This window comes from Janibacter indicus (assembly GCF_900176385.1).
Taxonomy (GTDB): domain Bacteria; phylum Actinomycetota; class Actinomycetes; order Actinomycetales; family Dermatophilaceae; genus Janibacter; species Janibacter indicus.
Genome location: NZ_FWXN01000004.1, coordinates 1 through 55579, shown reverse-complemented (window position 1 = coordinate 55579; position 55579 = coordinate 1). Strand labels below are relative to the sequence as shown.

The 55579-nt window shown below is 71.8% G+C and carries 56 protein-coding genes and 2 tRNA genes (1 of these 58 cut by a window edge); 17 read left to right on the top strand and 41 right to left on the bottom strand.

From position 1 onward, the window contains the following. Together B9B60_RS05500 and alr are read right to left on the bottom strand one after the other, a co-directional pair. Nucleotides 1–960, bottom strand: partial view of an alpha/beta fold hydrolase gene (locus B9B60_RS05500; RefSeq protein ID WP_084450202.1) — the 5' portion only. 207 nt of this gene lie to the left of the window's left edge; 960 of the gene's 1167 nt are visible here — the first part of the coding sequence; its start codon is at nucleotides 958–960; its stop codon lies beyond the left edge, outside the window. Next, complete coding sequence (alr, locus tag B9B60_RS05495; protein WP_084450201.1) at nucleotides 960–2168, bottom strand: alanine racemase; 1209 nt, start codon at nucleotides 2166–2168, stop codon at nucleotides 960–962. The genes B9B60_RS05500 and alr overlap by 1 nt, the downstream gene beginning before the upstream one ends. A gap of 47 nt (nucleotides 2169–2215) precedes the next feature. Between alr and mgrA the strand changes: the two genes are divergently transcribed. Beyond that, entirely contained in the window at nucleotides 2216–3259 is a 1044-nt protein-coding gene (gene mgrA, locus B9B60_RS05490) for an L-glyceraldehyde 3-phosphate reductase (RefSeq protein ID WP_084450200.1), read from the top strand. Here mgrA and B9B60_RS05485 read toward each other — a convergent pair. From B9B60_RS05485 to glmS, 3 genes are all read right to left on the bottom strand, one after another. Next, nucleotides 3256–4725, bottom strand: coding sequence for a bifunctional ADP-dependent NAD(P)H-hydrate dehydratase/NAD(P)H-hydrate epimerase (locus B9B60_RS05485; protein ID WP_234993760.1), 1470 nt, complete (start codon nucleotides 4723–4725; stop codon nucleotides 3256–3258). The genes mgrA and B9B60_RS05485 overlap by 4 nt on opposite strands. Before the next feature lie 69 nt (nucleotides 4726–4794). Continuing rightward, nucleotides 4795–5148, bottom strand: coding sequence for a holo-ACP synthase (locus B9B60_RS05480; protein ID WP_084450199.1), 354 nt, complete (start codon nucleotides 5146–5148; stop codon nucleotides 4795–4797). 4 nt (nucleotides 5149–5152) lie between these two features. Continuing rightward, nucleotides 5153–7012, bottom strand: a complete 1860-nt coding sequence (glmS, locus tag B9B60_RS05475; protein WP_084450198.1) for a glutamine--fructose-6-phosphate transaminase (isomerizing) — start codon at nucleotides 7010–7012, stop codon at nucleotides 5153–5155. 59 nt (nucleotides 7013–7071) lie between these two features. Here glmS and coaA point away from each other — a divergent pair, with 59 nt between their 5' ends. Continuing rightward, nucleotides 7072–8028 (top strand): type I pantothenate kinase, encoded by a 957-nt coding sequence (gene coaA / locus B9B60_RS05470; RefSeq protein WP_234993759.1) that lies wholly within the window; start codon nucleotides 7072–7074, stop codon nucleotides 8026–8028. Between the two features lie 236 nt (nucleotides 8029–8264). Here coaA and B9B60_RS05465 read toward each other — a convergent pair whose 3' ends face one another. From B9B60_RS05465 to B9B60_RS05450, 3 genes are all read right to left on the bottom strand, one after another. Continuing rightward, the gene (locus B9B60_RS05465; protein WP_084450196.1) at nucleotides 8265–9041 is read right to left on the bottom strand and encodes an aggregation-promoting factor C-terminal-like domain-containing protein; all 777 of its coding nucleotides are present in this window, start codon (nucleotides 9039–9041) and stop codon (nucleotides 8265–8267) included. A gap of 337 nt (nucleotides 9042–9378) precedes the next feature. After that, a complete protein-coding gene (locus B9B60_RS05460; protein WP_234993772.1) occupies nucleotides 9379–10617 on the bottom strand; it encodes a PhoH family protein in 1239 nt (412 codons plus the stop codon). 481 nt (nucleotides 10618–11098) lie between these two features. Continuing rightward, entirely contained in the window at nucleotides 11099–11854 is a 756-nt protein-coding gene (locus B9B60_RS05450) for an isoprenyl transferase (protein ID WP_200811162.1), read from the bottom strand. A 128-nt stretch (nucleotides 11855–11982) separates the two neighbouring features. On the opposite strand from B9B60_RS05450, the gene trhA reads away from it, so the two are divergent. Further along, nucleotides 11983–12696: a PAQR family membrane homeostasis protein TrhA gene (trhA, locus tag B9B60_RS05445; protein WP_084450193.1), complete on the top strand. Its 714-nt coding sequence runs from the start codon at nucleotides 11983–11985 to the stop codon at nucleotides 12694–12696. Here the strand turns inward: trhA and B9B60_RS05440 are convergent. Continuing rightward, nucleotides 12643–12921 (bottom strand): hypothetical protein, encoded by a 279-nt coding sequence (locus tag B9B60_RS05440; protein WP_084450192.1) that lies wholly within the window; start codon nucleotides 12919–12921, stop codon nucleotides 12643–12645. The two genes, trhA and B9B60_RS05440, sit on opposite strands and share 54 nt — an antisense overlap. Continuing rightward, nucleotides 12918–13850, bottom strand: coding sequence for a mycothiol conjugate amidase Mca (mca, locus tag B9B60_RS05435; protein WP_084450191.1), 933 nt, complete (start codon nucleotides 13848–13850; stop codon nucleotides 12918–12920). Before mca ends, B9B60_RS05440 begins: the two co-directional genes overlap by 4 nt. Nucleotides 13851–14012: 162 nt before the next feature. Between mca and B9B60_RS05430 the strand changes: the two genes are divergently transcribed. Both B9B60_RS05430 and greA read left to right on the top strand, forming a co-directional pair. Then, nucleotides 14013–14438, top strand: coding sequence for a DUF4307 domain-containing protein (locus B9B60_RS05430; RefSeq protein ID WP_084450190.1), 426 nt, complete (start codon nucleotides 14013–14015; stop codon nucleotides 14436–14438). A 170-nt stretch (nucleotides 14439–14608) separates the two neighbouring features. Beyond that, on the top strand, nucleotides 14609–15103 hold the full coding sequence (greA, locus tag B9B60_RS05425; RefSeq protein WP_072625337.1) for a transcription elongation factor GreA: 495 nt from the start codon (nucleotides 14609–14611) through the stop codon (nucleotides 15101–15103). A 77-nt stretch (nucleotides 15104–15180) separates the two neighbouring features. On the opposite strand, the gene B9B60_RS05420 is transcribed toward greA, so the two are convergent. Next, nucleotides 15181–15963, bottom strand: coding sequence for a WXG100 family type VII secretion target (locus B9B60_RS05420; RefSeq protein ID WP_084450189.1), 783 nt, complete (start codon nucleotides 15961–15963; stop codon nucleotides 15181–15183). A gap of 125 nt (nucleotides 15964–16088) precedes the next feature. Here B9B60_RS05420 and msrA point away from each other — a divergent pair, with 125 nt between their 5' ends. Continuing rightward, nucleotides 16089–16766, top strand: a complete 678-nt coding sequence (gene msrA, locus B9B60_RS05415; RefSeq protein ID WP_164513636.1) for a peptide-methionine (S)-S-oxide reductase MsrA — start codon at nucleotides 16089–16091, stop codon at nucleotides 16764–16766. Between the two features lie 5 nt (nucleotides 16767–16771). Here the strand turns inward: msrA and B9B60_RS05410 are convergent, their stop codons facing one another. The 3 genes from B9B60_RS05410 to B9B60_RS05400 are packed head-to-tail and all read right to left on the bottom strand — an operon-like array spanning nucleotide 16772 to nucleotide 19741. Continuing rightward, complete coding sequence (locus B9B60_RS05410; protein WP_084450188.1) at nucleotides 16772–17251, bottom strand: DnaJ family domain-containing protein; 480 nt, start codon at nucleotides 17249–17251, stop codon at nucleotides 16772–16774. Nucleotides 17252–17271: 20 nt separating this feature from the next. Next, complete coding sequence (locus B9B60_RS05405) at nucleotides 17272–17727, bottom strand: hypothetical protein (protein ID WP_234993758.1); 456 nt, start codon at nucleotides 17725–17727, stop codon at nucleotides 17272–17274. A gap of 1 nt (nucleotide 17728) precedes the next feature. Continuing rightward, entirely contained in the window at nucleotides 17729–19741 is a 2013-nt protein-coding gene (locus B9B60_RS05400) for an NADPH-dependent 2,4-dienoyl-CoA reductase (RefSeq protein ID WP_084450187.1), read from the bottom strand. Between the two features lie 131 nt (nucleotides 19742–19872). On the opposite strand from B9B60_RS05400, the gene B9B60_RS05395 reads away from it, so the two are divergent. After that, nucleotides 19873–20868 carry an SGNH/GDSL hydrolase family protein gene (locus B9B60_RS05395; RefSeq protein ID WP_072625342.1) on the top strand — a complete coding sequence of 332 codons (996 nt, stop codon included), beginning with the start codon at nucleotides 19873–19875 and terminating at the stop codon, nucleotides 20866–20868. A gap of 178 nt (nucleotides 20869–21046) precedes the next feature. Here the strand turns inward: B9B60_RS05395 and B9B60_RS05390 are convergent, their stop codons facing one another. The 5 genes from B9B60_RS05390 to B9B60_RS05370 all read right to left on the bottom strand — a co-directional run bounded on the left by B9B60_RS05390 (nucleotide 21047) and on the right by B9B60_RS05370 (nucleotide 25813). Continuing rightward, nucleotides 21047–21304 carry a hypothetical protein gene (locus B9B60_RS05390; protein WP_143445447.1) on the bottom strand — a complete coding sequence of 86 codons (258 nt, stop codon included), beginning with the start codon at nucleotides 21302–21304 and terminating at the stop codon, nucleotides 21047–21049. Next, a complete protein-coding gene (locus tag B9B60_RS05385; protein ID WP_084450186.1) occupies nucleotides 21301–22263 on the bottom strand; it encodes a Bax inhibitor-1/YccA family protein in 963 nt (320 codons plus the stop codon). Before B9B60_RS05385 ends, B9B60_RS05390 begins: the two co-directional genes overlap by 4 nt. A 168-nt stretch (nucleotides 22264–22431) precedes the next feature. Next, entirely contained in the window at nucleotides 22432–23613 is a 1182-nt protein-coding gene (locus B9B60_RS05380) for a cystathionine gamma-synthase (protein WP_084450185.1), read from the bottom strand. Nucleotides 23614–23615: 2 nt separating this feature from the next. Next, nucleotides 23616–24998: a cystathionine beta-synthase gene (locus B9B60_RS05375; protein WP_084450184.1), complete on the bottom strand. Its 1383-nt coding sequence runs from the start codon at nucleotides 24996–24998 to the stop codon at nucleotides 23616–23618. A gap of 50 nt (nucleotides 24999–25048) precedes the next feature. Then, nucleotides 25049–25813, bottom strand: coding sequence for a siderophore-interacting protein (locus tag B9B60_RS05370; protein WP_084450183.1), 765 nt, complete (start codon nucleotides 25811–25813; stop codon nucleotides 25049–25051). 103 nt (nucleotides 25814–25916) lie between these two features. Between B9B60_RS05370 and B9B60_RS05365 the strand changes: the two genes are divergently transcribed. Further along, a tRNA-Leu gene (locus B9B60_RS05365) sits at nucleotides 25917–25993 on the top strand. Nucleotides 25994–25997: 4 nt separating this feature from the next. Here B9B60_RS05365 and B9B60_RS05360 read toward each other — a convergent pair. From B9B60_RS05360 to mfd, 10 genes are all read right to left on the bottom strand, one after another. Then, nucleotides 25998–26570: a hypothetical protein gene (locus tag B9B60_RS05360; protein WP_143445446.1), complete on the bottom strand. Its 573-nt coding sequence runs from the start codon at nucleotides 26568–26570 to the stop codon at nucleotides 25998–26000. Nucleotides 26571–26732: 162 nt separating this feature from the next. Next, nucleotides 26733–27047 (bottom strand): hypothetical protein, encoded by a 315-nt coding sequence (locus tag B9B60_RS16820; RefSeq protein ID WP_143445445.1) that lies wholly within the window; start codon nucleotides 27045–27047, stop codon nucleotides 26733–26735. Nucleotides 27048–27126: 79 nt separating this feature from the next. Continuing rightward, complete coding sequence (locus B9B60_RS05355) at nucleotides 27127–28128, bottom strand: Ppx/GppA phosphatase family protein (protein WP_084450181.1); 1002 nt, start codon at nucleotides 28126–28128, stop codon at nucleotides 27127–27129. Then, entirely contained in the window at nucleotides 28125–28661 is a 537-nt protein-coding gene (locus B9B60_RS05350; RefSeq protein ID WP_084450180.1) for a DUF501 domain-containing protein, read from the bottom strand. Before B9B60_RS05350 ends, B9B60_RS05355 begins: the two co-directional genes overlap by 4 nt. Continuing rightward, nucleotides 28658–29194 (bottom strand): FtsB family cell division protein, encoded by a 537-nt coding sequence (locus B9B60_RS05345; RefSeq protein WP_084450179.1) that lies wholly within the window; start codon nucleotides 29192–29194, stop codon nucleotides 28658–28660. Before B9B60_RS05345 ends, B9B60_RS05350 begins: the two co-directional genes overlap by 4 nt. Before the next feature lie 8 nt (nucleotides 29195–29202). Next, entirely contained in the window at nucleotides 29203–30483 is a 1281-nt protein-coding gene (gene eno, locus B9B60_RS05340; protein WP_084450178.1) for a phosphopyruvate hydratase, read from the bottom strand. A gap of 109 nt (nucleotides 30484–30592) precedes the next feature. Continuing rightward, nucleotides 30593–31708: a GNAT family N-acetyltransferase gene (locus B9B60_RS17760; protein ID WP_327078571.1), complete on the bottom strand. Its 1116-nt coding sequence runs from the start codon at nucleotides 31706–31708 to the stop codon at nucleotides 30593–30595. Between the two features lie 22 nt (nucleotides 31709–31730). After that, nucleotides 31731–32498 carry a MazG nucleotide pyrophosphohydrolase domain-containing protein gene (locus B9B60_RS05325; RefSeq protein ID WP_084450177.1) on the bottom strand — a complete coding sequence of 256 codons (768 nt, stop codon included), beginning with the start codon at nucleotides 32496–32498 and terminating at the stop codon, nucleotides 31731–31733. 2 nt (nucleotides 32499–32500) lie between these two features. Beyond that, complete coding sequence (locus B9B60_RS05320) at nucleotides 32501–33067, bottom strand: SurA N-terminal domain-containing protein (RefSeq protein WP_084450176.1); 567 nt, start codon at nucleotides 33065–33067, stop codon at nucleotides 32501–32503. Between the two features lie 21 nt (nucleotides 33068–33088). Next, complete coding sequence (gene mfd / locus B9B60_RS05315; RefSeq protein ID WP_084450175.1) at nucleotides 33089–36727, bottom strand: transcription-repair coupling factor; 3639 nt, start codon at nucleotides 36725–36727, stop codon at nucleotides 33089–33091. A 135-nt stretch (nucleotides 36728–36862) separates the two neighbouring features. On the opposite strand from mfd, the gene B9B60_RS17675 reads away from it, so the two are divergent. From B9B60_RS17675 to B9B60_RS17115, 4 genes are all read left to right on the top strand, one after another. Continuing rightward, a complete protein-coding gene (locus tag B9B60_RS17675) occupies nucleotides 36863–38908 on the top strand; it encodes a TPM domain-containing protein (RefSeq protein ID WP_143445444.1) in 2046 nt (681 codons plus the stop codon). Between the two features lie 111 nt (nucleotides 38909–39019). After that, a complete protein-coding gene (locus B9B60_RS05305) occupies nucleotides 39020–39736 on the top strand; it encodes a PspA/IM30 family protein (RefSeq protein WP_072625357.1) in 717 nt (238 codons plus the stop codon). 2 nt (nucleotides 39737–39738) lie between these two features. Then, nucleotides 39739–39924, top strand: a complete 186-nt coding sequence (locus B9B60_RS05300; RefSeq protein ID WP_084450173.1) for a hypothetical protein — start codon at nucleotides 39739–39741, stop codon at nucleotides 39922–39924. 170 nt (nucleotides 39925–40094) lie between these two features. Beyond that, entirely contained in the window at nucleotides 40095–40259 is a 165-nt protein-coding gene (locus B9B60_RS17115) for a hypothetical protein (RefSeq protein WP_159451154.1), read from the top strand. Between the two features lie 45 nt (nucleotides 40260–40304). On the opposite strand, the gene pth is transcribed toward B9B60_RS17115, so the two are convergent. Next, entirely contained in the window at nucleotides 40305–40895 is a 591-nt protein-coding gene (gene pth / locus B9B60_RS05295) for an aminoacyl-tRNA hydrolase (RefSeq protein WP_200811161.1), read from the bottom strand. Nucleotides 40896–41035: 140 nt separating this feature from the next. On the opposite strand from pth, the gene B9B60_RS05290 reads away from it, so the two are divergent. Then, entirely contained in the window at nucleotides 41036–41461 is a 426-nt protein-coding gene (locus tag B9B60_RS05290) for a hypothetical protein (RefSeq protein ID WP_200811160.1), read from the top strand. A 164-nt stretch (nucleotides 41462–41625) separates the two neighbouring features. Here the strand turns inward: B9B60_RS05290 and B9B60_RS05285 are convergent, their stop codons facing one another. Beyond that, the gene (locus B9B60_RS05285) at nucleotides 41626–42306 is read right to left on the bottom strand and encodes a 50S ribosomal protein L25/general stress protein Ctc (protein ID WP_084450171.1); all 681 of its coding nucleotides are present in this window, start codon (nucleotides 42304–42306) and stop codon (nucleotides 41626–41628) included. Between the two features lie 183 nt (nucleotides 42307–42489). Continuing rightward, nucleotides 42490–43521, bottom strand: a complete 1032-nt coding sequence (locus B9B60_RS05280) for an EamA family transporter (RefSeq protein WP_234993757.1) — start codon at nucleotides 43519–43521, stop codon at nucleotides 42490–42492. Between the two features lie 73 nt (nucleotides 43522–43594). On the opposite strand from B9B60_RS05280, the gene B9B60_RS05275 reads away from it, so the two are divergent. Continuing rightward, nucleotides 43595–44149, top strand: coding sequence for a CGNR zinc finger domain-containing protein (locus tag B9B60_RS05275; RefSeq protein WP_084450169.1), 555 nt, complete (start codon nucleotides 43595–43597; stop codon nucleotides 44147–44149). Between the two features lie 55 nt (nucleotides 44150–44204). Here the strand turns inward: B9B60_RS05275 and B9B60_RS05270 are convergent, their stop codons facing one another. The 5 genes from B9B60_RS05270 to B9B60_RS05250 all read right to left on the bottom strand — a co-directional run bounded on the left by B9B60_RS05270 (nucleotide 44205) and on the right by B9B60_RS05250 (nucleotide 49247). After that, nucleotides 44205–45176, bottom strand: a complete 972-nt coding sequence (locus tag B9B60_RS05270; RefSeq protein ID WP_072625364.1) for a ribose-phosphate diphosphokinase — start codon at nucleotides 45174–45176, stop codon at nucleotides 44205–44207. Next, nucleotides 45173–46663 carry a bifunctional UDP-N-acetylglucosamine diphosphorylase/glucosamine-1-phosphate N-acetyltransferase GlmU gene (gene glmU / locus B9B60_RS05265; protein ID WP_084450168.1) on the bottom strand — a complete coding sequence of 497 codons (1491 nt, stop codon included), beginning with the start codon at nucleotides 46661–46663 and terminating at the stop codon, nucleotides 45173–45175. Before glmU ends, B9B60_RS05270 begins: the two co-directional genes overlap by 4 nt. Before the next feature lie 181 nt (nucleotides 46664–46844). Continuing rightward, nucleotides 46845–47531, bottom strand: coding sequence for a histidine phosphatase family protein (locus B9B60_RS05260; protein ID WP_084450167.1), 687 nt, complete (start codon nucleotides 47529–47531; stop codon nucleotides 46845–46847). A 55-nt stretch (nucleotides 47532–47586) separates the two neighbouring features. Next, complete coding sequence (locus tag B9B60_RS05255) at nucleotides 47587–48540, bottom strand: intradiol ring-cleavage dioxygenase (protein ID WP_234993756.1); 954 nt, start codon at nucleotides 48538–48540, stop codon at nucleotides 47587–47589. 125 nt (nucleotides 48541–48665) lie between these two features. Continuing rightward, nucleotides 48666–49247 carry a TOPRIM nucleotidyl transferase/hydrolase domain-containing protein gene (locus tag B9B60_RS05250; protein WP_084450165.1) on the bottom strand — a complete coding sequence of 194 codons (582 nt, stop codon included), beginning with the start codon at nucleotides 49245–49247 and terminating at the stop codon, nucleotides 48666–48668. Nucleotides 49248–49301: 54 nt separating this feature from the next. Between B9B60_RS05250 and B9B60_RS05245 the strand changes: the two genes are divergently transcribed. Then, entirely contained in the window at nucleotides 49302–49931 is a 630-nt protein-coding gene (locus tag B9B60_RS05245) for a cation efflux transmembrane domain-containing protein (RefSeq protein ID WP_072625369.1), read from the top strand. Nucleotides 49932–49947: 16 nt separating this feature from the next. On the opposite strand, the gene B9B60_RS05240 is transcribed toward B9B60_RS05245, so the two are convergent. Both B9B60_RS05240 and B9B60_RS05235 read right to left on the bottom strand, forming a co-directional pair. Then, nucleotides 49948–51330 (bottom strand): hypothetical protein, encoded by a 1383-nt coding sequence (locus B9B60_RS05240; RefSeq protein ID WP_084450164.1) that lies wholly within the window; start codon nucleotides 51328–51330, stop codon nucleotides 49948–49950. Next, nucleotides 51327–52712, bottom strand: coding sequence for a hypothetical protein (locus B9B60_RS05235; RefSeq protein WP_084450163.1), 1386 nt, complete (start codon nucleotides 52710–52712; stop codon nucleotides 51327–51329). Before B9B60_RS05235 ends, B9B60_RS05240 begins: the two co-directional genes overlap by 4 nt. Before the next feature lie 130 nt (nucleotides 52713–52842). On the opposite strand from B9B60_RS05235, the gene B9B60_RS05230 reads away from it, so the two are divergent. Then, nucleotides 52843–53418 carry an NADPH-dependent FMN reductase gene (locus B9B60_RS05230; protein ID WP_084450162.1) on the top strand — a complete coding sequence of 192 codons (576 nt, stop codon included), beginning with the start codon at nucleotides 52843–52845 and terminating at the stop codon, nucleotides 53416–53418. A gap of 73 nt (nucleotides 53419–53491) precedes the next feature. Here B9B60_RS05230 and B9B60_RS05225 read toward each other — a convergent pair. Next, a tRNA-Gln gene (locus tag B9B60_RS05225) sits at nucleotides 53492–53570 on the bottom strand. A 69-nt stretch (nucleotides 53571–53639) separates the two neighbouring features. Between B9B60_RS05225 and B9B60_RS05220 the strand changes: the two genes are divergently transcribed. Then, nucleotides 53640–54287 (top strand): TetR/AcrR family transcriptional regulator, encoded by a 648-nt coding sequence (locus B9B60_RS05220; protein WP_234993755.1) that lies wholly within the window; start codon nucleotides 53640–53642, stop codon nucleotides 54285–54287. 269 nt (nucleotides 54288–54556) lie between these two features. On the opposite strand, the gene B9B60_RS05215 is transcribed toward B9B60_RS05220, so the two are convergent. Then, a complete protein-coding gene (locus tag B9B60_RS05215) occupies nucleotides 54557–55354 on the bottom strand; it encodes a methyltransferase domain-containing protein (RefSeq protein ID WP_084450161.1) in 798 nt (265 codons plus the stop codon). Between the last annotated feature and the right edge of the window lie 225 nt (nucleotides 55355–55579).

Sequence of the window (55579 nt, the reverse complement as noted above, 5' to 3'; positions counted from 1 at the left end):
CGCCTGGCTGTGCGCCGGCGGCGTGAGCACGTCCTTGGACCCCGCGACGATGAGTACGGGGGTGTCGACGAGACCGGGCAGGCTGTCGCGCACGTCGAGCTCGTCGAGCTCGGGCAGGAAGGCGCCGATCGCGTCGAGCCGGGTGCCGAAGATCATCGTCGCGAGCTTGCGCAGCATCTCCTTGGGCATCGTGGTGCCGAAGGAGTAGCGCTGGATCGCCCGGTTTTCGACGGCGCGACCGGCGGCGCGCATGCCGCCCCACACGCCGTCGCGACGGCCGAGCCCACCGAGGAACCCCGGACCGAAGCGGGTGATCACGCCGTCGAGCATCTTGCCCAGACCGACGTGCACGAGGCTGTCGCCGCCGGCGCTCGTCGCGATGAGGGCGACTCCGCGGACCCGGTCGCGGGTGAGCTCGGGATAGCGACCGGCGAAACTCATGATCGTCATGCCGCCCATCGAGTGGCCGACGAGGACGATCTCGCCGTCGGGGGTCGTCGCGTCGACGACGGCCCGCAGGTCCTGGCCGAGCTGGTCGATGGTGCAGCGCTCGAGGTCGCCGGCCTGGGAGGCGCCGTGGTTGCGCTGGTCGTAGCTGACGACGCGGTAGCCGGCGTCGACGAGCGCGCGCCGCTGGAAGACCCAGGAGCTGAGGTTGAGCACGAAGCCGTGGACGAGCACGACGGTCGGCCCGGTCTGCGGGGTCCAGCCCTCCGGCTCGTCGACCTCGACGTGCAGCACGACCCCGTCGTTGGCCGGGACGGCCTGCACCTTGTCCGTGACGAAGGGGAAGACGTGCACCTCGTCGTGGGGGGTCACGGCATAGGCGCGGGAGCGCTTGACCGCGGACCGGCCTGCGTAGCCCGCACCGGCGATCGCCACACCGCCGACGGCCGCGGCCGCGAGGCCGATGCCGGTCGCCGCCGCCTTGCCGATGCCGCCGTGCTCGTGCTCGTCCATCACTGGCCTCCGAGGTAGCGACGCGGGACGCGAGGCCCGAGCCGGGTGACGATCTCGTAGTTGATCGTGTCGATCGCGGCCGCCCAGTCCTGGGCGGTCGGCTCGCCGTCGGCCTCGCGGCCGATGAGGACGACCTCGTCGCCGGCCACGGCGGGGCTGTCGGCGCCCAGGTCGAGCACCATCTGGTCCATGCACACCCGTCCCGCGACGGTGTGGCGGCGGCCGTGGACCTGCATCGGGCCGACACACGAGGCGTGCCGGGGGATGCCGTCGGCATAGCCGAGCGGCACGAGGCCGAGGCGGGTGTCCCCCTTCGTCGTGTACTGGTGGCCGTAGGAGACACCCTGGCCGGCCGGGCAGTCCTTGACGTTGATGAGGCGGGCGACGACGCGCATGGCCTCGCGCAGGCCGAAGTGGGGGGGCCCACCGATGTCGGGCACCGGCGAGAGGCCGTAGATCGAGACCCCCGGGCGGACCATGTCGAATCGCGCCGAGGGGTTGGTCAGGGTCGCCGCGGAGTTGGCGAGGTGGCGGATGCGCGGGCGCAGACCGGCGCGCTCGGCGTCACCGAGGATCGCGCCGAAGGTCTCCTGCTGGGCCCGCACCGTCGGGTGGTCGGGCGCGTCTGCGTAGGCGAAGTGGCTGAAGATGCCCTCGACGTCGAGCACGCCCTCGGCCTCGAGCCGGGCGGCGTCCACGAGCATGTCGGCGAGGTCCTCGCGCCACGCGCCCCCGCGCCCGAGGCCGGTGTCGACCTTGAGGTGGACGCGGGCCGTCTGCCCGGTGGCCCGGGCCGCCGCGGCGATCTCGGCGAGCGCCCACGGGGCACCGGCCGAGAGGGTGATGTCGGCCCGCACGGCACCGGCGAGGTCGGCCCCGGGCGGGAAGAGCCAGGTGAGGATCGGCGCGGTGATGCCAGCGGCACGGGCAGCCAACGCCTCGCCGAGCTGGGCGATGCCCAGATAGGTCGCGCCGCCGGCCAGGGCCGCGCCAGCGACCGGGACGAGGCCGTGGCCGTAGGCATCGCCCTTGATGACCGCCATGACGTCCGCGTCACCGGCGAGCTCGCCGAGGCGGGCGACGTTGCCGCGGATCGCGTCGAGGTCGATGTCCGCCCACGCGGACAGGCCGTCGGTCGGCGCATCGCTCGGCAGGACCGAGGGAGTCGCGACGGACGGCAGGGCAGGGTGCGGGGTCGAGATGTCCATGGGTACCGACCGAGTCTAGATCGGCGAAGGGGGGCAGACTGGCAGGCATGACCCACCGCGCCGACGACTACCAGGCCGACCGCACCCGCTACGACGCCACGGACTACCGCCGGTGCGGCCGTTCGGGCCTGCTCCTGCCCCCGATCTCGCTCGGCCTGTGGCACAACTTCGGCGACGCGGAGCCCCTCGAGACGCAGCGGGCGGTGCTGCGGCGCGCCTTCGATCGGGGCGTGACGCACATGGACCTCGCCAACAACTACGGCCCGCCCTACGGCGCCGCAGAGCGCAACTTCGGGACGATCTTCGCCGACGACTTCCGCCCCTACCGCGACGAGCTGATCATCTCGACCAAGGCCGGCTGGGACATGTGGCCCGGCCCCTACGGGCAGGGCGGCGGCTCGCGCAAATACCTGCTCGCCTCGCTCGACCAGTCGCTTGAGCGGATGGGCCTGGACTACGTCGACATCTTCTACAGCCACCGCTTCGATCCCGACACGCCGCTCGAGGAGACAATGGGCGCGCTCGACGCCGCGGTCCGCGCGGGCAAGGCGCTCTACGTCGGCATCTCCTCCTACGGCCCGGAGCGCACCCGCGAGGCGCACGCGATCCTGCGCGAGATGGGCACTCCCCTGCTCATCCACCAGCCGTCCTACTCGATGATCAACCGCTGGATCGAGGACGAGCTGCTCGACACCGTCGACGAGCTCGGGGTCGGCACGATCGCCTTCACCCCGCTCGCCCAGGGGCTGCTCACCAACAAGTACCTCGGCGGCATCCCCGAGGACTCGCGCGCCGCCCGCGAGGGCACCGGCATCGCCGACCAGCTGACCGACGACAACATCGCCCGCATCCGCGCGCTCGACGCCCTCGCCCAGGAGCGCGGTCAGACCCTCGCGCAGATGGCCCTGGCCTGGGCGCTGCGCGACGAGCGCGTCACCTCGCTGCTCGTCGGCGCACGCACCGTCGAGCAGCTCGACAACAGCCTCGACGCGCTGGGCAACACCGACTTCAGCGACGAGGAGCTCGCCCGCATCGACGAGCACGCCGTCGACGGCGGGGTCAACTGGTGGGCGGAGTCGGCCCGGGGTTAGGAGCGCAGCAGCGCGGCGACGGTCGGGCCGAGCGCGTGCGCCACGGCGAGTGCCCGCACCGGCCCCCCGGGGTTGGCGTCGTGGGCGGCGCGTCCGTGCACGAGCGCGGCGAGCGAGCCTGCCTCGGCCGGCTCCAGCCCGCCCGCGAGCAGGGCTCCGGCGAGCCCGGCGAGGACATCACCCGACCCCGCGGTCGCCAACCACGCCGGCGCGTCGTCCTGCACGTGCACCGGCCCCTCGACGTCGACGACGAGTGTCGCGCTCCCCTTGAGCAGCACCGTTGCACCGGTGAGCCCGGCGAGCATCCGGGCGTGCTCGAGCGGTGCGCCCTCGACCTCCGCGCGGGTCAGCTCGGTCGAGCGCTCCCGCAGCCGGGTGATCATCCGCGCGCACTCCCCCGCGTGCGGTGTGAGCAGGGTCGGCGCATCGCGTCGGCCGGTGACGAGGTCGAGACCACCGGCGTCGACGAGCACGGGCAGGTCGGAGTCGAGCGCGGCCCGAGCAGCGGCGAGCTGGGCGTCGGCGCCCGGCGCGGTCGAGGTCGTGTCGAGACCGGGCCCGACGACCCAGGCCTGGACCCTCCCTTCGCCGTGGACGGCCTCGGGGACCGCCGCCCGCACGAGCGCGGTCGGCGCCTCGGTGCCGACGTAGCGGACCATGCCCACCCCGGCGGTGACAGCCGCCGTCGTCGTGAGCACCGCTGCGCCCGTGTACTGCTCACCACCGGCGACGACCCCGAGGACCCCGCGCGAGTACTTGTCCTCGTCGGGCCCCGGCACCGGCCACAGGAGCGGCACGTCGTCGGGGGTGATCCGCACGACGGCGGGCGTCGCCTCGGTGAGGTCGAGCCCGATGTCGATGACGGTGAGCACACCGCAGGCGGCCTCGGTCGGGGGCAGCAGGTGCACCGGTTTGGGCGCACCGAAGGTCACGGTCTCGTCGGCGAAGACCGCGTCGGCGAGCGCGTCGCCACCCTCGACCGGCTGCCCGGACGGGGTGTCGACGGAGATGACCCAGGCCCGGTCACGGATCGCGTCGACCCACGGCCGGGCGAAGGGAGGCAGTCCCGGCCTGCCCCCGATGCCGGTGATGCCGTCGAGGACGACCTCGGCCCGGGAGATCGCGGTGAGCGCCTCGCGGCTGTCGGCGGCGAGAACCGTGGCTCCGCGCTGCCGAGCGAGCTCGGCGGCCTCGGTCTGCACCTGCGAGGCCGTGGTGTCGATGCACACGGCCGAGGCCTCGAAGCCGCGCTTGGCCAGGCGGGCGATGGCGTAGAGCGCGTCGGCGCCGTTGTTGCCCGGGCCGACGAGTGCCGTGACGGTGCGCGCGCCGCGCTCGCGCATCCGCCCGGCCGTCACGCGCGCGACCCCGCGGGCGGCCCGCTGCATCAGCTCACCACTCTCGAGGAGCTCGGGCAGGGACGCCTCGGCGGCGCGGATGGTCGGGGCGGAGTAGCCGGTGATCACGCCGTCGACGCTACCGGCTGCGGGAGGTGACGGTCCGCCCCCTTCGCCCGTGGTGGACGAAGGGGGGGGTCAGTCGGTCTCGGCGACGACGATCGCCGTCGCGATGCCGCCGTCGTGGCTGAGCGAGATGTGCAGCCGGTCGGCGCCCAGGGCCTCGGCGCGCTCGGCGACCTTGCCGCTGATCGCCAGGACCGGCTCCCCGTGGACACCGGAGGTCACCTCGACGCCCTGCCAGGGCAGGTCGCCGGGGGTCATCAGAGCCTTGCCGACGGCTTCCTTGGCGGCGAAGCGCGCGGCGAGCGACCGCAGCGGCAGGTCACGCTCGGCCGCGGTGAAGACGCGGTCGAGCAGCGCCGGCGTGCGCTCGAGCCGCTCGCCGAGGCGGGCGATGTCGACGACGTCGATGCCGACCCCGACGATCACGGGGTCACTCGACCGTGACGGACTTGGCGAGGTTGCGCGGCTGGTCGACGTCGAGCCCCTTGGCGGTCGACAGGTGCAGCGCGAAGACCTGGAGGGGCACGACGGTGAGCAGCGGCTGGAGCAGCGGCGACGTGTGCGGCACCCGGATGACCTCGTCGGCGAAGGGCAGCACCTCGTCGTCACCCTCCTGGGCGATGACGAGCGTGCGAGCACCCCGGGCACGGATCTCCTGGATGTTGGAGACGACCTTCTTGTGCAGGTCATTGGGGGTGTCCGGACCGGGGACGACGATGAAGACCGGCTGGCCGGGCTCGATGAGGGCGATCGGGCCGTGCTTGAGCTCACCGGCGGCGAAGCCCTCGGCGTGGATGTAGGCGAGCTCCTTGAGCTTGAGCGCGCCCTCCATGGCGATCGGGTAGCCGACGTTGCGGCCGAGGAAGAGCACCGAGCGGGTGTCGGCCATGAAGCGGGCGATCTCCTCGACCCGGTCCATGGTGCCGAGCAGCGCCTCGATCTTGGCCGGGACCTCGTGCAGCTCGGCCATGACGGCCTTGGCGTCGTCGGCGTAGGTCTGGCCGCGCAGTTGCGCGAGGTAGAGGCCCAGGACGTAGCAGGCGGTGATCTGCGCGAGGAAGGCCTTGGTCGAGGCGACCGCGATCTCCGGGCCGGCGTGCGTGTAGAGCACGGCGTCGGACTCGCGCGGGATCGTCGCGCCGTGCGTGTTGCACACCGAGACGGTGAGGGCGCCGAGCGAACGGGCGTGCCGCACGGCCATCGCCGTGTCGGCGGTCTCGCCGGACTGGCTGATCGAGACGACGAGGGTGCGCTCGGAGACGATCGGGTCGCAGTAGCGGAACTCGTGCGCCAGGGAGACCTCGACGGGGATGCGGGTCCAGTGCTCGATGGCGTACTTGGCGACCATGCCGGCGTAGGCGGCGGTGCCGCACGCGACGATGGTGATCCGGTCGACCTGCTTGAGCTTGTCCTCGTCGATGCGCAGCTCGTCGAGGACGAGACGGCCCTCGGCGTCGGTGCGCCCGAGGAGGGTGTCGCCGACCGCGTGCGGCTGGTCGTTGATCTCCTTCTCCATGAAGGTGTCGTAGCCGCCCTTCTCCGCGGCGGCCGCGTCCCAGGTCACCTCGTAGGGCTTGCCCTCGGCGGGGGTGCCGTCGAAGTTCATCACCGTGTGCGAGGACGGGGTGATCGTGACGATCTGGTCCTGGTCGAGCTCGACGGCCTGCTTGGTGTAGCCGATGAAGGCGGCGACGTCGGAGCCGAGGAAGTTCTCCCCTTCGCCCAGACCCACGACGAGCGGGCTGTTGCGGCGGGCGGCGACGACGGTGTCGGGGGCGTCGGCGTGGACAGCGAGGAGTGTGAAGGCGCCCTCGAGTCGGTTGACCACCGAGCGCATCGCCTCGGTGAGGTCACCCGACTCGGCGAAGGCCGCGGCGAGCAGCTGCGCGGCGACCTCGGTGTCGGTCTCGGAGGTGAACTCCACACCCTGCGCGAGCAGCTCCTGCTTGAGGGCGTGGAAGTTCTCGACGATGCCGTTGTGGACGACGGCGAGCTTGCCGTCGCGGCCACCGCGGTGCGGGTGCGCATTTTCGTCCGTCGGGCCACCGTGGGTGGCCCAGCGGGTGTGCCCGATGGCCGTGGCCGCCGCGGGGACGCTCTCGCCCTCCAGGGCCGAGCGCAGGTTCTCGAGCTTGCCCGCACGCTTCTGCGTGAAGACCTCGTCGCCGGCGACGAGCGCGACGCCGGCCGAGTCGTAGCCGCGGTACTCCAACCGCGCCAGGCCCTCCATGACGACGTCCAGAGGGCGGGCGCCCGTGTCGGGGCCGACGTATCCAACGATTCCGCACATGGCGGACAGGCTAACCGCCCGGTGACCGTCTGCTGAAAAGGTGGGACACAATGGGGTGCGTGTCCACCGCCGCCACGACGAGCTTGCCCTCCCCCTTCGTCGAGCTCGACCGCCAGGCATGGGCCACCCTGCGCGAAAATCACCCGCTCAACCTCGACGAGGGCGACCTCGCCCGGCTGCGCGGCCTGAGCGACCCGATCGACCTCGAGGAGGTCCAGGAGGTCTACCTCCCGCTCTCGCGCCTGCTGACCTTCTACGTCTCGGCGACGACCCGGCTGCACCGGATCACCTCGACCTTCCTCGGCGAACGCCCGCCCAAGGCCCCCTTCGTCATCGGCGTCGCCGGGTCGGTCGCCGTCGGCAAATCGACGACGGCGCGCATCCTGCGCGAGCTCATGCAGCGCTGGCCCGACACCCCCAAGGTCGACCTGGTCACCACCGACGGCTTCCTCCTCCCCAATGCCGAGCTCGAGCGTCGTGGCCTGCTGCAGCGCAAGGGCTTCCCCGAGGCCTACGACCGTCGGGCGCTGCTGCGCTTCATCTCGGCGGTCAAGGCGGGCCAGCCCGAGGTGACGGCGCCCGTCTACTCGCACCTGACCTACGACATCGTTCCCGACGAGCACATCGTGGTCCGCCAGCCCGACGTGCTCATCGTCGAGGGCCTCAACGTCCTGCAGCCGCCGGGCACCCGCAGCGACGGTCGCACCGGCCTGGCCGTCAGCGACTTCTTCGACTTCTCGGTCTACGTCGACGCCAACATCGCCGACATCCGCCACTGGTACGTCGAGCGCTTCCTGCGCCTGCGCAAGACCGCCTTCGCCGACCCGGCCTCCTACTTCCACCGCTACGCCGAGCTCACCGACGAGCAGGCCCGCGCCCGTGCCCTGCACATCTTCGAGACGATCAACGAGCCCAATCTGCTCGACAACGTCCTGCCGACCCGCGGCCGGGCCACCCTCGTCCTGACGAAGGGGGCGGACCACCAGGTCCGCCGCATCCGGCTGCGCAAGTTGTAGCGCCTCCACGCCTCCGAGCCTCCACGCCTCCGAGCCCGCGTGGTCCAGCCTGCCTGCCCGGTCCGGCGGGGTGATGGTGACGTCGGCGCCCGCCGAAGTCCTTCGTCATCGCCCTGCAGGAGTTGTCGTGCCCGACTTCGGCTTGATGTGCGCCGACATCACCATCGCCCCGCCTTGGTCGGTCCACGACGAAGCCCCCGCGACCTGGTGGTCGCGGGGGCTTCGTGCTGGGTGGCTCAGTACCAGTGCGGGTCGTTGCTGTCCCAGAAGGCCTTGGCGCCGCAGGGGTCGCCGTAGGAGGTCTTGATGTAGTCCATGCCCCACTCCATCTGGGTGATGGGGTTGGTCTTCCAGTCGTCGCCGGCGGTGGCCATCTTGCTGGCCGGGAGCGACTGCGGGATGCCGTAGGCACCGGACGAGGAGTTGGTCGCGCTGTAGTCCCAGTTGCTCTCGCCGATCCACAGGCTGACGAGGCAGGACCACTGGTCGTCGCCCCAGCCGTACTCGGCGGCGAGCTCCTTGCCGTAGGGCGCGGGGTCGGCCTGGATCTGCTTGATCTCCGCGTCGGTGAACTCGCGCTCGCTGACCGGCTTCGCCTTCTCCTGCTTGCGCTTGCGCTCGGCCGCCTCCTTCTTGGCGGCGGCCTTGCGCTTGGCCTCGGCGGCCTTCTTGGCCTCGGCCTTCTTCTTCGCGGCGGCGGTGGCCAGACGGTCCTGCTCACGGGAGGCGCTGCGGGAGACGTTGGTCGCGCGGCGGTCCTCGGCCAGGCGGGTGGTGTCGGCGGCCATGGCGTCGGACACGGCGATGGTCTTCGAGCTCTCGGCGGCCGGGGCAGCGGTCTTCGCGTCGTGCGAGGGGTCGCCGAGGGCGACGGTGGCGCCCACCGAGCCGAGCATCGCCACGGCGATGGCTCCGCCCACGACGGGACGCCGGATCGCGGCGCGCAGCGAGGCGCCCTTGTCGCTGCGGGCGCGTGCGGCGCCGTGCCTGGGCGTGTAGTCGCTCGACTTCACGACACCAGCTCCTTCCATGCAACAGCCACTCAACGAGTGAGTGGCTGTGTGTGCCGATGTCGTCAGGGGATCGACCCGGCCGTTACCTTTTTGAGACCTTAGCGGACGTCCGGCCGTCGGCGCAAAAGTGGGGTGTGGACGAAGGCGGTGGCGCTGGGCGACTGATGGCCCATGCGGTGTCACTCGGCAGCGTTGGTGTCACCGGTCGGCGTTGACGCCACCTGGTTGCCCGGAGAAGGGGGACCAGGCGACACCAACGCCGTCAGGCGGCCCGGCCGAGCCGCGAAGGGGAGGTCCGCCGGCTGCACGAGTCGGCGGACCTCCCCTTCGTCGCGGGTCAGACGTCGAGTCCCTCCAGCAGGTCCGTGACCAGGGCGGCGATGGGGCTGCGCTCGCTGCGCGTGAGAGTGACGTGGGCGAAGAGCGGGTGCCCCTTGAGCGTCTCGATGACCGCGGCGACGCCGTCGTGGCGGCCGACACGCAGGTTGTCGCGCTGGGCGACGTCGTGGGTCAGGACGATCTTGGAGTTCTGGCCGATGCGCGACATCACGGTGAGCAGGACGTTGCGCTCGAGGCTCTGGGCCTCGTCGACGATGACGAAGGCGTCGTGGAGGCTGCGGCCGCGGATGTGGGTGAGCGGCAGCACCTCGAGCATCTCGCGGTCGATGATCTCTTCGACGACCTCCTTCGACACCAGCGCGCCGAGGGTGTCGTGGACCGCCTGCGCCCACGGACCCATCTTTTCCTGCTCGCTGCCGGGCAGGTAGCCCAGCTCCTGGCCGCCGACCGCGTAGAGGGGGCGGAAGACGACGACCTTGCGGTGCTGGCGGCGCTCCATGACCGCCTCGAGCCCGGCGCACATCGCCAGGGCGCTCTTGCCGGTGCCGGCGCGACCGCCGAGGCTGACGATGCCGACGTCGGGGTCGAGGAGCAGGTCGAGGGCGATGCGCTGCTCCGCCGAGCGGCCGTGCAGGCCGAAGGCGTCGCGGTCGCCCCGCACGAGGCGCACCTGCTTGTCAGCCCCGACCCGGCCGAGGGCACTCCCCCGCGGCGAGATGATCTTCAGCCCCGTGTGGCACGGCAGCTCGGCAGCTGCCAGGTGCTCGACGCGGCCGGTCTCGTAGAGGTGGTCGACCTCCTCGGCCGCCATCTCGAGCTCGGCCATGCCGGTCCAGCCGGAGTCGGAGCGACTCTGCTCGTGGCGGTACTCCTGGGCGTCGATGCCGACCGCCGAGGCCTTGACCCGCATCGGCAGATCCTTGGACACGACGGTGACGTCGCAGCCCTCGAGCGAGAGGTTCTTGGCCACGGCGAGGATGCGGGTGTCGTTGTCCCCGAGGCGAAACCCGGAGGGTAGCGACATCGGGTCGGTGTGGTTGAGCTCGACCCGTAGCGTGCCGCCGTCGTCACCGACCGGGACCGGCGCGTCGAGGCGGCCGGCGCTGATCCGCAGGTCGTCGAGGTGCCGTAGCGCGGTGCGGGCGAAGTAGCCCAGCTCGGGGTGGTGCCGTTTGCCCTCGAGCTCGGTGACGACGACGACGGGCAGGACGACCTCGTGCTCCTTGAAGCGCAGCATCGCCCGCGGGTCGGACAGTAGGACGGAGGTGTCGAGCACGTAGGTGCGGCGGCCCTCGTCCTGGGGCGGGAGGTCCACCGGGTCGGGCGCGCCCTCGGGCTGCGCGAGCGAGGGGGTGACGGTCTGGGTCATCAGGTCGTCCACGTCGGTCTCCTCCACGGGCGCCGCGCCGGCAGGCGCGCACGCGCCTACTCTCGGTGCTGGTGCCGGGACCGGGCCGACGGCGAGAGCCGGGGCCGGGTCCGGCCCCTCCTGCTGAGCAGCAGCTCCATACCTGAGGCCTCCCGGACGGCCTGCGGTGTGCAGTCCGTCACTGTCAACGTACGACCGCGCACCACCGCGGCCGTGCACGTTCCGGGCGTGTCGGAGCCGCCGAACGAGAAGTTCACATCCCCGAAACCCTCGTCCGTCACACCTGCCCCACCGGCCACTCCTCCCCCTTCGCGGGGAGGCACGACCTCACGGACGTGCGAAGGGAGGGTCAGGCGCCGAAGCGGCGGTGCCGGTCGGCGTAGGCGCGCAGCGCCCGCAGGAAGTCGACCCGACGGAACTCGGGCCAGTAGACCTCGCAGAAGTAGTACTCGCTGTGCGCCGACTGCCACAGCAGGAAGCCGGAGAGGCGCTGCTCCCCCGACGTGCGAATGACGAGGTCGGGGTCGGGCTGGCCCTTGGTGTAGAGGTGCGCGCCGATGTCCTCGACGGTCAGCTCGCCGGCGACCTCGTCGAGGGTGGCGCCCTCGGCGGCCCGGGCGCGCAGCAACGAGCGCACGGCGTCGGCGATTTCCTGGCGCCCGCCGTAGCCGACGGCGACGTTGACGATGAGGCCCTCGACCTCGCTCGTCTCCTCCTCGGCGCGACGCAGGGCGGCCGCGGTCTGCACCGGGAGCATGTCGAGAGCGCCCGCCGCGTGCAGCTGCCAGCGGCCGGCGGCCGCGAGGTCAGCGACGAGACCCTCGATGATCCGCAGCAGCTTGTCGAGCTCCTGGGGCGGACGGGTGAGGTTGTCGGTCGAGAGCAGCCAGAGCGTGACGACCTCGACGCCGGCCTCCTCGCACCACTCGAGGAAGCTGCCCACGTTGGCCGCGCCGGCGCGGTGGCCGTCGTCGGCGTTGCCCCCACGCGCCTTGGCGAAGCGCCGGTTGCCGTCGACGATCATGCCCACGTGACGGGGCACCGAGTCGGCGTCGAGCTGGCCGACGAGGCGGCGCTCGTAGGCGCTGTAGAGCGGGTTGCGCACGCGCGAGTCCCTTCCTGGCGAGGATCGTGCGCCCAACCTACCGCCGGGCCGTGTCACCCCTCACACGGGCGGCCCGAAGGGCGCTCCGGCATGGTCAACCTACGGCGCCGTAGGTTACCGTCTTCGGCATGGATTCCCCTCGCGCGGAGATCAAGGAGCTCGCCGACGACGTCGGCGAGCACGTCGACGCCTTCGTCGAGGCGGTCAAGCCGCACCTGCGGGGATGGCTCCACCTGGTCACCGCTCCCCTGGCCCTCGTCGGGGGCCTCGTGCTCACCTCGACCGCCCCCACCCAGGGCGGCCGCGTCGCCGCGATGGTCTTCACGATCACCGCCGGTCTGCTCTTCGGCACCTCGGCGGTCTACCACCGGGGCCGCTGGGGCGGACGTCTGGCCGGCGCGCTGCGCCGCTGGGACCACGCCAACATCTTCCTCATCATCGCGGGGAGCTACACCCCCTTCGCGCTGATGCTGCCGCGCACCCAGGCGATCACGCTGCTCGCCATCGTCTGGAGCGGCGCGATCATCGGGGTGCTCTTCCGCGTGCTGTGGGTCGGCGCGCCGCGCTGGCTCTACGTGCCGGTCTACGTCGCCCTCGGCTGGGTCGCCGTCTTCTACATCAAGCCGCTGCTGACCCACGGCGGCTGGACGATCCTCGCCTTCGTCGTCGCGGGCGGCGCGCTCTACACCGCAGGCGCCGTGGTCTACGGCCTCAAGCGGCCCAACCCGTCACCGCGGTGGTTCGGCTTCCACGAGATCTTCCACGCGCTGACGGTGCTGGCCTTCATCTCACACTTCGTCGCCGCGACGCTCGCCCTCTTCGGGCCGATCGCCAACTCCTGACGCGTCCTGCGACGAGGGCTCCTCGCCCTCCCCCGACGCATCGCGCGCCAGCCCGGCTCGCTCGGCCCGCTCGCGCTCGGCCTGCTCCCGGTCACGCTCGGCGAGGTTGATCCGGCGCAGCCGCCCGAACATGCTGCGCATGAGCAGCCACAGGGCCAGGGCCAGGACGAAGAAGGCGACGAAGGCCCACATCCCGGGGCCGGCCTCGGTGCTGGGGGTCTTCACTGCCACTCCCTCACGGTCGGTGCGGTCCGGGTGTCGTGGACCGCGGTCAGGTCGGTGCGCGCACCGAGGGCGTCGGCCTCGGCCAGGTTCGCCGGGATCCCGGCGAAGAGGTCGTCCTCGGGCAGCGAGGTCTCGACGAGGCTGATCGCCAGCTCGTACTCCTCGGTCGGCCACAGGTCGGCCTGCACGTCGTTGGGCACGGCAAAGAAGAAGCCATCGGGATCGATCTGCGTCGCGTGCGAGCGCAGCGCCTCGTCACGGGCGTCGAAGAAGGCCGAGCACTCGACCCACGTCGTCAGCGTGCGCTGCGGTCGACCCTCGGCGCGCGTGATCCAGACGAGGAAGGGGGACTCCTTGCCCGCTGCGACGAGCGCCTCGTGGAAGGTGTGGATCCGGTCGAGGCTGAAGCCGCCGATGTAGTAGAGCTTGAGCGGCTGCCAGGGCTCGCCGGCGTGCGGGAAGGCCTCGGGGTCGCCGGCCGCCTCGAAGGCCGCGACGCTCGCGCGGTTGGTCATGACGTGGTCGGGGTGCGGGTAGCCCCCGTTTTCGTCGTAGGTCGTCATGACGTGCGGGCGGAAGCGGCGGATCTCGCGCACGAGCGCCTCGGTCGCCACCTCGAGCGGCTCACGGTAGAAGCAGCCGTCGGGCAGCGCGGGCAGCGGGTCGCCCTCGGGCAGGCCGGAGTCGACGAAGCCGAGCCAGGTGTGCTGGACCCCGAGGGCGGCCTGCGCCCGCGCCATCTCCTGACGCCGCACCTCGACGATGTCGCGCTGGATGTGCGGGTCGTCCTTGAGCCTGGGGTTGAGCACGTCGCCGCGCTCACCACCGGTGCACGTCACGACGAGCACCTCGGCGCCGTCGTGGACGTAGCGGGCGGTCGTCGCGGCACCCTTGCTCGACTCGTCGTCGGGGTGTGCGTGCACGGCCATGAGCCTGAGTGCTTCCACTGCTGGGGTCCTCCCGGGGAGGTGCGCCGCGCGGGCCGGTGTGCCGACGCGGTCTGGTGTCACGGACAATGGACCCATCCTCTCACCGTGCGCCGACCCCCTCGACGACGACCGGTGCCACCCCCTTCGCCCGCAGGAGCAGTGATGAGCCCCGACGCCCCCGAGACCCAACCGGCCTGGGACCCGGAGCGCGAGGAGGCGGAGCACGAGGCCGGCGGCGGTCGGGGACAACGGCGCTGGTGGCTCCTCGGGGGCGGCTTCGTCGTCGTCGCGACCGCGCTGACCATCTGGTTCGGCCTCTCGAGCACCGAGGGCGCGGTGACGAGCACCGACATCGGCTTCGAGCGCAACGGCGAGCGCGAGATCGTCATGATCTTCGACGTCACCCGCCCCCCGGGGACCGCGCTGTCGTGCACGGTGACCGCGATGGACGACCAGTACGGACGCGTCGGGACCAAGGAGCAGGCGGTGCCGGCGAGCGAGGAGCGCACCACGCGCGTGCGGGTCGCGGTGCGCACGACGACGACCGCGGTGACGGCGACGGTCAAGGACTGCGCCGCGGTGGACTGACACCTGCATCTGCCGGCAGATGGCGGTACACTGATCCTTTACCGCAACCGTGGGTCTGGACCGATGGGTCCAGACCTTTGTGCATCACCCGGCACCGCCGAGGCACCACGGTTCACCGTCCGTGGGGGGTCGACGTCGATCCCGCACGGCTACAGAGCAAGGAGAGATCCGTGACCCAGACCGCGTCCACCGCGTCGTACCTGACCGAGGAGGCCTTCGAGCGACTCCAGGCCGAGCTGCGTGAGCTCTCGGGCCCGGGTCGCGTCGAGATCGCCAAGCGCATCGAGGCCGCCCGCGAGGAGGGCGACCTGAAGGAAAACGGTGGCTACCACGCCGCCAAGGAGGAGCAGGGCAAGATGGAGGCCCGCATCCGCCAGCTCAAGCAGATCCTCGACACCGCGATCGTCGGCGAGGCCCCGCCGGACGACGGTGTCGTCGAGCCCGGCATGGTCGTCACCGTCGAGCTCTTCGGCGACGAGGAGACCTTCCTCCTCGGGTCCCGCGAGATCGCCGACGGCAGCGACTCGATCGACGTCTACTCCGAGCAGTCCCCGCTCGGCGGCGCGATCAACGGCAAGAAGGTCGGCGAGACCGCCACCTACGACGCCCCCAACGGCAAGACCATCGAGGTCAAGATCGTCTCGGCCAAGCCCTACCAGGCCTGATCGCCGCGACGGCAGAGCCACGAAGGGGGGTCCCGACCAACTGGTCGGGACCCCCCTTCGTCATGCCTGTGGACGAGTCAGCGCAGCCACTCCCCGTCGACGTCCTGGTGCAGCTCGCCCTCGCCGATCCGGATCGGGTCGAAGGGCAGGGGCGCCGGCAGGATCTCGATCGGGCCGATCTCCGGCCGCTCCCAGGGTGCGGGCAGCGGCTCGATCGGGCCGAGGTCCGGGCTCTCCCATGCAGGCAGCGGCTCGAGCGAGTCGATGTCCGGCAGGTCCCATGCGGGCTGGGTCTCGACCCGCTCGAAGGCGGGCTGGGTCTCGACCCGCTCGAAGGCGCCCAGCTCGAGGGTCTCGGCGTCGTCGGGCAGCGCCGGGCACACCGCCAGGGGGTGGTCACGCAGGGAGTCCGCCAGCCGGTAGGCCTGACCGGTCCCCCCGCCGTCGGACCGCTCGAAGGCCGCGCCGTCGCTGCTCGAGCCGCCTCCGTCGGACCGCTCGAAGGCCGGTCCGTGGCTGCTCGAGCCGCCCCGGTCGGAGCGCTGGAATGCCGGGCCTGCGGAGCCACCGCTCAGGGCACTGCCGCCGATGCTGGACTTGGTGCGCTGCGCCTCGGCCTCGGCGACGAGCTTGCGGCTGAAGGTGCGCATCGCGCTCTCGGCGTCGTCGAGCTGGCGGTGCGCCGCGCGCCAGTCCTTGGCGAAGCGCTCGAAGTCGGGTCCGTCCCACAGCGCCCGCAGACGCTCGACGAGGTTGGCCCCACGGTCACCGGCGTCGGTAACCTTGTCCCCCTGGCGTCGCAGGGCCACGGCGATGTCGTCGAGTCTCTCGACGTCCGCCCCATGACTGATGTGCCGCACCCGCGCCTGCCTTCCTCCGGTCTCGGGTCAACCCTAGGCAGCCGGAGCCGATGCTCCCAATGGGGAGGACTCCCCTTCGCCGACCTGCGAGGATGGAGGGCATGTTCGGTCGTGCGATCCCCCCCATGCCCACCGCCGAGAGCGCCCTGCCGGGACGTCCGGAGCGGCCCTTCACCGTGCCGACGACCCACGAGGTGCTCGGCACGCCGCTCGAGGGCCCGTGGCCCGAGGGCACCGAGGTGCTCCACGTCGCGATGGGCTGCTTCTGGGGCGCGGAGCGGATCTTCTGGCAGCTGCCCGGCGTGGTGACCACGGCCGCCGGCTACATGGGAGGCTTCACGCCCAACCCGACCTACGAGGAGACGTGCACCGGCCTGACCGGGCACACCGAGAGCGTCCTCGTCGCCTACGACCCCCGGCAGACGCGACCGGAGTTGCTGCTCAAGGCCTTCTGGGAAAATCACGACCCGACGACCCCCGACCGCCAGGGCAATGACGTCGGCACGCAGTACCGCTCGGCGATCTACTGGACCACCGAGGAGCAGCGCGCGGCCGTCGAGGCGACGGCCGCGTCCTTCGGTGAGGAGCTGGCCCGGCACGGCCTGCCGCCGGTCGTCACCGAGATGCGCCCTGCCAGCGAGGCGGGCGCCTTCTGGTACGCCGAGGACTACCACCAGCAGTACCTCCACAAGAACCCTGGCGGGTACTGCAACCACGGACCCAACGGCCTGACCTGCCAGGTCGGGATCCTGCGTCAGGACGAGGTGCCGAGCCAGGAGTCGGTGCTGGGCCGCGACGCCTGACCCGGTCACCTGCCGAGGAGCCGGCGCCACCACCGTCGAGGCGAAGGGGGCGACCCCGGGGCCTCCACCGGCGTCGGGACGACGGCCCGCTCCTCGCGCAGCCGACGCCACGCCGCGACCATCTGCTCGACGTCGACTGTCGGGGCCAGCGGCGGCGCCGTCGGCCCGAAGGTCGGGCGCCTGCGCTCGTCGAGCACGCGCCGGTTGAAGTCGCGCAGCAGCTCGCGCACATCGGCCTCGTGGCGCTCCTCCGCGAGGGACTGCGGATAACCAGCCGCCTCGCGTCGCAGCTGCAGCACGGGTGGCAGCGCATCGCTGCAGTCGAGCCCCTCGCGGGCCATCATCCCCTTGACCCACCAGTCGGGATCACTGCTCTCGATCCCACGCAGGGGCCGACCCGCGCCGGGCAGGTCGTCGAACTCCCCGCGCTCGGTGGCCTCACGGATCTGACGCTCGACCCACCCCTCGTACGGCGGTACTCCCATGACCCCAGTGTGACCCCGGCTCACTCCCCGCGGGCGGAGATGACCACGACGTCACGGTCAGCGGCGACCCAGGCGTCGACCTGCCACATGTCCGGACCGCCGACGGCCACCGGGGCGAAGTCACCTTCGCCGACCTCGTCGGCCACGGCGTCGACGAGGTCCATGTCCCGGCCACTGTCTGACGACGGCTGCGCGCGAAGGGAGTCGGCCACCCCGGGCTCGACGGTGACCACGGCGTCGATCCAGTAGGTCGAGGGGCCGGGCGCGCTCCGGTCGTCGCCGAGGGTGCCGGACTGCCACGTCGCCGACACGGGCTCACCGAGGTCGGGGAAGCGCGAGGTCAGCGGGTCGAGGTCGGTGCGCGTCCCGCGTTCGTCGACCGCCTTGGTCGGCTCGGTGGGCAGCTCGGGCTCGCTCCCCCAGCCGCACCCGGCCAGCGTGAGGAGTGCGGCGAGGAGCAGACCGAGGGAGCGCATCTCACAGGCTCGCGGCCAGTTCGGTGCCCTGCCGGATCGCTCGCTTGGCATCGAGCTCGGCGGCGACGTCGGCGCCACCGATGACGTGCACGGTGACTCCCTTCGCCCGGAGCGGGTCGACGAGGTCACGGACCGACTCCTGGCCGGTGCACACGACGACGTTGTCGACCTCGAGCAGACGGGGCGCGCCGTCGACGGTGATGTGCAGGCCCGCGTCGTCGATGCGCTCGTAGGCGGCGCCGGTGATCTGGTGGACACCCTTGGCCTTGATCGCCGCGCGGTGGACCCAGCCCGTGGTCTTGCCGAGGCCGGCGCCGATCTTGGTCTCCTTGCGCTGCACGAGGTAGACGGTGCGCGGCGAGGGGGCCGGGTAGGCCTCCTTGAGCCCGCCACGGTCGGCCGAGAGGGGGTCGACGCCCCACTCGTCCTGCCACTCCTTGAGGTCGAGCGTCGGCGACTCGACGGTGGTGAGCAGCTCGGTGATGTCGACACCGATGCCGCCGGCGCCGATGACCGCGACCCGCTCGCCGATGTCGCGGGTGCCCAGGACGGCCTCGGGATAGGTGACGACCATCGGGTGGTCGATGCCCTCGATCTCGGGGACCCGCGGGGTCACGCCGGTGGCGAGGACCACCTCGTCGAAGTCCGCGAGGTCGTCGGCGCCGACCCGGGTGCCGAGGTGCACGGTCACGTCGCGGCGCTCGAGCTCACCGCGGAAGTAGCGGATCGTCTCGGCGAACTCCTCCTTGCCGGGGATGCGCATGGCGAGCGCGAACTGACCGCCGATGTCGTCGCCGGCCTCGAAGAGGTCCACGTCGTGGCCGCGCTCGGCAGCAGAGACGGCGGCCGACAGACCCGCCGGGCCGCCACCGACGACCGCGACCCGCTTGCGACGGGCCGTCGGCGACAGGACGAGCTCGGTCTCGTGGCCGGCGCGCGGGTTGACCAGGCAGCTGGCGACCTTGCGCTGGAAGGTGTGGTCGAGGCAGGCCTGGTTGCAGGCGATGCAGGTGTTGATCGCCTCGCTGCGCCCGGCCTGCGCCTTGGTGCCCCACGCCGGGTCGGCGAGCCACGGGCGCGCCATCTGCACGAGGTCGGCCTGACCGGCGGCGAGGACCTGCTCGGCCTGGTCGGGCATGTTGATCCGGTTGCTGGTGACGACCGGGATGTCGACGTGCGGGCGCAGCCGCTCGGCGACGTCGGTGAAGGCCATCCGCGGCACCGAGGTGACGATCGTCGGCACCCGCGCCTCGTGCCAGCCGATGCCGGTCGAGAGGATCGTCGCGCCGGCCGCCTCGATCTCGGTGGCCAGGGCGAGGATCTCCTCCCACGTCTGGCCGCCCTCGACGAGGTCGAGGATCGACAGCCGGTAGACGACGATGAAGTCCTCCCCCACCGCGGCCCGCACGGCGCGGACGATCTCGGTGGCGATGCGGCGCCGGTTGGCGGGCGTGCCGCCCCAGCCGTCGGTGCGCTTGTTGGTCCGCGGGGCGAGGAACTGGTTGATGAAGTAGCCCTCGGAGCCCATGACCTCGACGCCGTCGTAGCCGGCGGAGCGGGCGAGCTCGGCCGCGCGGGCGAAGGCCCGGATCTGGCGGCGAACTCCCTTCTCGCTCAGGCCTCGAGCGGCGAAGGGTGTGATGGGAGACTTCCCGGACGAGGCCGAGACCGAGTAAGGGTGGTAGGCGTAGCGGCCGGCGTGCAGGATCTGAAGCGCGATCTTGCCGCCCTCGCGGTGGACCGCGTCGGTGACCTGCTGGTGGTGGCGCGCCTCGCGGCGGGTGGTGAGCTTCGAGGCGAAGGGGTAGAAGCTGCCCTCGATGTTGGGGGCGAAGCCGCCGGTGACGATGAGGCCGGCTCCCCCCTTCGCCCGCTCCGCGTAGAAGGCCGCGAGCCGCTCGAAGTTGCTCGCCCGGTCCTCGAGGCCGGTGTGCATCGACCCCATGATCGTGCGGTTGCGCAGGGTCGTGAAGCCCAGGTCGAGCGGCGAGAAGAGCGTGGGGTACTCGGTCATCGTGGTCCTTCGTGGGAGTGACGTGCGTCGGGCCGACGGTACCCATGACGAAGGGGGTGTCGCACCGCTCGTTGGCTTTGTCACCACGGGATGACACAGTTGGGCCCACGACCGGGGACACGAGGAGAGCCATGGCAGAGCTGGGACGCATCGTCGGCAAGGCCGCGCTGGGTGCTGCCGGCACCGCCGCCGCCGGCGCCACGCTGGCCGGTCTCGGCTACGGGCTCATCCAGGCCGAGGCCAAGATCACCCGCAAGATCGTCGGCAACCCCTTCGACGGGGCGCCCGACGACGACGGGGTCTACGGCGCCGCTCCTGGCGAGCCGGTGCAGCTGCTCGTGCTCGGCGACTCGACCGCCGCGGGCATGGGCGCGGACAACCGCTTCCAGACGATCGGCGCGATCCTCGCGACCGGGCTCGCCGCGATCATGGGCCGCCCGGTGGAGCTGACCAACGAGGCCGTCGTCGGGGCCGAGTCCTCCGACCTGAGCTCCCAGCTGTCCAAGGCGCTCGAGCGCATCGACCAGCCCGATGTCGCGGTCATCCTCATCGGCGCCAACGACGTCACCCACCGCATCGACCGCTCGGTCTCGGTCCAGCACCTGCAGCGCACCGTGCGCTACCTGCGCACGCTCGGCGTCCCGGTCGTCGTGGGCACCTGCCCCGACCTCGGCACGGTCGAGCCGGTCCCCTTCCCGCTCAACAAGCTGCTGCGGCAGTGGAGCCGCGAGCTGGCCGCAGCACAGACCGTTGCGGCGGTCGAGGCCGGGGCGCGCACGGTGTCGATGGGTGACCTGCTCGGGCCCGAGTTCGCCGCCAGCCCGTCGATCATGTTCAGCCAAGACCGGTTCCACCCCTCCGCCGCGGGCTACGCGCGGGTCGCGTCGGCGCTGCTGCCGTCGGTGGCCGCCGAGGTCGACGCCTGGCCCGAGGGCGCCACCCGCGACTCCGAGCCCGAGGCGGCGCGCGGAGAGGGCATCGGTGCCCTCGACGACGCCGCCGAGCGGGCGGCCTCCTCCCCCGGTACCGAGGTCGGCCCCGCCGAGCTGCGCGGCCGCAGCCACGGCCCCCGCGGCCCGTGGGCGATGCTACGCCGCCGCGGCGAGCACGAGGTCACCGACGTCTGAGCCCGCCGCCCGGGCCCCTGATGTCCGTACTTCCTCAAGGGGATGCGCAGGCCAGGCTGCATTGCCCTACGGCAATGCGCAGGCCTGGCCTCTGACGTCCGCATTGCCCTACGGCAATGTGCAGGCCCGGCCACTGGTGTCCGCATTGCCGTAGGGCAATGCGGTCATGTGGGCGCGGTCAGGCCCAGGTGAGGCGAAGGGAGGCGAGCCGCTGCGCGAGGTGCGGGGACTCCCCTTCGGCCCGGCAGGCGTCGAAGACGACCACCCGCAGCTGGTCCATGACCACGGCCGGCCCGAGGTCGGGCAGGGGTTCGCCCGCGACGTCGGCCATCAGGTCGTGCACGCCCGCAACGCGCTCGGCCGCGCGGTCCAGCGGCAGCTGCTGCCACCTGCGGACCACGCGGCCGAGCTCGGTCGCGACGTCGTCGGGGATCAATCCGAGCGGAGCCGGGCCAGCAGGCGCAGCAGCTCGAGGTAGAGCCAGACGAGGGTGACGAGGAGTCCGATCGCCAGGTGCCAGCCGTAGCTGACCGGCGCCTGGGTGCGGATCGCCGTCTCGATGTTGTCGAAGTCGAGCGCCAGGGTGACCGCGGCCAGACCGGTGCCGAAGACCGAGATGCCGATGCCGAGCCAGCCCGTGCCACCGAAGCCGAAGGGCGAGCCGTCGAAGAAGATCATGTAGCCGAGGTTGATCATCGAGAAGACGAAGTAGCCCAAGACCATCATGCTGACGATGGCGCGGAACTTCTGCGTCACCTTGATGACACCCGTGCGGTAGAGGACGAGCATCGCGCCGAAGACGCAGAGCGTCGCGAGGATCGCCTGGGTGACGATGGACTCGAAGACGCTCGAGCCGACCGGGTCGTAGATCTGGTGGTAGAAGCCGCTGATCGGCCCGACGAAGGCGCCCTCGAGGACCGCGTAGAGGACCGCGACGACGACGCCGACCGGCTTGCGGCGGAACATCATGAACAGGCTCATGCCGATGGTGCCCACGAGGCCGACCATCATCATCAGGCTGCCGATCGCCGGGACCATCGCCGACAGGGTCCAACCGACCGCCGAGACGGCCAGCAGCACGGCGAAGAGCGCGCCGGTGCGCAGGAGGACGTCGTCGAGGGTGATCGGCCGGTTGTCGCCGCCACCGCCGCCGAAGCCACCGGCGGGCCCGGGCTGACCGTAGCCCGGCTGGGGCTGACCGTAGGGCTGGCCGTACTGCTGCGGCTGGCCGTACTGCTGGGGCTGGCCGTAGGGCTGGCCCTGCTGGGGCGCGTAGCCCTGGTTGCCGTAGGCCTGCTGGCCGTACTGCTGCTGGGGCGCCTGCCCCGTGTCACGGAAGCCGGCGTAGCCGTGCTGGGCGTCCTGCTCGACCCGGCCGAGGATCGGGTTGCTCATCGTCTGCTCCTGATGGGGCTGGCACGGCACGTCGGCCGCAGAGGTGTCACCAGACTAAGCGGTCGACATGAGGCTGGTGTTCCCGGATCCACAGGCCGTTGCCGGATCGCAAGGAGACGGCCGGCCGGGCCCGAGGGTCCCGACCGGCCGCCGTCGTGCGTGGAGAGGTCAGCCCAGCCCGTCGAGGGCCTGCTCGAGGTCGGCGAGCAGGTCGGAGACGTCCTCGATGCCGACCGACAGGCGCACCAGGTCGTCGGGCACCTCGAGCATCGAGCCTGCGGTCGACGCGTGGGTCATCGCCCCCGGGTGCTCGATGAGCGACTCGATGCCGCCGAGCGACTCGGCGAGGGTGAAGATTTCGGTCCGCGCGCACAGCTGCTGCGCGGCCTCACGCCCACGAGCCATGCGCACCGAGATCATGCCGCCGAAGCGGGACATCTGGCGGGCGGCGACCTCGTGGCCCGGGTGCTCGGGCAGCCCCGGGTAGAGGATCGAGGAGATCTCCGAGTGGCCCGCGAGCAGGTCGACGACCGCCTCAGCGTTGTCGCAGTGCCGGTCCATCCGCACGCCGAGCGTCTTGATCCCGCGCATCGTCAGGTAGGCGTCGAAGGGTCCGGGGACGCCTCCGGAGCCGTTCTGCAGGAAGGCGACGTCGACGTCGATCTGCTCGTCGTCGGTGACGAGCAGGCCACCGACGACGTCGCTGTGGCCGCCGAGGTACTTGGTGCTCGAGTGGAGCACCACGTCGGCGCCCCGCGTGAGCGGCTGCTGCAGGTAGGGACTGGCGAAGGTGTTGTCGACGACCAGCCGCGCCCCGCCCGCGTGGGCGACCTCGGCGACGGCCTCGATGTCGCCGATGTTGAGCAGCGGGTTGGTCGGCGTCTCGAGCCACACGAGCTTGGTCGTCGGGCGCATCGCGGCGCGGATCGCGTCGACGTTACCGACCGGCGCCGGCGTGTGCTCGATCCCCCACTGGGAGAAGACCTTGTCGATGAGCCGGAAGGTGCCGCCGTAGGCGTCGTCGGGGATGACGAGGTGGTCCCCCGGACGAAGGGAGGCCCGCAGGATCGCGTCGGTCGCGGCCATGCCGGAGGCGAAGGCACGACCGAAGGTGCCGGACTCGATGGACGCGGCATTGGCCTCGAGGGCCTGGCGGGTCGGGTTGCCGGTGCGGGCGTACTCGAAGCCGCCGCGCATGCCGCCGACGCCGTCCTGGGCGAAGGTCGAGCTGGCGTAGATCGGGACGTTGACCGCGCCGGTCAGCGGGTCGGGCTCGTAGCCGGCGTGGATCGCCCGGGTGGCGAACCCCTGGGTCGCGTGCGCGTCGGCCGCGCTCTTGCGCTCGGACATGGTCAGCCCTTCGCTCGGTGGGACAGGTGGCCCAGCAGGTCCTGCCGGGTGATGACGCCGAGGGGCTTGCCGCCCTCGACGACGAGCAGCGCGTCGGCCTGCTCGAGCGCCTCGGTCGCGGCCGAGACGGGCTCGGCGGCACCGATCTGCGGCAGCTTGGCGCCCATGTGCGCGCTCACCGGGTCGGCGAGCGAGGCGTGCCCCTCGAAGACGGCCGTGAGCAGCTCGCGCTCGGTGACCGCCCCGGCGACCTCGCCGATGACGACCGGCGGCTCAGCACCGACGACGGGCATCTGCGAGACGCCGTACTCGCGCAGGATGTCGATGGCCTCGCGGATCGTCTCGTTGGGGTGGGTGTGGACGAGGTCGGGCAGCTCGCCGCCCTTGCCACGCAGCACCTCGCCGACGGTGGCGTCACTCCCTTCGTCGCCGGGCAGGAAGCCGTAGGAGGCCATCCAGTCGTCGTCGAAGATCTTGGCCAGGTAGCCGCGGCCGCCGTCGGGCAGCAGGACGACGATCTTGGCGTCGGGGCCCTCCCGCTCGGCGACGCGCAGCGCGGCGACGACCGCCATGCCGCTCGAGCCACCGACGAGCAGCCCCTCCTCGCGGGCCAGGCGACGGGTCATGGCGAAGGCCTCGGCGTCGTCGACCGCGATGACCTCGTCGGGCACCTCCGGGTCGTAGGCCCCGGGCCACATGTCCTCGCCGACGCCCTCGACGAGGTAGGGGCGGCCGGTGCCGCCGGAGTAGACCGAGCCCTCGGGGTCGGCGCCGATGATCTTGACCCGGCCCTCGCTGATCTCCTTGAGGTAGCGACCGGTGCCCGTGATCGTGCCGCCGGTGCCGATGCCGGCGACGAGGTGGGTGATCTCGCCGTCGGTCTGCTCCCAGATCTCCGGACCGGTGCTCTCGTAGTGCGCCTGCGGCCCGTTGAGGTTGAAGAACTGGTTGGGCTTCCACGCCCCCTCGATCTCCGCCGTCAGCCGGTCACTCACCGAGTAGTAGCTGTCGGGGTGGTCGGGCGCGACGGAGGTCGGCACGATCTGCACCTCGGCGCCGTAGGCACGCAGCACGTCGATCTTGTCCTTGCCGACCTTGTCGGGGCAGACGAAGATGCAGCGGTAGCCGCGCTCCTGCGCGACGAGCGCCAGACCGACGCCGGTGTTGCCGGAGGTCGGCTCGACGATGGTCCCGCCGGGCTTCAGCTCGCCCGAGGCCTCGGCCGCCTCGATGAGCTTGCGGGCGATGCGGTCCTTGATGCTGCCGCCGGGGTTGAGGTACTCGACCTTGGCCGCGACGAGCCCGAACCCCTCGGGGGCAACGGAGGAGAGCCTGACCAGCGGGGTGTTGCCGATCAGGTCGGAGACGTTGTCTGCGATCTGCATGTCCGCATCGTGGCACGGATCACCAGCGGCCGACACCGCGCTCCGGTCCCCTAGTCGATCTGCCCGACCGGGGTGCGCTTCTCCGCCTGGAAGGCGTCCTCGGTGCGACCACGCGCCCAGTAGCCGGAGATCGAGATCGCCTCTCGGGCCACGCCGCGCTCCTTGAGGACGCGACGCACCGCCTTGATCGACTCGCGCTCCCCGTGGGCGAAGACCTGGACCCCGTCGCGCCACTCGACGCCGTCGACCGCACGGGCCAGGAAGTCGACGTCGTCCGTCGCCGGGTTGACGAGCCACTGCACGTCGATGTGCTCCGGAGCGCGAAGGGGGATGACGTCACCCCGGTCCTCCACCTCGAGCAGGGCGACGCCGCTCGCGTCGGCGGGCATCGCCTCGAGCGAGGCTGCGATGGCCGGCACGGCCGAGAGGTCACCGGCGAGCAGGTGCCAGCCGGCGTCCGGGTCGGGGGCGTAGCCGCTGCCGGGACCCGAGAGGACGATGCGGTCTCCCCCCTTCGCCTGCTGGGCCCAGGGACCCGCGTGGCCGACGTCGCCGTGCGTCACGAAGTCGATGGTCAGCAGGCGCGCCTCGCGGTCGACCGCACGCACGGTGTAGGTGCGGGTGATCGGGTCGCCATCGGCATCGGTGAAGCGCAACTTGACGTAGGCGTCGGTGTGCTCGGCCGCGCCGAAGTCCGCCAGCGAGTCACCGGTGAGGACGACGCGCACGAGGTGCGGGCCGACGCGCTCGGTGGAGACGACGGTGAGCTCGTGCTGGGGGCGCGGAGGGCGGGCGGGACGATCAGGAGAAGCCATGAACTGAGGCTACCCTTACCATATCCGGAGTCCGTCCCGGGGTACCGCTACGCTGTCCGGGCTGCCACGACCGGGACCGCCCGGCACCGGGGCAGCGACACAGGCGGGCGTAGGCCAACTGGCGAGCCGGGGAACTTAAAATTCCTGTCGAACGTGTGGGTTCGAATCCCACCGCCCGCACCCCTCACCCGAGGGCCGCACGCAGCTCCTCAACCGTCATCCCCTCGATCTTGCGGACCACCTCTGCGCCGGGCCCGTGCGCGTCGGCCCCGTGCAACTGCCCCTCGTCGTCGACGACGAACTGGCCCTGGGTCGAGGTGATCGTGAGAACCCGCTCGCGGGAGGTCTTGTCGAGGAACAGGACGGCGCACTGACCCACCTGTGCCGGGAGCAGCCCGTTGGTCCTCGGGACCCGCCCGTGGTCACGACCCGCCTGCCGCACCGTCACCTCTCCGGAGCTCGCGAGGTCTCCGTCCCCGTCAAGGACGGACTCGACCTCGACCGTCAGGTGCTCCATCTGGACCCCCTTGCCGTCCTCGCTGTCGGCGATGAGCTCGGCGTCCTGCGCCCGCAGGACGCGGCCGACGACGACGATTTCGGACTCGTCCGCGAGGTCCTCGAGTGACTCCGCGACGACGCGCTCGTCCGCGTCGACCTGGATGGTCTCCGCCGTGGACAGCTGCGACTGCCTGGATGTGGGACTACCGCAGGGCCCCTCGCCCCTGTCAGCGCTCGGCGTTGAACCACACGCCGTCACCGCAGCGACAGCGAAACCACAAGCGTAGGCCCTCACCATGGACACGATGACGCCCCCTTCTCAGTAATTGTTCGAGATGGATTCCTTGTCGTGCGCGTCGAAGTAGATCGATATGCCCAGTTGCCCTGCGTCGCCTGACTTCATCTCAGAGTCGGCTGAGTATCAATGCCCCAATCCAGCCCCGTGCCCGAACTCGTGAATTCCGGTCTTGCTCCGCTGGCGTCCCGAATCACTGGCACTGGCGATGTTGGCAGTGTCGTAACGAATGCGCGCTTCCTCGCACTTTCCGTCCGATCGAACTTCGATGCAGGCGTACTGGCCGAACCATGTCGAATCACAATCAGCATCCGACACCGCAACATCATCGATGCTCAGATCGCTCGTCAACCTTGTGTGAATCTCTGGGCGAGGATCTATGCCTTGCGAGCGAGCATGCCAAGCGGACCCATTACGGTCATCAAACGCGAAGCTGCCCACCCCATGGATTGACGCTAGGCCCGTGTCGAGCGAGAGGCAAGCCCCAAACTGAGTCTTCGGCATCCCCCGGGCCGTGCCGTCAGGCGGTCTCTTCCTCGACGACGACGGGCCGCACGACCGACTGCGCGATGCCGTCGAGGATGTCGTGCTCTGAGACGGTGACGACGAGGTCGGGGCCGTTGGCGCCGCGGGCCCGCTCGAGCACCTCCCACCAGATGAGGGCTCCGGCGCCGATGACGTCGACGCGCCCCGGGTGCATGAAGGGCTGGGCCGCGCGCTCGGCGCGCGTGCTGAGGATGAGCCGCTCGCAGGCGATCATCATCTCCTCGATCGGGATCCGCGCCAGGTGGATCGCCTGGCGGTCGTAGGAGGTCAGACCGAGAGCCAGGGCGGCGACCGTCGTCACCGATCCGGCGAGACCGACGACCGTCGTGACGCCCCCCAGACCGACCTCGGCCTCGGCCGCGTCGAGCGCCTCGGCGATGTCGTAGCGCGCGGCGTCGATGACCTCCTGGGTCGGAGGGTCGGTGCGGTGGTGCCGCTCGGTGAGGCGCACGCAGCCGATGTCGAGCGAGGTGCCGGCGATGACCTCGTGCGTGCCGCGGACGATCTCGGTCGAGCCGCCGCCGATGTCGGCGACGAGGTAGGGCCCGTCGAAGCCCGCGTCGGCCAGCCCCGCGGTCGCGCCGGCGAAGCTCAGCGCGGCCTCCTCGGCCCCGGTCACGACCTCAGGAGCGACGTCGAGGTCGCCGAAGGCATCGCGGACACCCGCCACGAACTCGTCGGCATTGCTCGCGTCGCGCGACGCCGAGGTGGCGACGAAGCGCACCCTGCCCACGGGCACGCCGTGCTCCCGGCACTGCTGCGCGTACTCGCGGCACATGCCGAGCGTGCGCTCGAGAGCCACCGGGTCGAGCATGCCGGTGCGGTCGACGCCCTGACCGAGGCGCACGACCTCGGTGCGCCTCAGCACCTCGGTGAGCACGGGTGTCGCCGCCTCGTTCTCGGGCGTGACCTCCGCGGCATCGGCGATGAGCAGGCGGATGGAGTTGGTGCCACAGTCGATCGCTGCGACCCTCATGCGTCGCTCCCTTCGTCCGCGCTGACGCACGGGCTGGCGTGCCACCACTCGGGCAGCAGGTCGAGGGCCTCGTCACCCAGGGGGTTGACCTCGGGCCCGGCGGCCAGTGAGTGGGCGACGAGCACGTGCAGACACTTGACGCGGGTCGGCATGCCGCCGGCCGAGATGCCGTCGATCTCGGGGACGTCACCGAGCTCCGCGCGCCGGGCGAGGTAGTCCTCGTGGGCCGCCCGGTAGCGCGCGGCGAGGTCCTCGTCCTCGAGCAGCCGCTGCGACATCTGCGCCATGAGCCCGCTGGACTCGAGCGTCGAGATCGGGCCGGTGAGGCGCGGGCACGTCGCGTAGTAGGTCGTGGGGAAGGGGGTGCCGCCCGGCAGGCGGGGCGCGGTGCGCAGCACCGTCGGGCCGCCGCACGGGCAGCGGTGGGCGACCTCCGCGGTGGCGCGCGCCGGGCGGCCGAGCTGGCGGTGAACGGTCTCGAGGTCCTGCGGGTCGACGCGGTCGAGGTCGTTGCCCAGGTCGTCGAAGCTCACTGCGCCGAGGTGGGGTCGTCGGCCGCGGCCACGGACGAGGCGACCTGCTCGTACCAGGGCTGCGTGGCCGGGGCGGTGACCGCACCGGTCTCGGGGTCGACCTCGGGGCTGTCGGCCTCGGGGTCGATGACCGTGTAGGTGCGCTCCCCCGGCTTGACGAACTTCAGCCGCTTGCGGGCCTGGGCCTCGACGTACTCGTCGGTCCCCCACAGGTCGCGCTGGCGCTCGAGGTCCTCGACATTGGCCTCCTGCGCGGCGACCTGCTCGTTGAGCTCGCCGAGACGCTGACGCTGGTCGTACCAAGACTTGCCGGTCGGCACGAGCATGACGCCCAGCAGCAGCATGAGCGAGCCGAGCACGACCCAGCGCCGGGTCGTCATCACGGCGCGGCGCTGCTGGGCCTCGCGGGTCGCCGGGCCCGAGCGGGTCCGGGGGCGGGCGCTCCCCCGGCCGGCCGGCCGGGTCGTGCTGGGTCGCCGGGCCGCGCCCGGCACGCCGGAGCGTGCGGGGCGGCGGCGCGGCGTACGAGCCATGACGGCGCTCAGCCCTTGAAGCGCGGGAAGGCGCCCGCGCCGGCGTAGACCGCGGCGTCGTCGAGCTCCTCCTCGATGCGCAGGAGCTGGTTGTACTTGGCGACGCGCTCGGAGCGGGCCGGGGCGCCGGTCTTGATCTGGCCGCAGTTGGTCGCGACGGCGAGGTCGGCGATGGTCACGTCCTCGGTCTCGCCGGAGCGGTGGCTCATCATCGAGGTGTAGCCGCTGCGGGTGGCCAGGGCGACGGCGTCCATCGTCTCGGTGAGCGAGCCGATCTGGTTGACCTTGACCAGCAGGGCGTTGGCCGCGCCGTCCTGGATGCCGCGGGCCAGACGCTCGGGGTTGGTGACGAAGAGGTCGTCACCGACGAGCTGGACCTTGTCGCCGAGCTGCGCGGTGAGCTCCTGCCAGCCGGCCCAGTCGTCCTCGTCGAGCGGATCCTCGATGGACACGAGCGGGTAAGCGTCGACGAGCTCGCCGTAGTAGGCCGCCATGTCCTTGGCGGTCTTCTTCTTGCCCTCGAAGGTGTACTTGCCCTTGTCGCAGAACTCGCTGGCGGCGACGTCGAGCGCGAGCGCGATCTGGGTACCGGGCTCGTAGCCGGCCTTCTTGATCGCGGTGATGATCAGGTCGAGCGCCTCGCGGTTGCTCTCGAGGTTGGGGGCGAAGCCGCCCTCGTCACCGAGGCCTGTCGACAGGCCCTTGTCCTTGAGCACGGCCTTGAGCGAGTGGTAGACCTCGGTGCCCCAGCGCAGCGCCTCGCGGAAGGAGGGCGCGCCGATCGGAGCGATCATGAACTCCTGGATGTCGACGTTGGAGTCCGCGTGGGAGCCGCCGTTGAGGATGTTCATCATCGGCACGGGCAGGACGTGGGCGTTGGGGCCGCCGACGTAGCGGAAGAGCGGCAGGCCAGCGGACTCGGCCGCCGCCTTGGCCACGGCGAGCGAGACGCCGAGGATCGCGTTGGCGCCGATCGTGCCCTTGTTGTCGGTGCCGTCGATGGCGAGCATCTCGCCGTCGACGAGGCGCTGCTCGCTGGCGTCGAAGCCGACGAGACGCGGGGTCAGGTCGTCCTCGATCGCGCGGACGGCGTCCTCGACGCCCTTGCCCAGGTAGCGCTTCTTGTCGCCGTCGCGACGCTCGACGGCCTCGAAGGCGCCGGTCGACGCACCGCTCGGCACCGCGGCGCGGGCGATGGTGCCGTCGTCGAGGGCGACCTCGACCTCGACGGTCGGGTTGCCGCGGGAGTCGAGGATCTCGCGGGCGCCAATTGCTTCGATGCTGGCCACTACCGGCTCCTTGGTGGTGCTCGATACACGGGGAAGGTCGCCACGAGCGTAACGGCTCGGCCACGGCGCTTCGCGCTGCGACCCACCCCATGGACCGGGCGAAGGGAGGTCAGCCCGCCGCGAGCAGGTCCGCCAACCGCCGCTGCTGGACCCCGCCGACGAAGTTGGCCGGCTCCAACCAGGCCTCGTGCGCTGCCCGGACCCGCGGCCAGTCGTCGAGCGTCAGGGCGAACCACGCGGTGTCGCGGGACCTCCCCTTCGTCACGACGTGACGGCGGAAGGTGCCCTCGTGGGCGAACCCGAGCCGCTCGGCGGCCCGGCGGGAGGGGGCGTTGAGGCTGTCGCACTTCCACTCGAGGCGGCGGTAGCCGAGGCCGAAGACGTGCCGCGCGAGCAGCGACATCGCCTCGGTCGCGGCGGTCGTACGCTGCAACCGCGGGCCGAGCACGACGTTGCCGATCTCGACCACGCCGTGGGCCCGGTCGATGCGCATGAGGCTCACCAGTCCGCAGGCGACCCCGTCGCCGTCGCGGACGAGCACCTCGACGGTGTCGCCGGCGAGCCGGCCGGCGACGTAGGCCACGACGTCGTCGGGGCGCTCCTCCTTGAGATAGGTCCACAGGGCGTCGTGATCGGGCCCGGCGACCTCGGGCGCGAGCTCGTCGGCGTGCTCGGGCGCAAGCGGCTCGACGGTGCACCAGCGACCGGTGGTCGCCGGCAGGTCGGGTCGCGGTGGCGGGGTCCAGGCGTCGACCGAGGGACCCACCGGCTGGTCGAAGGGAGTCAGCCGCACCTCGTCGCGGGAGGCGGGCGGCAGCACCGTCTGGCCGATCGGCCCGGGGTTGACCGCGATCTCCCAGCGGAAGCCGTCGGGGTCGGCGAAGTAGCCCGTGTACCCACCCCAGTCGCGCTGCTGCGCCGGGGCGACGTCGGGCGAGCCCGCCCCGCGCGCCAGCTCGAGGATCGCGTCGACGTCGTCGGGCCGGGTGACGTTGTGCGCCAAGGTGATCGGCGCCAGCCCCTCCCCACGACGAAGGGGGCCGACCTCCCCTTCGAACTCGGTGGCGTCCCACAGCGAGAGGATCAGGTGCTCGCCGACGCGGATCATCAGGACCTCGCCCGGCACGTCGAGCTCGGCCCGCCAACCGAGACCGTCGAGGTAGAAGCGGCGGCTCGCCGCGAGGTCGGCGACGGCGAGCGTGACGAAGCTGATCCGCTGGTCCATGCGCACGACCGTAAGTGTGATGTCAGGGGTGGCGGGCGGCCTGCGCCGCCTTTTCCTGCGCCTTGATCGCCTGCCACTGCGCCTCGATCTCCTCGAGGGTCTCGGCCCGCGCGTCACCGAAGACGTGCGGGTTGCGGCGCACGAGCTTGTCGACGAGGGCGGCGGCGACGTCGTCGACGGTGAAGGGCGCGCCGCCGTGGTCGGCGGCCACCCGGGCGTGGAAGAGCACCTGGAAGAGCAGGTCACCGAGCTCGTCGGTCAGCTCCTCGCGCAGACGCACGTCGTCGGGGTCGGCGATGACGGCCTCGAGCGCCTCGGTCACCTCGTGCGCCTCCTCCAGGACGAAGGGGGCCAGGCTCGCGTGGGTCTGCGCGGCCACCCAGGCGCACCCGTCCGGCGAGCGCAGCCGGTCCATGACGGCGACGGCGTCGAGCAGCCGGCCGCCCTCGACGTCCCACGAGCCGACGAGCACCTCGACCTCGGGCGCCTCGTCGAGCCGGGAGACCTCCGCGGCGATGGCATCGCTCAGGCCGGGGTCGCCGTCGGGCGAGCCGACCCACAGGACCGCTCCCCCGGACGTCGCGTCGACGAGCTCGCGGGCCCGCTCGTGGGGCGAGTCCGCCTCGATCCGCTCGACGGCGATGCCGTCGTCGACGAGCGCGAGCGGCAGCGCCTCGTCGGGGTCGGCCACGAGGACGCGGTCGGCGGACTCGATCGCCCGCCAGGCGTCGCGGCTGAGCAGCCCCGGCGAGACCCGTGGGCTCGTCGCGAGGAGGACCAGTCGCCGCACGATCAGGGCGTCTGCGGCTGGCCGGCGCCGGGCTGCTGCTGCGGCTCGGGCTGCTCGAGCCAGTCGGGCGACTCGCCGAGCGCCGACGCATAGCGCGGGCTGAGCTCGGCATCGGTCTCGGTGAGCAGCTGGCTCAGCTCCTGCTGGGCGCTCTCGTCGAGCTGGCTCGCGACGGCATTGGCCCGCAGGAAGTCGACCGTCGTGTCGGAGGGGTCGGGCACGGCGCTGCCGATCTCGCGGCGCATCGCCCCGGCGGACGGCACCTCGAGCCCCTCCTGCTCGGCGTAGTCGAGCACGGCGGGCGTCTGGACGAGATAGGTGACGACCGTCGAGGTCTCGAGCTGTTGGGGCTGCTGACCGGAGGCCTGCGCCTGGGCGGCCACGAAGGCGGTCAGCTCGCGGGTGCTGCGCTGGATGTCACCGACGGTGATCTCGGTGTCCCCGACCTTGGCCGCGAGGGCGGAGCTGCCCCCCTCGGCCGCAGCACCGTCGTCGGATCCGCCACAGCCGGTGAGGGCGAGCGCGGCGAGCGCAGCGAGGGCGAGGGGGCGGGAGTGGTGACCGAGCACGGGGGTCCTTTCGTCCGGTCCTCAGCGCGAGCGCGAGGTGTCTCGGGGCGCCGTCGCCCCTGGGTCCACGATGACATCATCGAGCATGACCTGACGCACCAGGTCGGTGGCCCACGACAGCACCGCCGTGTCGCGAAGGGGGCTGCCCCCGATGCGCGCGGTCATCGGCTTGGGCACGAGCACCGTCTGCGTGCCCTCCTTGTAGCTCGACTTCGGGTAGAGCCGGGCCAGGCGCAGCTGCTGGCTCTCGCGCAGCTGGGCCGGCGCGAAGCGCACGTTGTTGCCCTGGGCGACGACGTCGGTCAGGCCCGCGGTGCGCACGACGATCCGCAGACGGGCCACCTCGACGAGGTTGCGCACCGGCTCCGGCGGCTCGCCGTAGCGGTCGGTGAGCTCCTCGACGATCTCGGCGAGATCGGCCTCGGTCTCGGCGGACGCCAGCTTCTTGTAGGCCTCGAGACGCAGCCGCTCCCCCGGGACGTACTCGTGCGGCAGGTGGGCGTCGACGGGCAGCTCGATCTTGACCTCGGCGGGAGCGGACTCCCCTTCGCCCTTGAAGTCGGCGACCGCCTCGCCGACCATGCGCACGTAGAGGTCGAAGCCGACACCGGCGATGTGACCGGACTGCTCGCCGCCGAGCAGGTTGCCCGCGCCACGGATCTCGAGGTCCTTCATCGCGACCTGCATGCCGGCACCGAGGTCGGTGTTGCTCGCGATCGTCTGCAGCCGGTCGTGGGCGGTCTCGGTCAGCGGCTTGTCCGGCGGGTAGAGGAAGTAGGCGTAGGCCCGCTCGCGCCCGCGACCGACGCGACCACGCAGCTGGTGCAGCTGGCTCAGGCCGAAGCGGTCGGCCCGGTCGAGGATCAGCGTGTTGGCGTTGGAGATGTCCAGGCCGGTCTCGACGATCGTCGTGCAGACGAGGACGTCGAAGCGTCGCTCCCAGAAGTCGAGGACGACCTGCTCGAGCCGGTGCTCGCCCATCTTGCCGTGGGCGGTCTCGACGCGGGCCTCCGGCACGAGCTCACGGATGCGGGCGGCCGCGCGCTCGATCGTGCTGACGTTGTTGTGGACGTAGAAGACCTGCCCCTCGCGCATGAGCTCGCGGTGGATCGCCGCGGCCACCTGCTTCTCCTCGTAGCCGCCGACGAAGGTCAGGACCGGGTGCCGTTCCTCGGGCGGTGTGGCGAGAGTCGACATCTCGCGGATGCCGGTGACCGCCATCTCGAGGGTGCGCGGGATCGGCGTGGCCGACATGGCGAGCACGTCGACGTTGGTGCGCATCGCCTTGAGCTGCTCCTTGTGCTCGACGCCGAAGCGCTGCTCCTCGTCGATGATCACCAGACCGAGGTCCTTGAACTTCACCTCGTTGCCGAGGATCCGGTGGGTGCCGATGACGAGGTCGACCGCGCCGCTGGCCATCCCCTCGAGGACTTCCTTGGCCTGGGCATCGGTCTGGAAGCGGCTGAGCGACTTCACCGTCACGGGGAAGCCGGCGTAGCGCTCGGAGAAGGTGTTGAGGTGCTGCTGGACGAGCAGCGTCGTCGGCACGAGCACCGCGACCTGCTTGCCGTCCTGGATCGCCTTGAACGCGGCGCGCACGGCGATCTCGGTCTTGCCGTAGCCGACGTCGCCGCAGATGAGCCGGTCCATCGGGACCGTCTTTTCCATGTCGGCCTTGACCTCGTCGATCGTCCCGAGCTGGTCGGGGGTCTCGACGTGGGCGAAGGCGTCCTCGAGCTCGCGCTGCCACGGGGTGTCGGGCCCGAAGGCGTGACCGGGCGTGGCCATGCGCGCGCTGTAGAGGCGGATGAGCTCGCCGGCGATCTGGCGCACGTGCCGCTTGGCGCGCGACTTGGTCTTCTGCCAGTCGCTGCCGCCCATCTTGTTGAGGGCGGGCGCGTCGCCGCCGACGTAGCGGGTCACCTGGTCGAGCTGGTCGGTCGGGACGAAGAGCCGGTCGCCCGGGTGGCCCCGCCGCGAGGGGGCGTACTCGATGACGAGGTACTCGCGGGTCGCGCCCTGGACGGTGCGCTGGATCATCTCGACGAAGGACCCGACGCCGTGCTGCTCGTGGACGACGTGGTCGCCCGGGCGCAGCTGGAGCGGATCGACCTGCTTGCGCCGCCGCGAGGGCATGCGGCGCATGTCGCGGGTCGAGGCCCCGGCGCCGCTGGAGCCGAGGAGGTCGGCCTCGGTGAGCACGGCCAGGCGGTGCTCCGGGGCGACGAAGCCGGTGCCGAGGCTGGCGCGGGTGATCGCGACGACCCCCTCGGTCAGCTCGAGCGGGGCGTCGGGGCCGGACGTGCGCGTGGCCACCCCGGCCTCGCCGAGCACCTCGGCGACGCGGGTCACCAGACCGGCGCCGTCGGTGGCGACGACGACCCGCCAGCCCTCGCGGGTCCACTCGGACAGCTGGGCGACGGCCGCCTCGGTGTTGCCGCGGAAGTGCGGCGGCTCCTCGGCCGGCACCCGCAGCCCGACGTGGTCGTGGTCGACCCGGTCGTCCATCTCCGCCGCGATGGCCTCGAGCTCGGTGTCGACGGCGAAGGGGGTGATGCTCCACCACGGCAGGCCGAGGTCGAGCGCGTGCTCACGGGCCTGCGCCAGGGTCCAGTGGGAGGCGGTGCCGAGGACCCCCTCGAGGTCGATCGGGACGGAGTTGCCCGCCGCGGCATTGGCCCAGCTGGCCTGGAGGAACTCCTCGCTCGTCGAGACGAGGTCGTGGGCGCGAGCGCGCACACGCTCGGGGTCGACGAGGACGATGCCCGAACCCTCGGGCAGGACATCGAGCACGGACTCCATGCCGTCGACGAGTGCCGGGCCGAGGGACTCCATGCCCTCGACGGCGATGCCCTCGGCGACCTTGAGCAGCATGTCGGCGACGCCGGGCAGCTCCGCGGCGAGGTCGGCAGCGCGGCGCCGGACGGCGTCGGTGAGCAGGATCTCGCGGCAGGGCGGCGCCCAGAGCTCTTCGGTGGCCTCGAGGCTGCGCTGGTCGGCGACCTTGAACCAGCGGATCTCGTCGACCGTGTCGCCGAAGAGCTCGACCCGGACCGGGTGCTCCTCGGTCGGCGGGAAGACGTCGAGGATGCCGCCGCGCACGGCGAACTCGCCGCGACGCTCGACGAGGTCGGTGCGCACGTAGGCGGCGGCCGCGAGTGCCGCGGTGACCTCCTCGAGCGGCGCCTCGTCTCCGACGCGCAGCCGGACCGGCTCGAGGTCGGCCAGGCCCTTGGCGATCGGCTGGAGGACCGCCCGCACCGACGCCACGACGAAGCCGGGCAGTCCGTGGCCCTCGCCCGTGCTGTCGGGGTGGGCGAGCCGGCGCAGGACCGCCAGGCGTCGGCCGACGGTGTCGCTGCGCGGGCTGAGTCGCTCGTGGGGCAGCGTCTCCCAGCTGGGGAAGGTCGCGACCCGGTCGGCGCCGACGAGCTCGCCGAGGGCCGCGGCGACGTCGTCGGCCTCGCGCGCGGTCGAGGTGATGACCAGTCGCGGCGCGGCACCAGCGGTCTCGCCACCGACGATCGCCACGGCCGGTGCCCGCAGGCCGGTGGGTGCGACGATGTCGACGACGTCGCTGGAGTCGCGGTGTCGGGGGATGTCGGCGAGCCCCGGCAGGCCGGAGATCGCGCTCAGGAGCGGGGCGAGTGAGGAAGTCATGCTGGCGTCGATTCTGCCGCATCGCACCGACGGTCCACAGCGACGACCGGACCGGCCTCCCCTTCGCCTCCCGGGTGTGGCAACGTAACGACCCACAGCCGCCCGTCGGGGCGATGACACGCAGCAGGGGGCCACGTGGCGCAGACGAGTCGACGACACCACCCGATGATCGGGGTGCTCAGCCTGCTCGCCGCGCTCGGCGTCCTCCTGCTCGGCGGCACGAGCGCTGCCGCGCTCCCGGCCGACGCCCCCTTCAGCGTCGACGACCAGATCACCGACCGGGCCGGCGTCCTCTCCGACACCGACGGCCTCCAGTCCGACCTCGAGCGCCTGCAGGACGAAGAGGACCTGCAGCTCTTCGTCGTCTACGTCGATTCCTTCGACGGGCAGTCCGGCGAGGAGTGGACCCGCGAGACCTTCGAGACCTCGGGCATGGGCGGCAACGACGTCCTGCTCGCCGTGGCGGTGGAGGACCGCGCCTACGGCATGTGGACCACCGAGGACTCCGGCCTGAGCTCCGGGGGCCTGTCGGCCGTCCAGACACGCGACGTCGAGCCGCGGCTCGGCGACGACGACTGGTCCGGGGCCGTGTCCGCGGCCGTCCAGGGCCTGTCCCAGGACTACGCCCGGCAGCAGACCGACGACTCCGGGTCGAGCATCCTCCCGGGTGGCGGCTTCAACCCCTTCGGGTCCTTTTTCACCTTCTTCCTCCTCATCGTCCTGGCACCGATGGCGCTCAAGGTCGTCGGCATGCTCGTGTCGCGTCTCGGCAAGGACAAGCGGTCCACGACGCAGGCTCCCCCGATCAACCAGCCGGCCACGGTCATGCCGTCGGTGAGCACCGACCAGATGCGTCAGGACGTCTCCACCGCGCTCGTCGAGCTCGACAACGCCATCCGCTCCTCGGCCGAGGAGCTGGAGTTCGCCAAGGCGCAGTTCGGCGAGCAGGCGACGCGGCAGTTCACCGACGCGCTCACGGCCGCGCGCAGCCGGGCGGGTGAGGCCTTCCGCATCCAGCAGGAGCTCGACATCGCCCGCGGCGCAGGCAGGCTGGCCGACCCCGAGGAGCGGGCGCGACTGGCCCAGATCCTCGAGCTGACCCGCGCGGCCGACGAGGAGCTCGACGCGCAGGAGGAGGAGTTCACCCGGCTGCGCGACCTCGAGGCCAATGTCCCCACCTTCCTGTCGTCGCTGCGCACCCGCATCTCCGAGGTCGAGGCCCGCCTCCCCGTCGCTCGTCAGGAGCTCTCCGGCCTGTCCGCGACCCACCCCCACGACTCGCTCACCACCCTGTCGACCAACCTCGATCAGGCCCCGCGCCTCATCGAGGCGGCCAAGGGCTTCGTCGCCGCCGGTGAGCAGCACGTGCAGGCCGGTGAGCGCCCCGCTGCCGTCTCGGCGGCGCGGGCCGCCGAGGACGCCCTCGGTCAGGCCGACTCGCGCCTGGAGATGGTGCTGTCCGCGCGCGCCGTCCTCGCCGACGCGGTCACGGCCCTCGACGCCGCACTCGCTTCGATCTCCTCCGACCTCGTCGACGTCGACCGGCTCAAGGCCAACGACCAGGTGACGACCTCTGCCGTCGGCGAGGCCCGGCGCGCCGTCGACGTCGGCACCCGCGCGCGCTCCGGGGGCGACGTCCTCGGCGCCCTCGCGGGCCTCGAGCGCGCCGAGCACTACCTCGATCAGGCGCTCGAGCGCTACCGCAAGGACGCCGACCGCACGAGCGAGCGCACCGAGAAGTTCAACCGCCGCTACGAGCACGTCCGCGCCCGGATCGCCGTCGTCGAGCGGGAGATCAACGGCGCGCGCGGCATGCTCGACTCCGGTCCGCGCACCCTCATCGCCGAGGCCTCGCGCCTGCTCGCCGAGGCCCACGCCTCCCGCGAGAGCGACCTCGACCTCGCCTCCGAGCGGGTCAACCAGGCCGAGGCCTACGCGGAGCGCGCCTTCAACGCCGTGACCTCCTCCCGCCACGACGACTTCTCCGGGTTCGGTGGCTTCGGCGGCGGGCGCAACAACGGCATCGACATCGGCTCGCTCGTCCTCGGCGGCATCCTCTCCGGCGGGTTCAGCGGCCGGGGCGGTGGCTGGGGCGGCTCCTCCGGCGGCTTCGGCGGGGGCGGCTTCGGCGGCGGAGGCGGAGGCGGCGGAGGCGGCTTCGGCGGGGGTGGTCGCTTCTGACCGGCGGCACGTCCACCCCCTTCGCCCACCGGGTCCACGCGTGACCCCGCGACGACCACAGCAGATCCCGAGCACCACGACCGGCGGTCCCACCGCCAGGAGGACAGCACGATGACCCAGAAGCAGACCATCCTCGGCCGCGTCAGCCAGCTCGCCAAGGCCAACATCAACGCGCTGCTCGACCGCGCCGAGGACCCGGAAAAGATGCTCGACCAGCTCGTCCGGGACTACACCAACTCCATCGCCGAGGCCGAGGAGGCCGTCGCCCAGACGATCGCCCACGTGCGCATGGCCGAGGGCGACCTCAAGGCCGACCGCGAGGCCGCGACCGAGTGGGGCAACAAGGCCGCCGCCGCGGCCAAGAAGGCCGACGAGCTGACCGCCGCCGGCGACACCGCGGGTGCCGACAAGTTCACCAACCTCGCCCGCGTCGCCCTGCAGCGGCAGATCCAGCACGAGGGCGAGGCCAAGGAGGCCGAGCCGACGATCCAGGCGCAGAATGCGCAGGTCGAGCAGCTCAAGTCCGGTCTGGTGAGCATGAAGACCAAGCTCGAGGACCTCAAGGCGCGCCGCTCCGCGCTCGTGGCCCGGGCCCGCTCGGCCGAGGCGCAGGCGCGGGTGCAGCAGGCCGTCGGCTCGATCGACGTCATGGACCCCACGAGCGAGCTGGGGCGCTTCGAGGACCGCATCCGCCAGCAGGAGGCGCTCGTCCAGGGCCGCGCCGAGGCGCAGTCGGCCACTCTCGAGGACCAGTTCGCCGAGCTCGAGGACCACAGCCAGGACGCCGAGATCGAGGCGCGGCTCGCCGCGCTGCGCGGCCAGGCCTGACCATGTGGTGGCTGCTCGGCGGGCTCGCCGCCGTCGTCGCCGGCCTCGTCGCCGTGATCGCCCGACGGGGTGGGAGCATGACGCCGCCCCAGACCGACGGCGAGGACCCGGTCAAGGCCAACCGCGAGCGCTTCGACGGTGCGGGCACCGGGGGCGGCAGCATCGGTGGCGGTTTCGGGGTCGGCTGATCCGCGACGCTCCACCTGTCTGACGGACACACCTCGAGGTCCCCGCCCCGCACGAGCCCCACACTCGCGCGGGGCGGGGATCATCGCGTTCGGCCACCCACGCGGCCCGCGGTGCCTCTAGGCTTCAGGTCACGGCGCGGACCCTCCGCGCGGCGAAGGGAGACGAGACCATGTGGTGGATCATCGGAGGCATCGGTGTCGTCGCCGGCGTGTGCGCCGCCGTCATCTCCCGTCGCGGTGGGTCGATGGACCGCACCGACATCGACGGCCACGGCATGGGCGCCGCCCACGCCATCAGCACCCGCAACGACGGCGGCGGCACCGCGGGCTCCTGACCTGGGGTGGTGTCCTCCCGTGGCCGCTCCCCCGTCCCGTCACGCTCAGGGGCGCGGCGCGTGCACGACCTGCTGGGCGTCGGTCAGGCCCTTGGCGATGACCAGCTCGACCGCGTCGGCGGCGTCGTCGACGAGGAAGGGCAGCTCCTTGCGCTCGGTCGACGAGAAGTCCTTGAGCACGTAGTCCGCGGCGTCCATGCGTCCCGGGGGCCGGCCGATGCCGACGCGCACCCGCAGGTAGTCCTTGGTGCCGAAGGAGCTGGAGATCGACCGGAGACCGTTGTGCCCCCCTTCGCCCCCGCCGAGCTTGAGCCGCACCTCGCCGAAGGGGATGTCGAGCTCGTCGTGCACGACGATCGTGCGCGCCGGCGGGACGGAGAAGAACCCGGCGAGCGCCTTGGTCGGGCCGCCGGAGAGGTTCATGTAGGAGCTCGGGACGGCGATGATCGCGCGGTCTCCGGGCGGGGGGCCGAGTCGGACCGACTCCGCCGCGGCGCCCGCCTTGTGCTTGCGCAGCCGCGCCCCTGCCCGCTCGGCGAGGTGCTCGATGACCATCGCGCCGACGTTGTGCCGGTTGCCGGCGTACTGCGGGCCGGGGTTGCCGAGACCGACCACGAGCCAGGTGTCATCACTCACGAGGCCCCACCCTATGCAATGCCGAAGGGGGCGCCCGTCACCTCGTCGTCCACAGCCCCGCCCAGCACGGCCTGCCGAGATCGGCGCCCGGTGGCAGGGTGATCGTAGGCGGTGAAGGGCACCGCCGGAAGGGGATACACGTGACCAACCTGCCGACCCGCTTCCAGGACGGTTCCTCCGACATTGGCCCCGGCGCCCCTGGCCACTCACGGCTCATGCGACGTGTCCGCACCGTCAGGTCGTTCCTGCAGGGGGTGGGGGCGCGCCTCGACCGCAGCACCGCCCCGGTCACTGCCGCCTCGGTGGCCCAGCTCCGCGAGGCCGCGCAGCTCGCCGACCAGGCCAACACCCTGCTCGAGTCAGATCCCGATTCCGCCGCTGCGATCGGCACACTGCTCGACCGGGCCCTGGTGATCGGACGCAAGGTGGACCGGGACATCGACCCGATGACGCTCGAGGTCCCCGAGTGGGACACCGGAATCGGCCCCGGACCGGCCTTCCAGGAGGAGGACTGGTTCTCCGAGCTCCTCAACGCTCTGGGCAACAGCTACGGCGGGGACTGCTGAGAGGCACCGCGACGGCTCGTCGTGCGGGACCGGGGCGGCCGCCTCTGGCCCGGACACGACGAAGGGGGCGGGACCTCCGTGGTGGAGATCCCGCCCCCTTCGAGACGGCGCTGGCGCGCCTCCTCAGGGCACCGCCTGCGAGACGGCGCTGTGATGCCGGTGGGTCACTCCTGCTCGGAGGACTCCTCGCCACCCTCGGTGGCCTCGGCGTCGCCCTCGGCAGCCTCGGCGTCGGACTCGTCGTGCTCGATGCCGGCCTCGGCCTCGGCCTCGGCGAGCTCGGCCTCGAGCTCCTCGGCGGAGATCTGCTGGGTGATGTTGATGACGAGCAGCTCGGCGTCGGAGGCGAGCGTCGAACCGGCCGGCATCTCGACCTGGCCGGCGAGGATCTGGGTGCCGACCTCGAGGCCCTCGACGGAGACGACGAGCGCCTCGGGCAGGTTGGTGACGTCGGCCTCGATCTCGAGGGTCGCGTTGTCGACCGTGACGACGGTCTCGGGGGCGGCGTCGCCCTCGACGTGGACGGGGACATCGACGGTGACCTTCTCGCCGCGCTTGACGATGACGAGGTCGACGTGCTCGATGATCGGCTTGATCGGGTCGCGCTGGACGTCCTTGGCCAGGGCCAGTTGGTCGCCCTCGCCGTCGACGGCGATGGTGAGGAGCGCGTTGGGGTTCTTCAGCGCCTGGAAGGTGTCGTGGAAGGGCAGGGCCAGGTGAACCGGGGCCTCGCCGTGGCCGTAGAGGACGGCGGGGACCTTGTCGGCGCGGCGCAGCTTGCGGGCCGCACCCTTGCCGAACTCGGTCCGCTTGTCGGACACCAGGCGGATCTCGTCGCTGGACATGTCGTGCTCCTTGGGTCGGGGGTGCCCGCGCAGGGAGCGGGCGTGTCTCGTGGGCGGTGGCCTCGACGTGGGACGCGGCGCGGACGTGGATGTCGACGCGCGGGCAAGCCCACAGGACGGCACCGCGTCGATCACGGATCGCTGCGACCGTGCAGCGTCCCTCGCCGAGGCAACCCCGAGATACTAGTGGACCCGCTCGGGCTCGGCCAACTCGGTCTCGCCGGGCTCGTCGCCACCGGCCACGATGGCCGCGTCGACGTCGGCGACGGGCAGCGCAGCCCCGGCCACCTCCCCTTCGCCGAGCTTGACCATGACGACACCGGCGAGCACGGCGAGGCCGCCGAGCAGCTGGACCGGGGACATCGCCTGGCCGACGACGAGCCACGCGAAGACGATCGCGAAGAGGACCTCGCTCAGCCCGACGAAGGAGGCGATGGTCCCGCCGAGCAGGCGGGCGGCCGCGATGCCGGAGGCGTAGGCCACGGCGCCGGCGACGATCGCCAGCTCGGCGACCGCGACCCACCACGGCGCCGACCAGCCGGCGAGGTCGACCCGGTCGGTCGACGCGGCCATGGGCAGCCAGCCGAGCGCGGCGACCGCGAGCAGCCCGAGGGCCCCGACGGCCAGCCCTCCGCCGGCGAAGCTGATCGGCGGCAGGGCCTCTTCCTCGTCGGCCGCGACGAGGAAGAAGACGACGAGCCCGACCGCGGCGAGCAGGCCCCACAGGACGCCGGCGACGTCGAGCCGGGCGCCCGAGGCGACGTCGAGGACGAGGACGAGGCCGAGGACGGCGGCGCCGACCCCGGCGGCCGTCAGTCGGCTGGGCCGGCGACCGTGGCGCGCCCAGACCCAGCCGACGATGAGGACGGGAGCGAGGTACTCGAGGAGCAGCGCGACGCCGACCGACAGGTGGTCGACGGCCATGAAGTACGCGAACTGGCACCCCGCGACCGCGAAGACCCCGTACGCCAGCAGGCGAGGAATGTTGCGCCGCACCAGGTGCCAGTGCCCACGCATGGCGATGGCCGCGGGCACGGCCATGACGAGCGCGGCCCCGGTGATCCGCGCGGTGACCAGCGCACCGGGGGTCCAGCCGGTCTCCAGCAGCGCGGCACCGAAGGTGCCCGAGGAGCCGAAGGTCGCCGCCGAGAAGAGGGCGACGAGCAGCCCGAGGGCGAAGGGGGACCGCGCTGCGGTCTGGGTGGGGGCCGGCACAGCTCCTCCTGACGTCATGAGTCACGTAACCTGTTGGTGATGACGCTAGGCCTCCCGACCGTCAGGAGTCAACGTGACCTTTGCCCATGACACCGATGTGGCGCTGCAGACCGCTGCGGCGCTGGTCAACACTGCCGTCGGCGCCTTCCCCGACGACGCGGGCGACACCCTCGAGACGGTCGAGCAGCTCCGGGACTTCTACATCGGGTGGGCATGGACCGGCCGCTTCGACGGCGACGCCGCCGAGCTCGACCAGGCGCGCTCCCTGCGCCCCCGACTGCGGGCGGTGTGGGAGGCCGCGGGCGACGACGAGGCCGCGGTCGCGCTCGTCAACGACCTGCTGCGCACCGGCGAGGCCCTCCCCCAGCTCGTCGACCACGACGACTACGGCTGGCACATCCACGCGACCGACGCCGACGCCCCCTTCGCCCGCCGGATGCAGGTCGAGGCCGCCATGGCCTTCGTCGACGTCATCCGGGCCGGGGAACTCTCCCGGCTGCGGGTCTGTGCCGCCGACGACTGCGACGACGTGCTCGTCGACCTCTCGCGCAACCGGTCCAAGCGCTACTGCGACGGCGGCTGCGGCAACCGGCTCGCCGCCGCCGCCTATCGCTCACGCCGCTCCTGAGCACGACATCGGCCCAGCGCGGGACTCCCGCGCTGGGCCGAGTCGTCGTGGGGCCTCAGGTGAAGAGGCTGGTGACCGACCCGTCCTCGAAGACCTCGCGGATGGCGCGGGAGACGAGCGGGGCGATCGACAGGACCGTGAGGCCGTCGAACTTCTGCTCGTCGGTGAGGGGCAGGGTGTCGGTGACGATGATCTCCTCGGCGGCGCAGGCCTGCATCCGCTCGACGGCCGGGCCGGAGAAGATCGCGTGCGTCGCGGCGATGATGACACCGGCGGCGCCGTCTTCCATGAGGGCGTCGGCGGCCTTGGTGATGGTGCCGGCCGTGTCGATCATGTCGTCGACGAGCACGCACCAGCGGCCCTCGACCTCACCGACGACGCGGTTGGCGACCGACTCGTTGGGCCGCTCGATGTTGCGCGTCTTGTGGATGAAGGCCAGCGGCACGTCGCCGAGCTGGCGCGACCACTGCTCGGCGACCTTGATCCGACCGGCGTCCGGGGAGACGACGGCGAGCTGGCGGTCGCCGTACTTGTCCTTGACGTAGTCGGCGAGGATCGGCCGGGCCATGAGGTGGTCGACCGGGCCGTCGAAGAAGCCCTGGATCTGGTCGGTGTGCAGGTCGACGGCGATGAGCCGGTCGGCGCCCGCGGTCTTGAAGAGATCGGCCATGAGGCGGGCGGAGATCGGCTCGCGCCCCTTGTGCTTCTTGTCCTGGCGGGCGTAGCCGTAGAAGGGCTGGACGACGGTGATCCGCTTGGCGCTGGCCCGCTTGAGCGCGTCGACCATGAGCAGCTGCTCCATGATCGCCTCGTTGATCGGCGTGGAGTGGCTCTGCAGGACGAAGGCGTCGCACCCGCGCACCGACTCCTCGTAGCGCACGTAGATCTCGCCGTTGGCGAACTCGTAGGCGCTCGACGGCACGAGGTCGGTGCCCAGCTCGGCGGCGACCGCATCGGCCAGCTCGGGGTGGGTGCGCCCCGTGAAGACCATGAGGTTCTTCTCGGTCGTCTTGTTGATGCCGGTCACTGGGAGTCCTCGCTGGTGTCGGGGGTGGCGGTGGAGTCGGACGAAGGGGGTGTGGCCGCGGCCCGGGCGGCCGCCTCGGTGGGCGTGCCGGCGCGCTGCGCCGCGACCCAGCCGTCGATGTTGCGCTGGCGGCTGCGGGCGATGCCGAGCTGGCCGGGGCCGACCGCGTCGGTCAGGGCGGAGCCGGCGGCGACGTAGGCACCGTCGGCCACCTCGACCGGCGCGACGAGCACGGTGTCGGAGCCGACGAAGGAGTGCTTGCCGATGACGGTCTGGTGCTTTTTGACCCCGTCGTAGTTGGCGAAGATCGTGCCGGCGCCGATGTTGGCCCCCTCGCCGATGATCGCGTCGCCCGCGTAGGTGAGGTGCGGGACCTTGGCCCCGTCGCCGATCTTGGCGTTCTTCGTCTCGACGAAGCCGCCGATCTTCCCCTTCGCCCCGAGCTCGGTCCCGGGACGCAGGTAGGAGAAGGGCCCGACCGTGGCGTTGGCACCGACGACGGCGAGGTTGCCCTCGGCCCGCTTGACCTCGGCGCCGTCGCCGACCTCACAGTCGATGAGGGTGACCTCGGGGCCGATCGTCGCCTCGGCGCCGATGCTCGTGGCGCCGAGCAGCTGGGTGCCGGGCAGGACACGGGTGTCGGCGCCGATCGTCACGTCGACGTCGATCCACGTCGTGGCCGGGTCGACGATCGTCACGCCGGCGCGCATGTGCCGCTCGCAGGTGCGGCGGTTGAGCTCGCGGCCGAGCTCGGCGAGCTGGACGCGGTCGTTGACCCCCTCGGTCTGCCAGAGGTCGGTGAGCACGTGCGCGGTGACGCGGCCACCGGCCGCGCGGGCGAGCTGCAGGACGTCGGTGAGGTACTTCTCGCCCTGGGCGTTGTCGCTCGTGACATTGGCCAGCTCGCGACGCAGCACCTGGGCGTCGAAGGCGTAGATGCCGGAGTTGATCTCGCGGATCTCGCGCTCGGCGTCGCTCGCGTCCTTGAACTCCACGATCCGCTCGACGTTGCCCTCGGCGTCGCGGACGATGCGGCCGTAGGCCTTGGCGTCCTCGAGGACCGAGGTGATGACGGTGACGGCCGCCTGCGCCTCGACGTGCGCCCGGGTCAGCTCGCTGATCGTCTCCGCGGAGAGGAGCGGCACGTCACCCATCGTCACGACGACGGTGCCGGTGAGGTCGGCCGGGAGGGCGTCGAGACCGCACTCGACGGCGCGGCCGGTGCCCTTGACCTCGTCCTGGTCGGCGGTGCGGCAGGCGATCTCGCTGCGGGCGGCGTAGTCGTCGATGAACTCGGCGACGCGGTCTCGCTGGTGGCGGATGACGACGACGGTCTCCGCCGCACCCGCGCCCGAGGCGGCCCGCATCGCGTGGCCGAGGAGCGGGGCCCCACCGATGGGGTGGAGGACCTTGGGGAGGGTCGACTTCATCCGGGTCCCCTCGCCGGCAGCGAGGATGATGACTGCATCTGGACGGACGTCGTTCACGCGGTGTCTCCGGGGTGTCGGGGGCGCGGCCGACCGTCTGGGCCGCGTCGCCACTGTAGCGGCCACCCGCCCGCGGCCACGACCTCACCCGTCACCGCCGCCCCACCCGCCCGCATTGCCGTAGGGCAATGCACGGTTGAGGCCGCATTGCCGTAGGGCAATGCGGGCGGGTGGGGAGAGGTCACCGGTCGTCGGCGTCGAGCTCCTCGTCGATCGCCTCGCCCGTGACGTCGTGGGCGCGGACGCTGGCGAGGTGCGCACCGCCGAGCGGGTCCCCGTGCCAGCGCACGAGGTCCCACCCCTCGCCGGCCCGGCTGTCGAGCATGACCATGCCGGTGTTGTTGATCCAGCGGCCCTCGACCTCGTCGGCGTCGAGGCCCGCCGCCAGCGCTGCGTAGACGCGGATCGCGGCGCCGTGGCTGAAGAGGGCTACCGTATCGCCACGCCCGTGCCCCTGCGCGATGTCCCGCACCGCGGCGTCGTAGCGCGCCATGAAGTCGTGGCCGTTGGTCCCACCCGCGAGCGCGTGGTCGAGATCGCCGTGCAGCCACGCGGCGAGCCCGCCGAGGTAGGCCTCGACGGCCGCCCGGTCCGACCGCATCTCGAAGTCGCCGGCAGCGATCTCCTGCAGCCCCTCGCGCACGTGCACATCGATCGAACGCTCCTGCGCCAGAGGCGATCCCGTCAGCTGGGTGCGGACCAGCGGTGACGCGTAGACCGCGCTCACGTCCTCGTCGGCCAATGCCTCCGGGACGGCCGCGGCCTGGCGCTGCCCGAGCTCGGTCAGCCCGGCGCCGGGGAAGGCGGTGTCGAGCGCACCGGTGACGTTGTGAGGGGTCTGGCCGTGACGGATGAGGAGGAGACGCACACCAGCAGGCTACGCAGGTGGGCGCCTCCCCTCGGACGCGGTCCGGGTGACCGGCTCAGCCCTGCGAAGGGGGCGCACCGCCGGGCTGACCGCCACCACCGGCGCCACCACCGCTCGGCTCGGTCGTCGTGTCGACGCCCACGACCAGGGTGACGTCGTACCCCTTCGCCACGCTGCCACTGACGTCCGCGAGCTGACTCGTGCCCCCGTCGTCGCCGAAGACGTTGTCGCTCGTCAGGCTCAGGCTCGCCATGTTGTCCACCGAGGCCTCGTAGCCGTCGGTGGCGTAGACCGTGGTGCACACGTCCTGGGGCAGCGCGACCTGGGAGGTCGCGATGGCGTTGGAGGCGTCGGTGATGCTCCCCTCGTCGGGGTAGACCTCGAAGTGGATGTGCGGCCACCGACCGGAGTAGCAGGCCGGGAAGATGCTCATGAAGCTCACCGTGCCGTTGTCGTCGGCGACCTGGACACCGCGCAGGTAGTTCTCGTCCTCGACACCCTCGGAGTACATCGAGTAGTTGCCGTCGCGATCGCAGTGCCACACGTAGACCGCGACGCCGGCGAAGGCACCACCGCCCTCGGCGAGGTCCTTGATCTTCAGCGTCAGGGTCATCGGGACCCCCTCGGCGGTCGTCGTGCTGCTGCCGAAGCTCGAGCGGATGTCCTGCCGCACGACGCCGCTCTCCTCGAGGACGTCGGGACCGTTGCTGCCGTCCCCGGGGTAGGGGCCGGCGGTCTCGTCGGGGATCTCGGTCAGCGAGCTCGAGCTGCCGCTCGTGCTCGAGCCGGAGCCCGAGCTCGCTGACGTGGCACTGCTGCTCGAGCTGCCGCTCGAGCCCTCGCCGCTGCCGGCACAGGCCGTGAGGCCCAGCACGGTCCCGGCCCCGAGAAGGCCGAGCATCCGGCGGCGCCCGACGAGCGTGCCGATGTCGAACTGCAGTCCCTGGTCGACGAGCTCCTCGTCCTGCTTCGGCAGCACCCGCCCCTCGTGGGTCCGTGGTGTCGTCATGGCCGTCTCCTTCGCTCGCTGCCTCCGGGTCATGGACTCAAGCCAAGCCCCGCAGGTTGTGGGTCCGCTGTGGGGTCGCCATGACGCAGCGATGCCCCGGCGACCCGGGAGACGGCCCTGCACGGTCACCGCCCGACTGCGTCCTCGAGCACCGCGACGAGCGGGGCGGGCGCCCGGTCGAGATCGAGCGCCTCGACGAGCAGCCTCGCGTAGCGGGCCTTGCGGCCCGACTGCGAGGTGAGGAAGCGGCGCAGCACCTCCTCACGGGTCCACCCCCGCTGGGAGGGCATCTGCGCCAGCAGGCGGAGCGAGGTGGCCTCCCCCGCGGCCTCGATGACGGCCTGGGCACCGTCGGGGCCGACCGCGCGCAGCAGCTCGTCCTCGAGATCACGGTCGCACGCGTGGAACCCGACCTCGGCCAGCTCGATGTCCGCCGACCCGACGTCGCCGGTGACGAGGACGCCGGCGACGAGCAGCCCCCTTCGCACGTGGTGCTCCTCGGGGACGTCGTAGAGACCCGCGAGCGCCAGGCCCCGACCGCGCGGGCCGTCGCGCAGCGCGTGGCTGCGCAGGTTGGTGATGCCGCCCATGGCGACGACCTCGACCCCGGCCGCGGCGAGGTCCTCGCCCCGTCGGTGCGCGAGCGCGTGCAGGGCCACCCGGTCGCTCTCGCCCTCGACGAGGAGGACGGTCCGTGGCGTGCTCACCCCACCATTGGGCTCCGGGCGCGCCTGCGGCGCAAGCGGTTTATCGTCGCGACCATGACCGCCGAGCACCCGCCCCGCCTCGACGCCGACCGGCTGCGCCGCGTCGTGCTCGTCGTGGCCCTGATCAACTTCGCCTACTTCTTCGTGGAGTTCACCGTCGCCCTGCTCGCCGGGTCGGTCTCCCTGCTCGCGGACAGCGTCGACTTCCTCGAGGACACGGCGATCAACCTGCTGATCTTCATCGCGCTCGGGTGGCCCCTCGCCCGCCGGGCGCTCATGGGCAAGGCGATGGCCCTCGTCATCCTCGGGCCCGCCGCCGTGGCGGGCGTGGCGGCGATCCGCCGCTTCGCCGACCCGGTGGCCCCGGACGTCCTGCCCGTCGTCCTCGCCTCGCTCGGTGCCATCGCGGTCAACGGCACGAGCGGGTGGCTGCTCGCCGGGGTGCGTCACGCGGGCGGGTCGCTGAGCCGCGCCGCCTTCCTCTCCGCGCGCAACGACGTGCTCGTCAACATCGCGGTCATCGCGATGGCCGGCATCACCCTGTGGACCGCGTCGGGCTGGCCCGACCTCGTCCTGGGCTGCCTGATCATCCTCATCGCGCTGCACGCGGCGTGGGAGGTGTGGGAGGTCAGCGAGGAGGAGCGCCTGGCGGCCAAGGCCCTTGCGGGAGAGGAGATCGACTGACCTCGGCCGGTCGCGATCAGTCGCGGCGTCGGATCTCGTCCACGCCGACGAGCCACGCGTAGCTGCGGGAGGAGCGGCTGTAGCGGCCACCGGTGCGCTCCTGGTACTCGCGGAACACGGCGAAGCCGTCCGTCGAGACATCGGCCCCCGGCGAGAGGTCGTCATCGGTCTCGGCGACGAGCTGGGCCGTGCGGGAGTCGACGATGCGGAAGGAGCTCTCGGCCGCGTCGCTGAAGAGCTTGTCGGCAGGCCGGAAGAAGACGATGAGTCGACCCCGCGGGTCGTTGGTGGCGATGCGGTAGCCGTCGGGCACCTCGACACCACCGACCACTTGGTCCGCCAGGGCATCCCGCAGGGTGAGGGTGTCCCCGTCGCGGGAGATCTCGAAGCGGTCGTGCACGACCGACCCACCGTCCGGCACCTGCTGCGACTTCTCGACCGGAGGTGCGTCGACGGTGACGAGGCGGCCGCCGTCGAGCAGCCTGACGCTGTCGCCGCACCGCACGAGCGGGGTGGCCTCCGCGGCGAGCCGTCCACCCGAGTCACCGGGGTTGTCCAGTCGCGCTCCGCGGCACGACGTGCGCGCCACGTCCTTCCCGGACCGAAGGGAGGTGACCGTCACCTCGTCGCCCTGACGGTGGATCGCCTCGTCATCGCGCACGAGGACCCGGCCACGGGGTGCGTCCGGCCAGGTCCGTGCGATCTTGCCGGTGTCGAGGTCGAGCGCCTGGGTCGTCTGCTCGTCGGGGGTGATGAGGACGTATCGCTGCTCGGGCAAGCCATGGGGGTAGAGCGTGGCCAGGTCCGTGTCGCAACCGACCTCGGTGTCGTGGCTCCACGTGACGCTCGCATCCTCGATCGCCACCCCGGAGACGACGATCCGGCCCCCGGGGACGTCCTCCCCGAGTCGGGCCTCGTCGCTCGTCGACATGCACGAGATCACGGCGACGTGGCGCGTCGACAGGCCGATGACCTCGGCCTCGTCCCCGGGCCGGACCTCCTTGTCACCGTGGGCGACGAGCAGGTCGGTGGCCCGGGCCTCGGCCAAGCCGCTCTCGCGTTCGACGCGCACGTCCCCGCCGAGCGTGGAGACGACGGCACCCTCGGAGGTCAGCACGGCGCTGCCGAAGGCACTGCCCTGCTCCCACCGCTTCCCCGTCGGCGCGTGCTCCACCCAGTCGCCGTCGTCGTCGCCGTAGGCGAACCAACCATTGGGCCCGATGCTCAGGCTGTACGAGCGGTCCTTGGTGAAGTAGTGGACCCGGCCGTCGATCCCGCTGCTGCCGCTGAACCCTCCCCGGAGGAGGAAGGCGACGACGAGCAGGACGACCACCCCGGCGGCGAGGAGCGCCAGCACGAGCTTCGTGATGTCGACCGTCTTGCTCGGGGTGCTGCTCATCGCTCGTCCTTCGTCGTCGCGACCCACAGTCGCGTCCCCTCGATCTCCTCGTCGTCCGCCTCGACGAGGATCACGCCGTCGGGCGACACGTCGGCGCCGCTGCGCATGACGCCGTTGGTCCGCACGACGAGGTCACCGGTCCGGATGTCGAAGGCCAGGTAGGTCCCCCGCGGGCGCTCACCTCCCGTGTCGAACTCGACGAAGGTGATCAGCCGGCCCACGGGGCCGAAGGCGCCGAGGGAGAGGTCCTCGGGCACGTCGAGCACCCCGACCTCCTTGTCCTGCAGGCCGTCCCGCAGAGTGACCTTGTCTCCGTCGCGCTCGAGCAGGTAGCGACCGTGGGCCACCTCCCGACCGTCGGGCAGCTCTTCACCCGTGTCCACAGGCGGGACGTCGATCTCGACGAAGGCGTCGTCCTGGACGACGTGGACGCTGTCGCGGCAGGTGACGAAGGGGGTGACCTCCGGCGCGAGTTGCTGCGTGATCTCGTCCGGTCGGCCCGGGGAGGCCCGCGGGCACTCCACCCGGGTGAGCTCCTTGCCGGTGCGCAGGGACCGCCAGGCGACGGTCTCGTCGTCCTCGCGCACGAGCGCCTTGTCCCCGCTGATGACGATGTCCCGTCGGGGACTGCCCGAGCGCTCCAGCGCGCTCTCGCCCGTCGCGACGTCGACGACGACCTGGTGGTCCTCACCCACCTGCACGAGCGCGTACTGCTGCGCGGGCATCGTCCGGGGCTTGCTGAGCGGCAGCGCGTCGGGGCCGCATTCCAGCCCGATGTCGCGGACCCAGTCGATCGCGGCGTCGTCGAGCGAGAGCCCAGCGAGCACCGCCGAACCGCCATCGACCTCCTCGTTGAGGCGCGCCGGCGACGGCGCCAGGCAGGTCACGACGACGACCTGTTCGTCGCCCATCGCGACGACCCCGACGTTCTCGCCGCCCCACAGGTCGTCATCACCGAACTCGTCGGCGATCTCCTTCGTCGTCCGCGTGCTCGACGACCCCTCCCGCTGCACGAGCACCTTGGCCTCGTCGGGTTGCACGACGACCCCGTCCTGCGAGATCGACATCTGCGAGTTGAGGTCGCCGATCGTCCATGACTCACCCGTGCGCACGTTGTGCGCGACGTAGTCGCCTCCGTCACCGGGGTGGGTCAGCCACCCGTTGGGCCCCAGCTGGATCGCCAGATCCTCGCTGTCCCAGACGACGTTGCCCTCGACCTCGGGCGGGTCGTCGCCGCCGAAGATCCCGCCGAGCCCACCGGGGACGAAGGAGAGGACACCCGCGCAGAACATCCCGACGAGGACGAGCACCCCGACGACTTTGAGCATGAAGACACCGGTGCGCGGTCCGGTCTGCGGCGACAGATCGTGGGGTGCGGTCACGGCGCCATTGTGGCCGACCGCACCGGCCAGCGCGCACCCGTCCGTGGGGGCGGGAATGCGGCGGCGACCTCCTTTCGTTTAGGGTTGTTGAATCATCAATAAACAGCCTCACCACCACAGGAGTGAACGCATGAAGATCGGCATCATCGTCGGGTCCGTCCGCCAGGTTCGCGCTGCGAGCGCTGTCGCGCAGTGGGTGAAGTCCGTCGCCGAGCGCACCGAGGACGTGACCTTCGAGGTCGTCGAGCTGTCCGACTTCGACCTGCCGCTGCTCACCTCCGCGACCGTGCCGGGCATGGCCGACCGCGCCTACGACGACGAGCGCGTCGTCCGGTGGGGCCAGGCGATCGACTCCTACGATGGCTTCATCTTCGTCACGCCGGAGTACAACCACTCGATCCCCGGTGCCTTCAAGAACGCCTTCGACTCCCTCGCCCCCGAGTGGATGGGCAAGACGGTCGGCTTCGTCTCCTACGGCGCCGACAACGGCGTGCGCGCGGTCGAGCACTGGCGCACCATCGTCGCCAACTTCCAGATGCACGCGGTGCGTCAGCAGGTCTCGCTGAGCCTGTTCACCGAGTTCGGCGACAACGGCCTGCAGCTCGAGGAGCGTCGCGAGGGAGAGCTGACCACGCTCGTCGAGCAGCTCACCGACGCCACCCGCAAGTTCGTGCTCGCCGACCAGCTGAGCGGCGCCGCTCGCTGAGCCTGACCGGCCACGCGCACGGCCCCGGACCTGCGCGGTCCGGGGCCGTGCGCGTCCGTGGACCGGACGACGGCTCCCCGGGTAGGAGTCGAACCTACGTCGCTAGTCCTGATTCAAAGTCAGGCGGGCCCTGCCGGCAGACCAACCGGGGAACGCCGCCGAAGCGGCTCCGGTCAGGGTAGTCGACGCCTCCGCCCCCTTCGTCACCGACAATGGGAGCCATGAGCGAGCAGGCACCCGAGGAGAGCCCGACGCCCCGACGCGCGCGGATGACCGCCGCGGCCCGGCGCGAGCAGCTCGTCGCGGTGGGCCGTCAGGTCTTCGCCGCGAAGGGGGTCGACGGCACCTCCGTCGAGGAGATCGCCGCGACGGCGGCCGTCTCCAAGCCGGTGGTCTACGAGCACTTCGGTGGCAAGGAGGGCCTCTACGCCGTCGTCGTCGACCGTGAGCTGCGCGCCCTGACCGACGGCGTGACCGCCTCGCTGACCGCCGGCGGCAGCGACCGCGAGACGATCGAGCGCGCGGCGCTGGCCCTGCTCGACTACATCGAGGGCTCGCCAGACGGGTTCCGGATCCTCGTGCGCGATGTCAGCGGCACGGCGCCGTCCGGAACGTATGCCTCGCTCCTGTCGGACGTGGCCGCCGAGGTGGCCCACCTGCTGTCGGACGCCTTCGAGCAGCGCGAGCTCGAGAGCCGCTACGCGCCGATGTACGCCCAGATGCTCGTCGGCCTGGTCTCGCTCACCGGTCAGTGGTGGATCGAGACCCGCACCCCTCCCAAGGAGGTCGTCGCGGCGCACATGGTCAACCTCGCGTGGAACGGCCTGTCCGGTCTCGACCCGCACGTCAGCATCACCCCCGACGACTGACCCGCCCCCCTCCGGACGTCCCCAGTGCGTGCAGGTTGGGAGCGTTGATGCCACCTGGCTGCCCATCTCCGGGCATCCAGGTGGCACCAACGCCGCCCGGTGACGTCAACGCCGTCAGGTGGTGTCCGCAGGGCCCAGGGCCTTGGACGGTTCCGTCCCCACTCCCCAGGTCAGGCCTGCTGGAGCTCTCGGTCGCCGGCTCGGAACCACACACCTCCACGAGCTGCGAGGGCCGGCGGTTTGGGGGATCTCGGGCATCCCGACGACGCTCAGGCCCTGTGCCCCACCGCGAAGACGCGGCGGAAGGCGAGCAGGACGCCAGCAGGGGTGCGCGGGTAGGCGGCAGTGAGCCGGTCGGCGTAGGCAGCAAGGAAGGCCTCGCGCTCGCCCTCGTCCTCGAGCACCTCGAGCATCGGGCGCAGCCCGGTGCCGCTCACCCAGTCGAGCACCGGGTTGTCGCTCTCGCCGGCGGGGTCGAGCACGTGCGTGTAGGTCGTCTCCCACGCGTCGACGGCGAGGCCGCCCGCGGTGAGCACCTGCAGGTAGGTCGAGGGGTCGCCGGCACCGTAGCGCTTGCTCGCCGCCTCGAGCTCGCCGCTGCGCGGGTGGTCGACGGCGGTCTCGCGCATGAGCGCGTGCGTGGGGGCGTCGAAGTTGCCCGGCACCTGCAGGGCGAACCACCCGTCCGCCGCCAGCGCGTCGACCCAGGTCTCGATGAGCGGCAGGTGCCGCGGAACCCACTGCAGCGCAGCATTGCTCACGATGACGTCCGGCGCTGCGCCCAGGCTCGCGATGTCCCAGTCGGCCAGGTCGGCCTGCACCCACGCGACCCGCCCGTCGGTGTCGAGGGCACGCGCCGCGTCGAGCATCTCGGCGCTGCTGTCGACCCCGACGACCCGTGCCTGCGGCCACCGCTCGGCGAGCGAGAGCGTGAGCGGGCCGTTGCCGCACCCCAAGTCGACGACGAGTCGCGGCTCCTGCGCGGCGACTCGCGCCATGAGGTCGAAGAAGGGACGGGCTCGCTCGTCGGAGAACTGGCCGTACCGGGTCGGGTCCCACGTCGTCATCAGTGCTTTCCTCCTGCCTCGGGTCCGAGCAGCCTAGCTGTACTCAGCCAAGAGGTTGGTGACACTCCGTGTCGGGGTTGACGTAAGGGAGGACCCCCGGGTGCGGTGGGTGATGTCTAAGTCGCCTACCGACCGGAGGTCCTCATGTCCCACGGTAATGCCCGCCTGAACCAGCACGGTCGTGAACTGCTCGTCGAGCGGGTCATCGGTCAAGGGTGGGCGGTG

Bases quoted from the DNA above. Each gene is read 5' to 3' on its own strand.
- alr (WP_084450201.1), bottom strand. From the start codon at position 2,168: ATGGACATCTCGACCCCGCACCCTGCCCTGCCGTCCGTCGCGACTCCC.
- mgrA (WP_084450200.1), top strand. From the start codon at position 2,216: ATGACCCACCGCGCCGACGACTACCAGGCCGACCGCACCCGCTACGAC.
- glmS (WP_084450198.1), bottom strand. From the start codon at position 7,012: ATGTGCGGAATCGTTGGATACGTCGGCCCCGACACGGGCGCCCGCCCT.
- B9B60_RS05460 (WP_234993772.1), bottom strand. From the start codon at position 10,617: ATGCTGCGCTTCAAGGAGCACGAGGTCGTCCTGCCCGTCGTCGTCGTC.
- trhA (WP_084450193.1), top strand. From the start codon at position 11,983: ATGGATTCCCCTCGCGCGGAGATCAAGGAGCTCGCCGACGACGTCGGC.
- mca (WP_084450191.1), bottom strand. From the start codon at position 13,850: ATGGCCGTGCACGCACACCCCGACGACGAGTCGAGCAAGGGTGCCGCG.
- B9B60_RS05430 (WP_084450190.1), top strand. From the start codon at position 14,013: ATGAGCCCCGACGCCCCCGAGACCCAACCGGCCTGGGACCCGGAGCGC.
- msrA (WP_164513636.1), top strand. From the start codon at position 16,089: ATGCCCACCGCCGAGAGCGCCCTGCCGGGACGTCCGGAGCGGCCCTTC.
- B9B60_RS05410 (WP_084450188.1), bottom strand. From the start codon at position 17,251: ATGGGAGTACCGCCGTACGAGGGGTGGGTCGAGCGTCAGATCCGTGAG.
- B9B60_RS05405 (WP_234993758.1), bottom strand. From the start codon at position 17,727: ATGCGCTCCCTCGGTCTGCTCCTCGCCGCACTCCTCACGCTGGCCGGG.
- B9B60_RS05400 (WP_084450187.1), bottom strand. From the start codon at position 19,741: ATGACCGAGTACCCCACGCTCTTCTCGCCGCTCGACCTGGGCTTCACG.
- B9B60_RS05395 (WP_072625342.1), top strand. From the start codon at position 19,873: ATGGCAGAGCTGGGACGCATCGTCGGCAAGGCCGCGCTGGGTGCTGCC.
- B9B60_RS05385 (WP_084450186.1), bottom strand. From the start codon at position 22,263: ATGAGCAACCCGATCCTCGGCCGGGTCGAGCAGGACGCCCAGCACGGC.
- B9B60_RS05380 (WP_084450185.1), bottom strand. From the start codon at position 23,613: ATGTCCGAGCGCAAGAGCGCGGCCGACGCGCACGCGACCCAGGGGTTC.
- B9B60_RS05375 (WP_084450184.1), bottom strand. From the start codon at position 24,998: ATGCAGATCGCAGACAACGTCTCCGACCTGATCGGCAACACCCCGCTG.
- B9B60_RS05370 (WP_084450183.1), bottom strand. From the start codon at position 25,813: ATGGCTTCTCCTGATCGTCCCGCCCGCCCTCCGCGCCCCCAGCACGAG.
- B9B60_RS05355 (WP_084450181.1), bottom strand. From the start codon at position 28,128: ATGAGGGTCGCAGCGATCGACTGTGGCACCAACTCCATCCGCCTGCTC.
- B9B60_RS05345 (WP_084450179.1), bottom strand. From the start codon at position 29,194: ATGGCTCGTACGCCGCGCCGCCGCCCCGCACGCTCCGGCGTGCCGGGC.
- B9B60_RS17760 (WP_327078571.1), bottom strand. From the start codon at position 31,708: ATGGACCAGCGGATCAGCTTCGTCACGCTCGCCGTCGCCGACCTCGCG.
- mfd (WP_084450175.1), bottom strand. From the start codon at position 36,727: ATGACTTCCTCACTCGCCCCGCTCCTGAGCGCGATCTCCGGCCTGCCG.
- B9B60_RS05305 (WP_072625357.1), top strand. From the start codon at position 39,020: ATGACCCAGAAGCAGACCATCCTCGGCCGCGTCAGCCAGCTCGCCAAG.
- B9B60_RS05300 (WP_084450173.1), top strand. From the start codon at position 39,739: ATGTGGTGGCTGCTCGGCGGGCTCGCCGCCGTCGTCGCCGGCCTCGTC.
- B9B60_RS17115 (WP_159451154.1), top strand. From the start codon at position 40,095: ATGTGGTGGATCATCGGAGGCATCGGTGTCGTCGCCGGCGTGTGCGCC.
- B9B60_RS05285 (WP_084450171.1), bottom strand. From the start codon at position 42,306: ATGTCCAGCGACGAGATCCGCCTGGTGTCCGACAAGCGGACCGAGTTC.
- B9B60_RS05255 (WP_234993756.1), bottom strand. From the start codon at position 48,540: ATGACGACACCACGGACCCACGAGGGGCGGGTGCTGCCGAAGCAGGAC.
- B9B60_RS05245 (WP_072625369.1), top strand. From the start codon at position 49,302: ATGACCGCCGAGCACCCGCCCCGCCTCGACGCCGACCGGCTGCGCCGC.
- B9B60_RS05240 (WP_084450164.1), bottom strand. From the start codon at position 51,330: ATGAGCAGCACCCCGAGCAAGACGGTCGACATCACGAAGCTCGTGCTG.
- B9B60_RS05230 (WP_084450162.1), top strand. From the start codon at position 52,843: ATGAAGATCGGCATCATCGTCGGGTCCGTCCGCCAGGTTCGCGCTGCG.
- B9B60_RS05220 (WP_234993755.1), top strand. From the start codon at position 53,640: ATGAGCGAGCAGGCACCCGAGGAGAGCCCGACGCCCCGACGCGCGCGG.
- B9B60_RS05215 (WP_084450161.1), bottom strand. From the start codon at position 55,354: ATGACGACGTGGGACCCGACCCGGTACGGCCAGTTCTCCGACGAGCGA.